Source organism: Aquimonas sp. (assembly GCF_044377145.1).
Classification (GTDB): domain Bacteria; phylum Pseudomonadota; class Gammaproteobacteria; order Xanthomonadales; family Xanthomonadaceae; genus Aquimonas.
The window spans coordinates 1-57,177 of record NZ_JBILJQ010000016.1 but is presented as its reverse complement, the minus strand read 5'-3'; the positions used below and the strand labels follow the sequence as shown (position 1 = coordinate 57,177).

The 57,177-nt window shown below is 66.7% G+C and carries 48 protein-coding genes, 2 tRNA genes and 1 pseudogene (1 of these 51 only partly in view); 28 read left to right on the top strand and 23 right to left on the bottom strand.

Annotation, left to right across the window (positions count from 1 at the left end; all coding sequences use genetic code 11):
- A protein-coding gene (locus ACIQ7H_RS07370; protein ID WP_395789929.1) for a response regulator crosses the window boundary here: on the top strand, positions 1 to 476 show its 3' portion. Its footprint begins 232 nt before the window's first position; only the last 476 of its 708 coding nucleotides appear in the window; its start codon lies off the left edge, out of view; its stop codon occupies positions 474 to 476.
- A gap of 202 nt (positions 477 to 678) precedes the next feature.
- On the opposite strand, the gene ACIQ7H_RS07365 is transcribed toward ACIQ7H_RS07370, so the two are convergent.
- From ACIQ7H_RS07365 to pmbA, 6 genes are all read right to left on the bottom strand, one after another.
- Positions 679 to 755: transfer RNA gene (locus ACIQ7H_RS07365), tRNA-Arg, on the bottom strand.
- A gap of 166 nt (positions 756 to 921) precedes the next feature.
- A tRNA-Ser gene (locus ACIQ7H_RS07360) sits at positions 922 to 1,014 on the bottom strand.
- A gap of 84 nt (positions 1,015 to 1,098) precedes the next feature.
- A complete protein-coding gene (csrA, locus tag ACIQ7H_RS07355; protein ID WP_395789927.1) occupies positions 1,099 to 1,308 on the bottom strand; it encodes a carbon storage regulator CsrA in 210 nt (69 codons plus the stop codon).
- 202 nt (positions 1,309 to 1,510) lie between these two features.
- Complete coding sequence (locus ACIQ7H_RS07350; protein WP_395789925.1) at positions 1,511 to 1,999, bottom strand: NUDIX hydrolase; 489 nt, start codon at positions 1,997 to 1,999, stop codon at positions 1,511 to 1,513.
- A gap of 110 nt (positions 2,000 to 2,109) precedes the next feature.
- A complete protein-coding gene (locus ACIQ7H_RS07345) occupies positions 2,110 to 2,547 on the bottom strand; it encodes a DUF4870 domain-containing protein (RefSeq protein ID WP_395789923.1) in 438 nt (145 codons plus the stop codon).
- A gap of 102 nt (positions 2,548 to 2,649) precedes the next feature.
- Positions 2,650 to 4,008 carry a metalloprotease PmbA gene (gene pmbA, locus ACIQ7H_RS07340; protein ID WP_395789921.1) on the bottom strand — a complete coding sequence of 453 codons (1,359 nt, stop codon included), beginning with the start codon at positions 4,006 to 4,008 and terminating at the stop codon, positions 2,650 to 2,652.
- A gap of 38 nt (positions 4,009 to 4,046) precedes the next feature.
- Between pmbA and yjgA the strand changes: the two genes are divergently transcribed.
- The 18 genes from yjgA (at position 4,047) to ACIQ7H_RS07250 (ending at position 22,654) form a co-directional block, all read left to right on the top strand.
- Complete coding sequence (gene yjgA / locus ACIQ7H_RS07335) at positions 4,047 to 4,631, top strand: ribosome biogenesis factor YjgA (protein ID WP_395789919.1); 585 nt, start codon at positions 4,047 to 4,049, stop codon at positions 4,629 to 4,631.
- Positions 4,632 to 4,657: 26 nt separating this feature from the next.
- Entirely contained in the window at positions 4,658 to 5,779 is a 1,122-nt protein-coding gene (locus ACIQ7H_RS07330; RefSeq protein ID WP_395789917.1) for a methyltransferase, read from the top strand.
- A gap of 125 nt (positions 5,780 to 5,904) precedes the next feature.
- Positions 5,905 to 7,797, top strand: coding sequence for a molecular chaperone HtpG (htpG, locus tag ACIQ7H_RS07325; RefSeq protein ID WP_395789915.1), 1,893 nt, complete (start codon positions 5,905 to 5,907; stop codon positions 7,795 to 7,797).
- The gene (locus ACIQ7H_RS07320; protein WP_395789913.1) at positions 7,794 to 8,207 is read left to right on the top strand and encodes an RNA-binding S4 domain-containing protein; all 414 of its coding nucleotides are present in this window, start codon (positions 7,794 to 7,796) and stop codon (positions 8,205 to 8,207) included. Before htpG ends, ACIQ7H_RS07320 begins: the two co-directional genes overlap by 4 nt.
- A 130-nt stretch (positions 8,208 to 8,337) precedes the next feature.
- Complete coding sequence (gene pyrH / locus ACIQ7H_RS07315; RefSeq protein WP_395789911.1) at positions 8,338 to 9,066, top strand: UMP kinase; 729 nt, start codon at positions 8,338 to 8,340, stop codon at positions 9,064 to 9,066.
- 105 nt (positions 9,067 to 9,171) lie between these two features.
- On the top strand, positions 9,172 to 9,729 hold the full coding sequence (gene frr, locus ACIQ7H_RS07310; RefSeq protein ID WP_395789909.1) for a ribosome recycling factor: 558 nt from the start codon (positions 9,172 to 9,174) through the stop codon (positions 9,727 to 9,729).
- A 26-nt stretch (positions 9,730 to 9,755) separates the two neighbouring features.
- The gene (gene uppS, locus ACIQ7H_RS07305) at positions 9,756 to 10,520 is read left to right on the top strand and encodes a polyprenyl diphosphate synthase (RefSeq protein ID WP_395789907.1); all 765 of its coding nucleotides are present in this window, start codon (positions 9,756 to 9,758) and stop codon (positions 10,518 to 10,520) included.
- A complete protein-coding gene (locus ACIQ7H_RS07300; RefSeq protein WP_395789905.1) occupies positions 10,517 to 11,332 on the top strand; it encodes a phosphatidate cytidylyltransferase in 816 nt (271 codons plus the stop codon). Before uppS ends, ACIQ7H_RS07300 begins: the two co-directional genes overlap by 4 nt.
- Entirely contained in the window at positions 11,329 to 12,498 is a 1,170-nt protein-coding gene (locus tag ACIQ7H_RS07295) for a 1-deoxy-D-xylulose-5-phosphate reductoisomerase (RefSeq protein ID WP_395789903.1), read from the top strand. Before ACIQ7H_RS07300 ends, ACIQ7H_RS07295 begins: the two co-directional genes overlap by 4 nt.
- Before the next feature lie 31 nt (positions 12,499 to 12,529).
- Positions 12,530 to 13,891, top strand: a complete 1,362-nt coding sequence (rseP, locus tag ACIQ7H_RS07290; RefSeq protein ID WP_395789901.1) for an RIP metalloprotease RseP — start codon at positions 12,530 to 12,532, stop codon at positions 13,889 to 13,891.
- 175 nt (positions 13,892 to 14,066) lie between these two features.
- On the top strand, positions 14,067 to 16,454 hold the full coding sequence (bamA, locus tag ACIQ7H_RS07285) for an outer membrane protein assembly factor BamA (RefSeq protein ID WP_395789967.1): 2,388 nt from the start codon (positions 14,067 to 14,069) through the stop codon (positions 16,452 to 16,454).
- Between the two features lie 34 nt (positions 16,455 to 16,488).
- A complete protein-coding gene (locus ACIQ7H_RS07280) occupies positions 16,489 to 17,076 on the top strand; it encodes an OmpH family outer membrane protein (protein ID WP_395789899.1) in 588 nt (195 codons plus the stop codon).
- Positions 17,073 to 18,101, top strand: coding sequence for a UDP-3-O-(3-hydroxymyristoyl)glucosamine N-acyltransferase (gene lpxD / locus ACIQ7H_RS07275; RefSeq protein ID WP_395789897.1), 1,029 nt, complete (start codon positions 17,073 to 17,075; stop codon positions 18,099 to 18,101). Before ACIQ7H_RS07280 ends, lpxD begins: the two co-directional genes overlap by 4 nt.
- A 6-nt stretch (positions 18,102 to 18,107) precedes the next feature.
- Positions 18,108 to 18,575 carry a 3-hydroxyacyl-ACP dehydratase FabZ gene (gene fabZ, locus ACIQ7H_RS07270; protein ID WP_395789895.1) on the top strand — a complete coding sequence of 156 codons (468 nt, stop codon included), beginning with the start codon at positions 18,108 to 18,110 and terminating at the stop codon, positions 18,573 to 18,575.
- Complete coding sequence (lpxA, locus tag ACIQ7H_RS07265) at positions 18,572 to 19,345, top strand: acyl-ACP--UDP-N-acetylglucosamine O-acyltransferase (RefSeq protein WP_395789893.1); 774 nt, start codon at positions 18,572 to 18,574, stop codon at positions 19,343 to 19,345. The genes fabZ and lpxA overlap by 4 nt, the downstream gene beginning before the upstream one ends.
- Complete coding sequence (gene lpxB / locus ACIQ7H_RS07260) at positions 19,345 to 20,505, top strand: lipid-A-disaccharide synthase (RefSeq protein ID WP_395789891.1); 1,161 nt, start codon at positions 19,345 to 19,347, stop codon at positions 20,503 to 20,505. The genes lpxA and lpxB overlap by 1 nt, the downstream gene beginning before the upstream one ends.
- A complete protein-coding gene (locus tag ACIQ7H_RS07255; RefSeq protein ID WP_395789890.1) occupies positions 20,495 to 21,145 on the top strand; it encodes a ribonuclease HII in 651 nt (216 codons plus the stop codon). The genes lpxB and ACIQ7H_RS07255 overlap by 11 nt, the downstream gene beginning before the upstream one ends.
- Positions 21,146 to 21,271: 126 nt before the next feature.
- Complete coding sequence (locus ACIQ7H_RS07250) at positions 21,272 to 22,654, top strand: diguanylate cyclase (RefSeq protein ID WP_395789888.1); 1,383 nt, start codon at positions 21,272 to 21,274, stop codon at positions 22,652 to 22,654.
- Positions 22,655 to 22,699: 45 nt separating this feature from the next.
- Here ACIQ7H_RS07250 and ACIQ7H_RS07245 read toward each other — a convergent pair whose 3' ends face one another.
- The 4 genes from ACIQ7H_RS07245 to proB form a co-directional block, all read right to left on the bottom strand.
- On the bottom strand, positions 22,700 to 24,871 hold the full coding sequence (locus ACIQ7H_RS07245) for a diguanylate cyclase domain-containing protein (RefSeq protein WP_395789887.1): 2,172 nt from the start codon (positions 24,869 to 24,871) through the stop codon (positions 22,700 to 22,702).
- A gap of 4 nt (positions 24,872 to 24,875) precedes the next feature.
- Entirely contained in the window at positions 24,876 to 26,924 is a 2,049-nt protein-coding gene (locus ACIQ7H_RS07240; RefSeq protein WP_395789884.1) for a diguanylate cyclase domain-containing protein, read from the bottom strand.
- 252 nt (positions 26,925 to 27,176) lie between these two features.
- Entirely contained in the window at positions 27,177 to 28,460 is a 1,284-nt protein-coding gene (locus tag ACIQ7H_RS07235; RefSeq protein ID WP_395789882.1) for a glutamate-5-semialdehyde dehydrogenase, read from the bottom strand.
- On the bottom strand, positions 28,457 to 29,590 hold the full coding sequence (gene proB / locus ACIQ7H_RS07230) for a glutamate 5-kinase (RefSeq protein ID WP_395789880.1): 1,134 nt from the start codon (positions 29,588 to 29,590) through the stop codon (positions 28,457 to 28,459). Before proB ends, ACIQ7H_RS07235 begins: the two co-directional genes overlap by 4 nt.
- Before the next feature lie 143 nt (positions 29,591 to 29,733).
- Here proB and dnaE point away from each other — a divergent pair, with 143 nt between their 5' ends.
- Positions 29,734 to 33,273 (top strand): DNA polymerase III subunit alpha, encoded by a 3,540-nt coding sequence (gene dnaE / locus ACIQ7H_RS07225; protein WP_395789878.1) that lies wholly within the window; start codon positions 29,734 to 29,736, stop codon positions 33,271 to 33,273.
- 96 nt (positions 33,274 to 33,369) lie between these two features.
- On the opposite strand, the gene ACIQ7H_RS07220 is transcribed toward dnaE, so the two are convergent.
- From ACIQ7H_RS07220 to ACIQ7H_RS07205, 4 genes are all read right to left on the bottom strand, one after another.
- Positions 33,370 to 33,792, bottom strand: coding sequence for a hypothetical protein (locus tag ACIQ7H_RS07220; protein WP_395789876.1), 423 nt, complete (start codon positions 33,790 to 33,792; stop codon positions 33,370 to 33,372).
- 37 nt (positions 33,793 to 33,829) lie between these two features.
- Positions 33,830 to 34,201 carry a hypothetical protein gene (locus ACIQ7H_RS07215; RefSeq protein ID WP_395789874.1) on the bottom strand — a complete coding sequence of 124 codons (372 nt, stop codon included), beginning with the start codon at positions 34,199 to 34,201 and terminating at the stop codon, positions 33,830 to 33,832.
- Between the two features lie 173 nt (positions 34,202 to 34,374).
- Positions 34,375 to 35,001, bottom strand: coding sequence for a response regulator (locus tag ACIQ7H_RS07210; RefSeq protein ID WP_395789872.1), 627 nt, complete (start codon positions 34,999 to 35,001; stop codon positions 34,375 to 34,377).
- Positions 34,998 to 36,176, bottom strand: coding sequence for a sensor histidine kinase (locus tag ACIQ7H_RS07205; protein WP_395789870.1), 1,179 nt, complete (start codon positions 36,174 to 36,176; stop codon positions 34,998 to 35,000). The genes ACIQ7H_RS07210 and ACIQ7H_RS07205 overlap by 4 nt, the downstream gene beginning before the upstream one ends.
- A gap of 148 nt (positions 36,177 to 36,324) precedes the next feature.
- Between ACIQ7H_RS07205 and ACIQ7H_RS07200 the strand changes: the two genes are divergently transcribed.
- Complete coding sequence (locus tag ACIQ7H_RS07200; protein WP_395789868.1) at positions 36,325 to 37,044, top strand: hypothetical protein; 720 nt, start codon at positions 36,325 to 36,327, stop codon at positions 37,042 to 37,044.
- 48 nt (positions 37,045 to 37,092) lie between these two features.
- On the opposite strand, the gene ACIQ7H_RS07195 is transcribed toward ACIQ7H_RS07200, so the two are convergent.
- From ACIQ7H_RS07195 to ACIQ7H_RS07180, 4 genes are read right to left on the bottom strand one after another with little or no spacing between them, the layout of a single operon-like run.
- Positions 37,093 to 38,514 (bottom strand): efflux transporter outer membrane subunit, encoded by a 1,422-nt coding sequence (locus ACIQ7H_RS07195; protein WP_395789866.1) that lies wholly within the window; start codon positions 38,512 to 38,514, stop codon positions 37,093 to 37,095.
- On the bottom strand, positions 38,507 to 41,770 hold the full coding sequence (locus tag ACIQ7H_RS07190; RefSeq protein ID WP_395789864.1) for an efflux RND transporter permease subunit: 3,264 nt from the start codon (positions 41,768 to 41,770) through the stop codon (positions 38,507 to 38,509). The genes ACIQ7H_RS07195 and ACIQ7H_RS07190 overlap by 8 nt, the downstream gene beginning before the upstream one ends.
- Before the next feature lie 3 nt (positions 41,771 to 41,773).
- Positions 41,774 to 43,021, bottom strand: coding sequence for an efflux RND transporter periplasmic adaptor subunit (locus ACIQ7H_RS07185; protein WP_395789862.1), 1,248 nt, complete (start codon positions 43,019 to 43,021; stop codon positions 41,774 to 41,776).
- A gap of 39 nt (positions 43,022 to 43,060) precedes the next feature.
- Positions 43,061 to 43,663 carry a TetR/AcrR family transcriptional regulator gene (locus tag ACIQ7H_RS07180; RefSeq protein WP_395789860.1) on the bottom strand — a complete coding sequence of 201 codons (603 nt, stop codon included), beginning with the start codon at positions 43,661 to 43,663 and terminating at the stop codon, positions 43,061 to 43,063.
- 247 nt (positions 43,664 to 43,910) lie between these two features.
- Between ACIQ7H_RS07180 and ACIQ7H_RS07175 the strand changes: the two genes are divergently transcribed.
- Both ACIQ7H_RS07175 and ACIQ7H_RS07170 read left to right on the top strand, forming a co-directional pair.
- Positions 43,911 to 46,103, top strand: coding sequence for a putative bifunctional diguanylate cyclase/phosphodiesterase (locus ACIQ7H_RS07175; RefSeq protein ID WP_395789858.1), 2,193 nt, complete (start codon positions 43,911 to 43,913; stop codon positions 46,101 to 46,103).
- A gap of 176 nt (positions 46,104 to 46,279) precedes the next feature.
- Positions 46,280 to 47,500, top strand: coding sequence for an ectonucleotide pyrophosphatase/phosphodiesterase (locus ACIQ7H_RS07170; protein ID WP_395789856.1), 1,221 nt, complete (start codon positions 46,280 to 46,282; stop codon positions 47,498 to 47,500).
- A gap of 65 nt (positions 47,501 to 47,565) precedes the next feature.
- Here ACIQ7H_RS07170 and ACIQ7H_RS07165 read toward each other — a convergent pair whose 3' ends face one another.
- The 3 genes from ACIQ7H_RS07165 to purE are packed head-to-tail and all read right to left on the bottom strand — an operon-like array spanning position 47,566 to position 50,147.
- Positions 47,566 to 48,450, bottom strand: coding sequence for a redoxin family protein (locus ACIQ7H_RS07165; protein ID WP_395789854.1), 885 nt, complete (start codon positions 48,448 to 48,450; stop codon positions 47,566 to 47,568).
- Between the two features lie 6 nt (positions 48,451 to 48,456).
- The gene (locus tag ACIQ7H_RS07160) at positions 48,457 to 49,599 is read right to left on the bottom strand and encodes a 5-(carboxyamino)imidazole ribonucleotide synthase (RefSeq protein ID WP_395789965.1); all 1,143 of its coding nucleotides are present in this window, start codon (positions 49,597 to 49,599) and stop codon (positions 48,457 to 48,459) included.
- A gap of 11 nt (positions 49,600 to 49,610) precedes the next feature.
- The gene (gene purE / locus ACIQ7H_RS07155) at positions 49,611 to 50,147 is read right to left on the bottom strand and encodes a 5-(carboxyamino)imidazole ribonucleotide mutase (RefSeq protein ID WP_395789852.1); all 537 of its coding nucleotides are present in this window, start codon (positions 50,145 to 50,147) and stop codon (positions 49,611 to 49,613) included.
- Between the two features lie 155 nt (positions 50,148 to 50,302).
- Here purE and ACIQ7H_RS07150 point away from each other — a divergent pair, with 155 nt between their 5' ends.
- Entirely contained in the window at positions 50,303 to 50,584 is a 282-nt protein-coding gene (locus ACIQ7H_RS07150) for a Trm112 family protein (protein WP_395789850.1), read from the top strand.
- 5 nt (positions 50,585 to 50,589) lie between these two features.
- Entirely contained in the window at positions 50,590 to 51,441 is an 852-nt protein-coding gene (gene nadC / locus ACIQ7H_RS07145; RefSeq protein WP_395789848.1) for a carboxylating nicotinate-nucleotide diphosphorylase, read from the top strand.
- 124 nt (positions 51,442 to 51,565) lie between these two features.
- On the opposite strand, the gene ACIQ7H_RS07140 is transcribed toward nadC, so the two are convergent.
- A complete protein-coding gene (locus ACIQ7H_RS07140; protein ID WP_395789846.1) occupies positions 51,566 to 53,779 on the bottom strand; it encodes a hypothetical protein in 2,214 nt (737 codons plus the stop codon).
- A 58-nt stretch (positions 53,780 to 53,837) separates the two neighbouring features.
- The gene (locus ACIQ7H_RS07135) at positions 53,838 to 54,989 is read right to left on the bottom strand and encodes a DUF3142 domain-containing protein (RefSeq protein WP_395789844.1); all 1,152 of its coding nucleotides are present in this window, start codon (positions 54,987 to 54,989) and stop codon (positions 53,838 to 53,840) included.
- 275 nt (positions 54,990 to 55,264) lie between these two features.
- On the opposite strand from ACIQ7H_RS07135, the gene ACIQ7H_RS07130 reads away from it, so the two are divergent.
- From ACIQ7H_RS07130 to ACIQ7H_RS07120, 3 genes and pseudogenes are all read left to right on the top strand, one after another.
- The gene (locus tag ACIQ7H_RS07130) at positions 55,265 to 55,627 is read left to right on the top strand and encodes a nicotinate-nucleotide diphosphorylase (protein ID WP_395789842.1); all 363 of its coding nucleotides are present in this window, start codon (positions 55,265 to 55,267) and stop codon (positions 55,625 to 55,627) included.
- Between the two features lie 145 nt (positions 55,628 to 55,772).
- A complete protein-coding gene (locus ACIQ7H_RS07125) occupies positions 55,773 to 56,159 on the top strand; it encodes an FAD-dependent monooxygenase (RefSeq protein WP_395789840.1) in 387 nt (128 codons plus the stop codon).
- Between the two features lie 56 nt (positions 56,160 to 56,215).
- Positions 56,216 to 57,177: pseudogene (locus ACIQ7H_RS07120) on the top strand (IS481 family transposase); the annotation flags it as partial.

The following is a 57,177-nucleotide window of genomic DNA, read 5'->3' as shown; positions in this document are numbered from 1 at the left end:
GGATCATCGAGGCGCTGCAGGAGCGCGGCGGCCACTGTCCGTGCGTGGTCAGCACCGTTTTCGACGACGACGCCCATGTATTCCCGGCGCTGCGCGCGGGCGCCTTGGGCTACGTGCTGAAGGACCTGCCCGCTGCGGCGCTTACGCATATGCTGCGCGGAATTCTCGGGGGCCAACCGCCGCTTTCACCCAGCATCGCCCGCCGCTTGCTCCGGCAGTTCCGGGCCGCACCCACTGAACGGCTCTGCGCCGAGCCCGCACACCGACAGGAGGCACTGACGCCGCGCGAATCCGAAGTACTGCAGCTGATCGCCAAAGGCTACACCGTGCAGCAGAGCGCCATCACCCTGAGCCTGTCGCCCCACGCGGCAGCCGGCTACGTCAAAGACATCTATCGCAAGCTCAGCATCAACTCGCGCGCCGAGGCGACGATGGAAGCTGCACGGCTGGGCTTGGTGGCGCGCGAGCAGCGGTGAGTGCGGCGCATCCGACGATCTCGCTCAAACACGCCTTCTGATCATCCGCCTGAGAGGGGATGTCACTCGATCTCATGGAAGCTCTCACCAGTCGATCGGAACGCCGCTGAACAGGTTGGACTGCCTGCGCGATGTAACGTTCGATTGCTGCGACACAAAGAAAAAGAGCCGGTCGATTGCTCGACCAGCTCTTCATCTTATTTGGCGCGCCCGGAAGGATTCGAACCTCCGACCCCCAAGTTCGTAGCCTGGTGCTCTATCCAGCTGAGCTACGGGCGCGTGAGAAGCGAAATTATGGAGGGTGTTTTTTGTTCCGTCAAGCCTGCCGGCGTATCGAATTCGATGCCTTCGGGCTGGGCGGAACACCCGTCCAGATTGCCTCGGAAAGCCCGAAATGCAGGCCTTTCAATTCGAAGGGGGCCTTGCGGCCCCCTTCGATGGCAACTGGCGGAGAGAGAGGGATTCGAACCCTCGATAAGGCTTTTGACCCTATACTCCCTTAGCAGGGGAGCCCCTTCGGCCTCTCGGGCATCTCTCCGGATTCGTTGGCTTGGCCTTCCTTCGAAGACGTCGCCGCAGAGCGAACAACTATAGCGAAGCAAGCTGAGTTGGTAAAGCCCGATCAGGCCGAATTGTTGTCGCCCTCGCTTGGCTTGCCGCCTTCAGCCCCTTCGGAGCGGATGCGCTGGTAGATCTCTTCGCGATGAACGGCCACGTCCTTGGGCGCACCGATGCCGATGCGCACCTGATTGCCCTTCACCCCTAGAACAGTCACGGTGATCGAATCTCCGATCATCAACGTCTCGCCGACGCGGCGAGTCAGAATCAGCATGTCACGTCTCCCTTGCGCCTTGTTGCAGAGCCCGGGCGCGTCCCCCGACGTACCGCAATCGCCGGCGTACCACTCCGCCCCACAGCCGTGCTGGCCATCCCTAGACACACGCGACGCGTGTGACATGAACATCGAATATAGCCAAGCCCCGAAGCCTTAGCAATTCCTGAACGAGCTGCAGCTCGATCCCGGCACCGTGGGCCTAAAGACGGCTGTAGCTCCACGACTGCATCCGCCCTGAGTGATACGGCATCACGCCGTGAAAAGGGCGTGGATCCGCATCGAACACCAGCGGCAGAAAGTGCCGGTCGCCCTCCCACATCGGCAGCTCCATCAGGCGCGAACGTTCGACCCAGACCAGATCACCCTCGGGATTCTGAGCCGGTGGCACGCCCTTGACACGGTCAATCAGAAAGATGAAGCCAAGCCAGTCCTCACCATTCTTGCCGAAGCCCGGCCAGTTGAGGGTGCCGCGCAACTGCATCGACAGACACTCGATGCCTGCCTCCTCGAAGATCTCGCGGCGCATGCCGGCAGCGATGTCTTCCAGCGGCTCCAGCTTGCCGCCAAGCCCGTTGTACTTGCCAAGATGCTGATCGTCGGCGCGCGCATTACGATGGACCATCAGCACGCGCTGGCCGTCTTCGGACAGTACGTAGCCGAGGGTGGCGACGATGGGGGTATAGGGCATGCGGAGCTGCTCGGAACGCGTGGCCGCACAGCATAGCGGCCAATGCCCCGAGCGAAAACGCGAACGCCCCGCAGCGGCGGGGCGTTCGTGGAGCGATACTTCGCGGCTGCTTACTTGATCAGTCGGAAGATGTACGGGTAGCGATAGGTCACGCCCTCGTTGGCCTTGATACCGGCCATGATCGCCAGCACCAGCCAGGCAAGTGCTAGCGCAAGGCCAGCCGGCACAGTCAGCAGAGCGCCAAGGCCGAAGGTGATGAAGGTGAACAGCATCAGACCGAGGCCAATGATCGCCAGGGTGATGTTGAAGTTGACTGCTTCCTTGCCCTGATCATCGATAAAGGCCGACTCGGCCTTCTTGATCTGCCACAGGATCAGCGGCGCGATGATGTTGGCAAACGGAATGAAGAAGCCGATCAGCGAGGACAGGTGCACGAACAGCGCAAACTGGCGCTCTTCGCCCGACGGCAGGCCGGTCTCGAAGGAACCCTGGGGGGGCTGCGGTGGCGCCGGGTTCGGCGGCAGCGGGGACTCGGGGATATCACTCATGCTCGGCTCCTTGCGGGTGACGGGTGTTGGATCAAACAGGCGGCGCGTGACGACTGCAAGCCCGCACTCTCGGCGCTCCATGCCGTGGGTGTCAAGAAACGGTCAAGCCTCCTCCGAGCCTCCGGCAACCGTCATGCGCCCGACCAGGATGGACCCGGTGCGCACATGTGACCGCAGATCGACATCGCCGCCCACCGCTTCAATCCGATCGTAGATTTGCCTGAGATTGCCGGCGATGGTGAATTCGTCGACTGGATAGGCGATCTCGCCGTTCTCGACCCAGAATCCGGCGGCGCCGCGCGAGTAGTCGCCAGTAATCGTGCTGACGCCCTGCCCCATCAGCTCGGTGACCAGAAGGCCGCGCTGGATACCGCCCAGCAAGGTTTCAAATGATTCTCCCCGGCCCTCGACCAGCAGATTGAGGACTCCACTGGCATTGCCCGTGCTACTCAAGCCCAACTTGCGCGCGCTGTAGCTGCCGAGGATGTAGCGCTGGAGCACACCGTTGCTGACCAGATCGGAATCGACCGTGGCGACACCCTCGGCATCGAAATTGGCCGAACGCAGCCCGCGCCGCAGGTGCGGGCGCTCGCGCAGGCTCAGCCAGCTGGGCAGCACCGGCTTGCCCATGTGATCCAGCAGAAACGAGGCGCGTCGATACAGGGCGCCACCGGACACCGCAGACAGAAGGTGACCGATCAGGCTGCGCGCCACTTCCGGCGCGAACAGCACCGGGTAGTCGCCGGTCTGCACTTCGCGTGGATCCAGGCGGCGCAGCGCACGCTCGGCGGCGCGGCGGCCGACCGACGCTGCAGCTTCCATGTCTTCCGCCGCGCAGCCGCTGGTGTACCAGTAGTCGCGCTGCATGCCCTCGCCTTCGCCGGCGATCAGCGCGCAGCTCAGCGAATGGCTGGTGCTGCGCTCAGCGCCGACGAAACCGTGCGAGTTGGCGTAGATCGCCAGGCTGGTGCCGGTGTTGACGCTGGCGCCATCGGCATTGGTGATGCGCGGGTCGAGCGCGCGTCCGGCGGTTTCGCAGGACAGCGCCAGCTCGATGGCGGCATCCGCGCTCAGGGCCCAGGGATGCCACAGATCAAGATCGGGGAAGCTCGTCGCCATGCGCTCGGGGTCGGCGAGGCCGGCGCAGGGATCACTCTCGGTGAAGCGTGCAATCGCACACGCCTGCTGAACGCTGGTCTCGATCGTGGTCGGATCGAGGTCCGCCGTGCTGGCGCTGCCCTTGCGGCCGCCGAAGTAGACCGTCAGCGACAAGCCGCGGTCGCGGGTGTGCTCGACCGTCTCGACTTCGCCCATGCGCACATTGACCGCCAACCCGGCATCCTCGTGTACACCGACCTCGGCCTGATCGGCGCCAAGCGCCTTGCAGCGCTTGATCGCGTCCTCGGCCAGCGCCGCCAGACGGGCCATCGATTCATCGGTATTCAAAGCCAGTGCGCCCACTCACGTATCCTTTGTCGTTTCCGCAAAGCCGCCAGCCCATGTCAAACATCGACGACAGCGAAGATTTCGAACTCGAGGACCGCGGCCCCAGCCGCAGCCAGAACCGCCGCGAGGCGCTTGCCGTGTTCGAGCTGGCCGAGCGCTTGGTGGGGTTGTCCGAGCCCCAGATCAAGAAGGTCCCGATGGACGAACACCTGCGCGCGGCCGTTCAGCATACGCGACGCATTACCCAGAACATCGCCAAGAAGCGCGAGACCCAATACCTCGCCAAGCTGTTGCGCCGTGACGACGATGCCGTGGCGGCCATCCGAGCGCACCTGGACGTCGACCGCGATGCGCAGCGCCGCGAGAACGCGCGCCTGCATCGGCTTGAGCAGCTGCGCGACCGTCTGGTGAATGAGGATGAAGCCTTTGCCGACGCGGTCGAGCTGTTCCCGCATGCCGACCGTCAGCAGCTTCGGCAGCTGGTTCGCAAGGCCCGCGATGAGCGCGCCGCCAACCGACCGCCGGCCGCCTACCGCGAGATCTTCAAGGTGCTGCGCCAGCTGGATGCAGCCCAGGCCAAGCCCACCGCCGATGCCGATGGCGGTGCTACGGACGACACCGATACCGAGCCGACCTGAACTCGCCCCGGAATTGGCGCCCGCAGATGCACTGCCCCCACTTCATTGCCGCCCGCTGCCGCTCCTGCAGCTGGATCGAGCGCGCCTACGCAGACCAGCTTGAGGCCAAGCAGACGCTGGCGCAGGCGCGGATTCAAGGCCCGCGGCTGCGCTGGCTGGCGCCGCTGGCAAGCGTCGAGTCCGGCTTTCGCAACAAGGCCAAGATGGCGGTCGGCGGCAGCTGCGAGGCACCCGTGCTCGGCCTGGTTGACCTGCAGGACCGTGCTGTCGACCTCGCCGACTGCCTGCTGTATCCGGAAGCCATCCAGCGGGCCTTTGGGCCGCTGCGGGACCTGATCCAGACCGCCCGCATCGCGCCCTACTCGCTGCAGGAACGTCGCGGCGAACTCAAGTATCTGCTGCTGACCATCGCCCCCGATGGTGCCCTGCTGCTCAGGTTGGTGCTGCGTTCGCGCGAGCCGCTGTCGCGGATCGAAAAGCACCTGCCCGCGCTGCGGGCTGCCTTGCCCGATATGGGGCCGATATCGATCAACCTGCAGCCCGAGCACAAGGCCGTGCTGGAGGGCGACATCGAACTGATGCTGCCCGGCCCCGACAGCCTGCGAGTCGAGCTCAACGGCATTCCGCTGCATCTGAAGCCACGCAGCTTCTTTCAGACCCACACCACGCTTGCAGCGGCGCTGTATGCCCGCGCCGCCGCCTGGATCCAAGCGGCACGCCCGGAGCGCCTGCTCGATCTGTACTGCGGCGTCGGCGGCTTCGCCCTGCACTGCGCCCCGCATGCCGGCAGCGTGGTCGGTCGCGAAATCAGCGCCGAGGCGATCGCCAGCGCCGAGCTCTCGCGCGCCGAGATCGGGCTTGCCAACACGCGCTTCGAAGTCGCCGATGCCAGTCGTGGCGACGCGCTGGACGGCGCGCCAGATGCCTTGATCGTCAACCCGCCGCGCCGCGGTATCGGCGCCGAGCTGTGCGCGGCTATCGAGGCCAGCGAGGTCAGGACCCTGGTCTACTCCAGCTGCAATGTCGACAGCCTGGCAGCCGATCTGGCGCAGCTGCCCAGCTTTCAGCCGATCGAGGCGCAGGTGCTGGATCTGTTCCCGCACACCGCCCACTTTGAAACCCTGGTGCTGCTGAAGCGGGGCGTTTGAGACTGCGCCGGCCGGGCCGTTGACGCACGCGCTCTTGAAAAACACCTGAATCAGCACAATTCCGGGGCCACGCGCAGCGATTGCCTTGGCGCGCCCACTTTCTCAGCCCCGCCATCGGAGACCCCATGAGCCACGCCGAAACCCATGCCTTCCAGGCCGAAACCCGCGAAGTGCTGAAACTGGTCATTCACTCACTGTACTCGCACAAGGAAATCTTCCTGCGCGAGCTGATTTCGAATGCGTCCGATGCCTGCGACAAGCTGCGCTTCGAGGCGGTCACCGATGCCAGCCTGCTGGGCGCTGACGGTGACCCGGCGATCGAGCTGGTGGTCGACAACGACGCGCGCACGCTGGAGATCCGCGATACCGGCATCGGCATGAGCCGGCAGGAGCTGATCGACAATCTCGGCACCATCGCCCGCTCCGGCACCAAGGCCTTCCTGGCCAATCTGTCGGACGCGCAGAAGGGCGACGCCCAGCTGATCGGACAGTTCGGGGTCGGCTTCTATTCGGGTTTCATCGTTGCCGACCGGATGGAAGTCATCAGCCGCCGCGCCGGCAGCGACGAGGCCTGGGCCTGGGCCTCGGACGGCAGCGGCGAGTACACGCTGGCACCGGCCGAGCGCGCGCAACGCGGCAGCTCGGTGGTCCTGCATCTGAAGCCCGAGGAAGGCGAATTCCTTCAGGAGTGGACGCTGAAGAGCCTGATCCGTCGCTACAGCGACCACATCGGCTTCCCGATCCGGATGGCCAAGCCCGCTGGCGATGTCGAAGACGGCGCCGAGGCCGTCACTGCCGAGCTTGAGACGGTCAACGAAGCGCGTGCCCTGTGGACGCTGCCGAAGACGGAGATCAAGGACGAGGACTACCAGGCCTTCTACAAGCACGTCAGTCATGACTTCAACGAGGCGCTGGCCTGGACCCACAACCGGGTCGAAGGCAATCAGAATTTCACCAGCCTGCTGTTCGTTCCCGAGAAAGCGCCGTTCGACTTCCAGTTCGATCGCGAGACCCGCAAGGGCCTGAAGCTGTACGTCAAGCGCGTCTTCATCATGGACGCCTCCGAGCAGATGCTGCCGAGCTACCTGCGCTTCGTGCGCGGTGTGGTCGATTCCGACGACCTGCCGCTGAACGTCTCGCGCGAGCTGCTGCAGAACAACCGCCAGATCGACAAACTGAAATCCGCGGTGACCCGGCGCGTGCTCGATCTGCTGGAACGCGTGGCGCGCGACGAACCCGAGAAGTACCGCGCGTTCTGGAGTGCTTTCGGCGGCGTGCTGAAGGAAGGCGTGTCGGAAGACAGCTCCAATCTGGAGCGCATCGCCAAACTGCTGCGCTTCGCCTCGACCAAGAGCGCCAATGCCGAAGAACTGTTCGCGCTGGATGACTACATCTCGCGCATGCCGGCCGGTCAGAGTTCGATCTACTTCCTGAGTGCCGACGGCTGGAATGCCGCCGCGCACAGCCCGCAGCTCGAAGCGCTGAAGGCGCGCGGCATCGAAGTGCTGCTGCTGCACGAACGCATCGACGAATGGATGTCGGGCTATCTGCGCGAGTACGCCGGCAAGTCGCTGAAGAACATCGCCAAAGGCGAGCTCGATCTCGGCGACCTGCCCGATGCGGCCGAGGCCAAGCAGAAGCACGAAGAGGCCGCCAAGGCAGCCGCGCCGTTGACCGAAGCGCTGAAGGCCGCGCTCGGCGAGCGCGTGCGGGACGTGCGCGTATCGCAGCGCCTGACCGAGTCGCCGTCCTGCCTGGTGCTGGAGGAATACGACATGGCTCTGCACCTGCAGCGGATGATGCGCGCCGCCGGACACGAGGTGCCCTCGGCCAAGCCCAGCCTGGAGATCAACCCGCAGCATCCGCTGCTGCAGCGGTTTGAAGCCGAGCCCGCAGGCGAGCGTCGCGATCAGCTGGCGGCCATCCTGTTCGAGCAGGCCCAGCTGGCCGAAGGCGCGCCGCTGGAAGATCCGGCCGGCTTCATTCGCCGTATCAACGCGCTGCTGCTTTCCGCGTGAGCGAGGCCACGGCGCGCGGCCCACAGGACAGCGTCCGTCTGGACGTCTGGCTGTGGGCCACACGCTGGTTCAAGACCCGCGCGCTGGCGAAAACCCAGATCGAGGCGCACCGGGTGCACGTCGACGGCCAGCCCTGCAAACCCTCGCGGGCGGTGCGCGCCGGGATGAAGCTCAGCATCGAGCGCTCCGGGGATCGCCATGAGATCGAAGTGCTGGGCGTGGCCGACACGCGCGGCCCAGCGCCGGTGGCGCAAGCGCTGTACAGCGAAAGCGAAGCATCGCGCACGCGCCGGCTCGAAGCCGCCGCGCTGCGCGCCGCTGATCGCGCCGGCTATCAGGCGCCGGAATCCAAACCAAGCAAGCGCGCGCGACGGCTGATCCGCGCGCTCGGCGACCTCGAAATGCTCTGAGCGCAGCTTGCGACGAGGGCTTCGTACCATCACCGCTGCAGGTAAGCCGAGGCGTGCGCGCCAAAGAGTGAAGCGCTTGTCTGCATAAACCGCTAGAATGTGGGGGTTTTGTGCCGATGGAGCCTGCCCCGTGAATACTGCGCCGCTGAAGTACCGCCGAGTCCTGCTGAAACTCTCCGGTGAGGCGCTGATGGGACGATTGGACTACGGCATCGATCCCGAGATCATCAGCGGGCTCGCGCGTGAGGTGCTCGACGTCAGTCGCGCCGGGGCGGAGATCGGCGTGGTGATCGGCGGCGGCAACATCTTCCGTGGTGCAGGCCTGGCAGCCGCCGGGATGGACCGGGTCACCGGCGACCACATGGGCATGCTGGCGACGATCATGAACGCGCTGGCGATGCAGGACGCGATCGAAAAACTCGGCGGCTACGCGCGAGTGATGAGCGCAATCAAGATCAACGCTGTCGCCGAGGACTACATCCGCCGCCGCGCGGTGCGCCATATCGAAAAGGGCCGGATCGCGATCTTCGCCGCCGGTACCGGCAACCCCTTCTTCACCACCGATTCTGCCGCCGCGCTGCGCGCGGTGGAGATCAGCGCCGACCTGATGCTGAAAGCCACCAAGGTCGATGGCGTGTACGACTCCGACCCGAAGAAAAACCCCGACGCCAAGCGCTTCGAGCATCTGTCCTACGAAGACGTGATCACCCGCAATCTGCAGGTGATGGACACCGCAGCGATCGCACTGTGCCGCGATTACGGCATGCCGATGCGAATCTACGACATGACCGTGCCCGGCAATCTGATGCGGATTCTGCAGGGTGAGCCGATCGGCACCCTGGTCGACCGCGGCGCCTGAGCGCGGCTGCGTGCTGCAGCGCAACGCAAGTGCGGGCAGCGGTGTGTGAGCTGCAACCCCCTATAATCGGCGGCCGATTGACCGCCCGTCGCAAGGCTGAAGCCCATGATCAACGACATCAAGAAAGACACCCAGTCGCGTATGCAGAAGAGCGTCGAGTCGCTGCGCACCGAGCTGACCAAGCTGCGCACCGGCCGCGCCTCGACGGCCCTGGTCGATCATCTGAAGGTCAACTACTACGGTTCCGACATGCCGCTGACCCAGGTCGCATCGGTCACCCTGGCCGACGCGCGCTCGATCCTGATCACGCCGTGGGAGAAGAACATGGTCGGTCCGATCGAGAAAGCGATCCACGGCTCGGACCTCGGTCTGACCCCGAATACCGCCGGCACGGTGATCCGCATCAATCTGCCGCCGCTGACCGAAGAGCGTCGCCGCGACCTGTCCAAGCATGTGTCGGGAGAGGGCGAAAACGCCAAGGTCGCGATCCGCAACATCCGCCGCGATGCGCTGCAGCAGGTGAAGGATCTGCTCAAGGCCAAGACGATCAGCGAGGACGAAGAGCGTCGCGCCGAAACCGACATTCAGGGCCTGACTGATCGCTTCGTCAAAGAGGTCGACGGTGTGGTCAAGCACAAGGAAGACGAGTTGATGGCGATCTGATCGGGCGCGATCCGACCCCGCCCGGCATGAACGCCGACCACTCTCCGACAGCCGCAGCGCCTCCAACGCAGCTGCCCAGGCACCTTGCCGTGATCATGGATGGCAACGGGCGCTGGGCCAAGCAGCGTGGCCGTCCGCGCACGCTTGGCCACCGTGCCGGGGCGCGTGCGGTGAACCTCTGCATTGATTTCTGCATCGCCCGCGGCATCGGGGCGCTGACTCTGTTCGCATTCTCGAGCGAGAACTGGCAGCGCCCGGTGGACGAGGTTTCGGCCTTGATGGGCCTGTTTCTGCGTGCGCTGGATCGCGAGGTCGAGGAGCTGCACCGACGTCAGGTGCGGCTGCGCTTCATCGGCGACCGCGCGACGTTCAGCCCGGACCTGCAGCGGCGGATGCGCCAGGCGGAGTCACTGACAGTCGCCAACACCGGGCTGCAGCTGTCGATCGCAGCAAGCTACGGTGGCCGCTGGGATATCGTCCAGGCAGCTCGACGCATGGCGGTGCAGGTGAGCCAGGGCGAGCTCACACCCGAGCAGATCGATGAAGCCCGCTTCGATGCGGAGCTGTCGCTGTCGGAGCTGCCGGCGCCGGATCTGTTCATTCGCAGCGGCGGCGACCAGCGCATCAGCAACTTTCTGCTCTGGCAGCTGGCCTACACCGAGCTGTACTTCACCGAAACCCTATGGCCGGATCTCGATGCCAAGGTACTGGAGGAAGCGCTGGCCGTCTTCGCCAGCCGAGAACGCCGCTTCGGCCGTACCAGCGAACAGCTGAAGGAAACCTCGACATGAATCAGCGCGTCATCACCGCACTGGTAATGGCGCCGCTGGCTGTGTCTGCGGTGTTGTTTCTGCCGACCGAACTGCTGCTGCCGCTGGTGGCGGTATTGCTGCTGCTGGCAGCCTGGGAATGGGCCGCGCTGATCGGCATTGCCAGCCCACTCGGTCGAGTCGCCGTGCTGCTGCCGCCGGCTGCCCTGATGGCCTGGCTTTCGCATCAGAGCCTGCAAAACCTGTTTCCGCTGGTGACCCTGCTTGGCTGCCTGTGGTGGCTGACGGCCTTGATCTGGCTGCTGCGTCCGCGCCTGCTCGCGCGCGACACCCTCGCGCATCGGGTCTTGAAACTGGTGATCCTGCTGCTGCTTATCGTTCCGGCCTGGACGGGACTCGCCCTGCTGCACGCAGACGGGGACTTCGGCCCGCGCTGGGCGCTGTACGCCATCGCCCTGGTCTGGGCAGCAGACACCGGCGCCTTCTATGCTGGCACGCGTTTCGGCGGCCGCAAGCTCGCGCCCAGCATCAGCCCTGGCAAGACCTGGGCAGGCCTGTGGGGTGGTTTGGCGGCGGCCCTGCTGCTGGCACTGGTCTGTTTCGCACTGCTCGGTTTGGGCCTATCACAGCTGCCGGCGCTGCTGCTGCTGACCGCGCTCGCCGCACTGGCCTCGGTATTGGGTGATCTGTTCGAGAGCGTCATCAAGCGCCAGGGTGGCGCGAAGGATTCCGGCAGCCTGATCCCCGGCCACGGCGGCGTGTTCGACCGCGTCGACAGCCTGGTCGCCGCGCTGCCGGTGTTTGCGATAGGCAAGATCTGGCTGGGTCTATGAGACGGATCGCTGTCCTCGGCGCCACCGGCTCGATCGGCACCAGCGCGCTGGACGTCATCGCGCGGCATCCGCAGCGTTTCGCGGCCAGCGTGCTCAGCGCCCACACCCAGGTCGATGCACTGCTGACGCTGTGCGAGCGCTTCCGACCGGCACTGGCGATCATTGCCGACCCCGCGCTGTTGCCCCGACTTGAGCAAGGCCTGCGCGCGCGAGGGCTGAACACCGATGCTGCTGCCGGACCGCTCGCGCTTGAACAGGCCGCCGGTTCCGAGCTCTGCGACACCGTGGTGGCTGCGATCGTCGGCGCCGCCGGTTTGCGCTCCACCCTGGCCGCGGCTGAAGCGGGCAAGCGCCTGCTGCTGGCCAACAAGGAATCGATCGTGGTGGCGGGCGCGCTGCTGATGGACGCGGTGCGCCGCGGCGGTGCTGAGCTGATTCCGGTCGACAGCGAGCACAGCGCGCTGTTCCAGTGCCTGCCGCAGCCAGCGGTTGGAACGGGATTCGGTCCCGGTTTGCGGCGGTTGCTGCTGACCGCCTCCGGCGGCCCGTTCCGCGGCCGTCGCCGCGACGAGCTCTCCCGGATCACCCCGGATCAAGCCTGTGCGCATCCGAACTGGAGCATGGGCCGCAAGATCTCGGTGGACTCGGCGACCCTGATGAACAAGGGCCTGGAGGTGATCGAAGCGCACTGGCTGTTCGGCGCGCCCGCAGAGCGCATCGAGGTCGTCGTGCATCCACAGAGCATCGTGCATTCACTGGTCGAATACCTCGACGGCTCGATGCTGGCCCAGCTCGGACCGCCCGACATGCGCACCGCTATCGCCTGTGCCCTGGCCTGGCCGCAGCGGGTGGAAGCGGGGGTCAGCTCACTCGACTTGATCCGCCTTGGCCGGCTCGATTTCGAGCCACCGGACACTGACGCGTTTCCGTGTCTGCGGCTGGCGTTCGAGGCGATGCGCGCGGGCCCTGAGGCCACCACCTGCCTGAACGCGGCCAACGAAATCGCTGTTTCAGGCTTTCTTCAGGGCCGTTTGGGCTTCCTAGGCATCCCGGCGCTGATCGAGCGCTGCCTGCACCGCTTCGCCGGCGACCGTTCCGATGGCCTGGAAGCACTGCTGGACCTGGACCGCCGGGTCCGCGACCATGCCGAGGCGCAGCTCGCTTGAACCTCCCACTCTCCTCACGACATCGGCGGACATGCAGGAAATCCTAGGCTCCATCTGGTGGATGATCGTGAGCCTCGGCATCCTGGTCACCTTCCATGAATTCGGCCACTACTGGGTCGCGCGTCGCTGCGGCGTGCGTGTACTGCGATTCTCGGTGGGCTTCGGCAAACCACTGTGGAGCCGGGTCGGCCGCGACGGCACCGAATATGTGATCGCCGCCCTGCCCTTGGGCGGCTACGTGAAGATGCTCGACGAGCGCGAGGCCGATGTGCCCACCGCCGAGCTTGACCAGGCCTTCAACCGCAAGCCGGTCAGTCAGCGCATCGCCATCGTCGCGGCCGGCCCCTTGTTCAACCTGCTGCTGTGCCTGCTGCTGCTATGGGGCATGTTTCTGATTGGCAAAGATGATTATCTGCCGCTGGTCGGGCGCGCCGACAAGGTCGCCGCCGAGGCCGGCTTCCGCAGCGGCGATCGGATCCTGTCCATCGATGGCCGCAGCATGGACACCTGGACCCACGTCGGCATGCATCTGACCGGTGCGGCGCTCGACCGGCTGCCTGTCGAGATCGAGGTCCAGGGCAGCGATGGTGTCACCCGCAGCCTCAGCCTCGACCTGGGCCGCCTGCCGGAAGGCCTGAAGGAAACCGAGCTGGTGCCGGCCATCGGCCTGATTCAACTGCAGCGCCTGCTGCCGCCGGTGGTCGGTGGAGTGAGCGCTGACAGCCCGGCGGCCCAGGCCGGCATTCGCCCTGGCGACCGTATCCGCAGCATCGATGGCCAGACGATCGGCTACTTCGACGAAATCTCAGCCCACGTCGAGAACGCTGGCGAAGTCGGGCGCCCGGCGGTGGTATCGGTCGAACGCGAGGACAGCTTGCTTGAACTCAGCCTGCAGCCTGTGCGCAATACCGAAACCGCAGAAGGCGCGGCGACGTGGATTTTCGGCGTGGCGGCAGAGCGCACCGCGGCCACGCCCGATGCGGTGCTGCGCTTTGGCCCGATTGATGCCGCCGGCGCTGCGTTCAACGAAACCTGGCGCCTGACCACCAGCACCTTCGGCATGCTCTATCGCATGGTCAGCGGCGCCGCTTCGCTGCAGAACCTGTCCGGGCCGATCTCGATTGCACAGTTCGCGAACGATTCCGCCCAGCGCGGCGTGGCCTGGTTCCTGTTCTTCTTGGCCGTGCTGTCGCTCAGCCTGTGCATCATGAACCTCCTGCCCATACCGATCTTGGACGGGGGTCACCTGCTGTATTACCTTATCGAAGCGATCAAAGGCGCGCCGGTCAGTGAGAAATCGTTGATTGCGGGCCAGTATGTCGGGATGGTTGTCCTGGGCAGTCTGATGGCCCTGGCCTTCTACAACGACATCCTGCGCGTATTCAGCTCTTGAGCCGGAAAGACGCCTCCGCCCTGCAGGTCACCCCGCCTGCCTGGCACACCCCTTCCCCCGCACAGGGGAGCCCGGCCTTGTCGGGACTCCTAGAGGGGGCTTGTATGCAGCCCAAGGCAGCTTGCTGGGCGGCGCATGACTCTTTTGAACGGAAACGGACCCGATGAGCAACCGAATCACCGCGCTGCCCCTGCTGGCCCTGCTGATGGCCGCCAGCGCCTCGGCCCAGAGTTTCGAGCCTTTCACCATTTCGGATATCCGCGTCGACGGACTGCAGCGGATCTCGGCCGGCACGGTGTTCACTTACTTGCCGGTCGAGCGCGGTGATCGCATTGATCGCCCGGCGGCTGCCGAATCGATCCGTGCGCTGTTCCGCACCGGCTTCTTCACTGACGTCAAGCTCGACCGCCAGGGCGACGGCATCCTGGTCATCACCGTGACCGAACGTCCGGCGATCAACACGATCACCCTGTCCGGCAACAAGGACATCAAGACCGAAGAGTTGATGAAGGGCCTGACCAATATCGGCCTGGCCGAAGGCGAAACCTTCAATCAGCTCCAGCTCGACAAGGTGACCCAGGAGCTGACCCGGCAGTACAACAACCGCGGCAAGTACAACGTCTCGATCGAGCCCTCGGTCAGCCAGCTCGACCGCAACCGGGTTGACGTAAAGATCGAAGTCAAGGAAGGCAAGGCCGCCAAGATCCGCCACCTCAACCTGGTCGGCAACAACACCTTCAGCAATGAAGAGATCCTTGATGAGTGGGAATCCGGCACCAGCAACTGGTTGTCCTGGTACCGTCAGGACGACCAGTACTCGCGCGAGAAGATCTCCGGCGATCTGGAGAAGCTGACATCGTTCTACCTCGACCGCGGCTATATCGATTTCAACATCGAGTCCAGCCAGGTCTCGATCAGCCCGGATCGGCGCGACATGTACATCACCGCCAGCGTCAGCGAGGGCGAGGTCTATACGGTTTCCGATGTGAAGGTCAGCGGCGACACCATCATTCCGGTGGAGGAAATGGAGAAGCTGGTGTTCATCGGCGAGGGCGCGACCTTCTCGCGCCGCCTGGTCGAGTTCACCACCGATTCCATGACCAACACACTCAGCAATGTCGGTTACGCGTTCGCCAGCGTGAATCCGGTGCCGACCATCAACCGCGAAAATCGCACGGTGTCGATCAACTTCGTGGTCGAGCCCGGCCAGCGTGTGCATGTCCGGCGGATCGTGTTCAAGGGCAATACGCGCACCTCGGATGAAGTGCTGCGCCGCGAGATGCGTCAGTTCGAGGGCATGTGGTTCTCGCAGGCGGCGATCGACCGCAGCAAGATCCGCCTGCAGCGCCTGGGCTTTTTCGATGATGTCACCATCGACACGCCGGCAGTCGCCGGCACCACCGATCAGGTGGACGTGGAGATCAGCGTCACCGAACGTACTTCCGGCAGCTTCCAGTTCGGCCTCGGCTACTCGCAGTACGCGGGCCTGATCACCACCGTGTCGGTGACCCAGAACAACTTCTTCGGCACCGGCAACCAGATCGGCGCGACGGTCCAGAACAACGCCTTCGTCAAACGCATCGATTTCTCGTACTTCGACCCCTACTTCACCGAAGACGGCGTGTCGGTGGGCTACAACCTCAGCTACCGCGAGCTGGACCAGGGCGACTCCAACACCGCCAACTTCACTTCCGACAGCGGCCAGCTGCGTGCGATCTTTGGCCTGCCGATCACCGAAACCGATACTGTGGGCCTCACTTTCGGTATCGATCGCAACAGCATCACGCCGTTCGAGGGCTTCACTCCGCAGTCGATCATCGACTACATCAATGCGCTCAACCGCCGCACATTCAACGCATGGCGCTCGGAGATCTCGTGGTCGCGCAACAGCACCAACGCGTTCTTCAACCCGACCCGCGGCACCTTCCAGCGCGTCGCCGCTGAGGTCACCCTGCCGGGCTCGACGGTCGAGTACTACAAGCTCAGCTATGAGTTCAACCGCTACTGGCCATTGGGCCGGCATCTGGTGTTGCTGACGCGTGCTGATATCGGCTACGGCGACAGCTACGGCGATGCCGTGTCGCGCCCTGTGATTGCCGTTGGCGCCAACGGTGAGCAGCTCCGCAACGCGGACGGTACTTTCGTAACGCGCACCGTGACCGCGGACGGCCTGCCCTTCTTCGAGAACTTCTACGCCGGTGGTGAACGCTCCGTTCGCGGCTTCGAGACCAACACCCTCGGCCCGGCCGGTTTCGGGCGGCTGAGCCCGCTTGACCCGCAGCCGCTGGGCGGCTCGCTGAAGACAGTCGGCAGCTTGGAGTTCATCTTTCCAACCCTGCTCGATTCCAACTCGGCCCGCGTGTCTGCGTTTGTCGATGTCGGCAACGTGTTCGACAGCACCAAGAACTTCAGCACCAGCGAGCTGCGCGCCAGTGCGGGCCTCGCCTTGCAATGGCAGGCGCCGATCGGCCCGATCATCATCAGCTGGGCGCAGCCCTTGAAGTTCGATCGCGACAAAGATCGGGTCGAAAAGCTGCAGTTCACCTTCGGCACATTGTTCTGAGGACGACTGACAACCGACACCTGGCCTGAGCGCGATGACGATGCCTCGGCGCGAACCCACCGCCCGCCTGCCTGACCGGCTGCGCGGGCGGTGCTGCCTGCAGTGGGTGTGCGCACTACTGCTCGCGCTGACTGCCGCCTCGCCCGTGCTGGGGCAATCGACGACGGGTACGCGGGTCGGCTATGTCGACATGAAGCGGCTGATCGACAACTCGCCGCAGGTCCGCGCCGCACGCTTGCGTCTGCAGCGCGAGTTCGACGCCGCCAACGGTCTGCTACGCGAAGATGAGTTGCGCTTGCGCGAGCTTGAGCAGCGCAGTCGCGACGCCGAGCTGGCCGGTAATGTCGAAGCCGCCAGGGCGTTGCAGAGCGAAATCGCACCCCTGCAGCGCTCAGTCGCGCGCACCCGCGACCGCCTTCGCAGTGATCTCGATGCTCGCAGCGAACAGGAAACCAGCCGTGCCTGGCCCCTGATCAATGACGCCATCGCTGAATATGCGCGGGCCAACAATCTGGATCTGGTGGTGTCTAGCGGCACTGTCTATGTCAGCGGTCGAATCGACATCACCGATCGCGTGCTCGATTTGTTGGAGCAGGATGCTCCGGGAGAGGCGCAGCCGTGAGCACGGCCGGGTTCACCCTGCACTCGCTGGCTGAGCGGTTCGGACTCGAGTGGGTGGGCGACGGCGAGTGCCTCATCCACGGAGTCGCGACCCTGGCCGGCGCGCAGTCCGGGCAGCTGAGCTTTCTGGCCAATCCGCTGTACCGGCGCGAACTGCTGCAGACCCGAGCGGGTGCCGTGGTGCTTCGCGCTGAGGATGCGGCGGCCAGTCCGTGCCCTGCCCTGGTGGCGAAGGATCCGTACGTGGCGTTCGCCCGTATCGCTGCGCTGTTTGAAACCCCGAGCGACACGCCGGCTGGCATCCATCCAAGCGCGGTGATCGACCCTGCAGCGCTGATCGATGCGGGCGTCTCCGTGGGGCCGCACTGCGTGATCGGTGCGCGTTCGCGCATCGAACGTGGCGCGAGCCTCGGGCCGGGCTGCGTGATCGGCGATGACTGTGTGGTCGGGGTCGATGCGCGGCTGGTCGCACGCGTCACCTTGGTCACCCGCGTCCGACTGGGCGCGCGCGTCCTCGTGCATCCGGGCGCGGTGCTTGGCGCCGATGGCTTCGGTTTGGCGATGGACGGCGGCCGCTGGATCAAGGTGCCGCAGCTGGGCGGGGTGGTCATCGGCAGCGACTGTGAGATCGGTGCCAACACCTGCATCGATCGCGGCGCGCTCGACGACACCCGACTTGGCGATGACGTCCGTATCGACAACCTGGTCCAGATAGGCCACAACGTGCAGATCGGCGACCATACGGCGGTCGCGGGCAGCGCCGCGATCGCGGGATCGGCGAAAATCGGCCGCTACTGCCTGATCGGCGGTGGCGTCGGCATCGTCGGCCACCTCACCCTGTGCGACAAGGTCACCCTCACCGCGCGCTCGCTGGTCACCCATTCCATCGATACGCCCGGCCAATACTCTTCCGGCGTGCCTCTGCAGGAAAGCCGACAGTGGCGCCGCAACGCGGCCCGCTTCAGGCAGCTCGATGCATTGGCGCGCCGAATCATGAAAGACAACAAAGACAACAAGGACGCCTGAAAGCCCATGACCGAGCCTTACCTGCCCAGCCTGCCGGTCGACGTGACCCGGATCATGGGCATCCTGCCCCACCGCTATCCCTTTCTGCTGGTGGACCGGGTGATCGAGCTCGAACCCGGCAAGCGCATCCGTGCAATCAAGAATGTCAGCATCAACGAGCCGTTCTTCCAGGGCCATTTCCCTGGGCATCCGGTGATGCCTGGTGTGCTGGTGATCGAAGCCATGGCGCAGGCATCCGGCTTGCTGACCCAGCTTTCGCACCCCCCCAAGCCCAAGGGTGAGGAGCCCGTGTTCTACCTGGCCTGCATCGAAAAGGCTCGGTTCTCGCAGACCGTGGTGCCCGGCGACCAGCTGGTGCTGGAATCGGTGCAGACGCGGATGCGCCTGGGCATGGGCAAGTACGAATGCGTTGCCCGGGTCAACGGTAAGCAGGTCGCCTGCGCGGAGATCCTGTGCGCGGAGCGCTCGGCATGAGCATTCATCCGAGCGCCGTCATCCATCCGGGTGCGAAGCTCGGCGAAGGGGTAGAGATCGGCCCCTTCTGCGTCATCGGCGAGCATGTGGAAATCGGCGCCGGCACGCGCATCGATTCGCACGTGGTGATCCACGGCCCGACCCGGCTCGGAGAAGACAACCGCATCCATAGTTTTGCCGCGGTCGGCGGTGATCCGCAGGACAAGAAGTTCCACGGCGAGCACTGCGTGCTGGAGATCGGTGAACGCAACCTGATCCGCGAGTTCGTCACCATCAACCGCGGCACCGCCGACGACGGCGGCATCACCCGCATCGGCCATGACAACTGGATCATGGCCTACGTGCACATCGCGCACGACTGCCGCATCGGCAACAACAACACCTTCGCCAATGCCGCCTCGATGGCCGGCCATGTGCACATCGGCAATCACGTGGTACTCGGCGGATTCAGTCTGATCCACCAGTTCTGCAAGGTCGGCGACCACGCCTTTACCGCCATGGGCGCGTCGGTCAATCGCGACGTGCCGCCCTACGTGATGGTAGCCGGCGAATACGCACAACCGCGCGGCATCAACAGCGAAGGGCTCAAGCGCCGCGGTTTCACGCCCGAGCGCATCGCCGGCATCAAACGCGCCTATCGCACGATCTACATGGCGGGTCTGCCGCTGGCTGAGGCACGCGCGAAGATCGCTGCAGAATCCGCGGAGGCGCCCGACCTGAGCCTGCTGGTCGACTTCATCGACGCCAGCACGCGCAGCCTGATCCGCTGATGGAACCCGCGGGCGGGCCGATCATCGCCCTGGTTGCCGGCGAGTCCTCCGGCGATCTGCTCGGTGCGGATCTGATCGTCGCCCTGCGCGAGCGCTTCCCAAATGCCCATTTCGTCGGCATCGGCGGCCCGCAGATGCGCGTGCAGGGGATGGAGCTCTGGTGGGACGCCAGCGAACTGGCGGTGATGGGCATCTTTGAAGTGTTGCGCCACCTGCCGCGTCTGCTGAAGCTGCGCCGGCAGCTGCGGGCGCGCCTGCTGGCGCTCAAACCCGACGTGTTCATCGGTATCGATGCACCCGACTTCAACCTGGGCCTGGAGCGCCGCCTGAAAGCGGCTGGCCTGCGCACCGTGCACTACGTCAGCCCCTCGGTGTGGGCCTGGCGCAGTGGCCGCGCGGCAAAACTGGGCGCCAGCGCGGATCGCGTGCTGTGCCTGTTCCCGATGGAGCCGCCGATCTATGCCCAGTTCGGTGTCGACGCGCGTTTCGTCGGCCACCCGCTGGCCGACCAGTTTCCGCTTGCGCCTGAGCGCGCAGTCGTTCGAACGCAACTCGGAATCGACCCGGACGCCCAGGTGCTGGCCCTGCTGCCGGGCAGCCGGCTCGGTGAGATCCGCCGCATTGGCGCCGATTTCATCGCAACTGCAGCCCTGCTGCAGGATCGCCTGCCGAAGCTGCAGGTGATCGCACCGATGGCCACCGATGCCTGTCGCGCGGCGTTCGAGGCGCTGCTCAAGGCCGCGCCGCAGGCACCGCGCATCCGGGTGATCGACCGCCGCTCGCAGCAGCTGCTGTGCGCCGCCGATGTCGTCCTGCTGGCTTCCGGGACGGCCGCCCTGGAGGCGCTGCTGGCGCGCACGCCGATGGTGGTGGCCTACCGCATCAGCGGGCTGACCTATCGCTTCGTGCGCGCACTCAAGCTGCTCAAGGTTGACCGTTTCAGCCTGCCCAATGCCTTGGCCGGCGAGCGTCTGGTGCCCGAATGCATGCAGGACGACTGCAACCCCGCGCAACTCCTGCAGGCCCTGACACCTTTGCTGACCGACCCGGCTGCAGCGCGCCGCCAGACTCTGCGTTTCGAGGAGATCCATCGCAGCCTGCGCTGCGGCGGCAGCGAACGCGCCGCAGCGGTGATCGCCGAGCTGCTGGATGCTCGCTGAGCCACCCTGCAGCGCCCGCACGCCCGGCATCGCCGGGGTGGACGAGGCCGGACGCGGCCCGCTGGCCGGCCCGCTGGTGGTGGCCGCCGTCCTGCTGGACCCGGCGCGCCCGATCGAAGGCCTGGGCGATTCGAAGCAGATCAGCGAGCGCCGGCGCGAGCTGCTGTTCGACCTCATCATCGAGCGCGCCTGCGCCTGGCGGATCGAGTTCATCGAACCCGCCGAGATCGATACGCTCAACATCTACCGCGCCACCTTGGAAGGCATGCGGCGCGCCTGCTGCGGACTGACGACGGCGCCGACACTGGTGCGTATCGATGGCAATCGCGTTCCCGCTGGGCTGCCCTGCCCCGGCGAAGCCTGGGTGCGCGGCGATGCCCGCGACCCCGCCATCGGTGCCGCCTCGATCCTGGCCAAGGTCAGCCGCGATCGCGCCATGCTGCAGCTCGACAGCCGCTTCCCCGGCTACGGGTTTGCTGCGCACAAGGGCTATCCGGTACCCGCGCATTTCGCCGCGCTGCAGGCCCTCGGCCCCTGCAGTGCACACCGCCGCAGCTTCGCCCCGGTCCGCGCTGCCGCCGAGCGGGGCCTGCAGCAGGCCTGTCTGGAACTGGGCTCCCCTGCCGAAAGTCAGGGCTGAATTCGCCAATTCGAGGCGTCCCGCGTAAAGTTTGAGCAAGACGCACGCTGCCAGACGCGGGCAGCGAAGCGAAGCGATTGCAACGGCCGACCCGATCGGCGCACAAGCTCAGGCTGTGGAGTTCGAATGAGGCATGTCCGAAACGTGCCGTGGCGGCTGATCGCCATCGGTTTGCTGGCCTATCTGTCGCTGTTCAACGTCGCGCTCGCGACTACGCCGACAGTGCATGGCCCGGTTACGGGTGCCGATGGCAGCGTCTGGCTGGGTGATGGCGATGGCCTGCTGCTGGGCGCAGCAAGGTCGGCGAATGCGCCGCGACGGATTCCGGGTGTCGGGCCGATCCAGGCTCTCTGGCTGACCGAGCGCGGGGTGCTGGCGCTGGACCCGATCCAACTGTGGGCCGTCGACGCGACTGCCGGCAATGCGACTGCGGTCGCCGGAACACGGCCGCAGCAGTTGTTGCCCGCACAGCTGCAGTGCCGCTGCTGGTGGCTGCTCGGCGAGCGCGGCGTGCAACTGCTGCAGGCGCTCGGCGATCGCTGGTCGACAGTGGACATCGATCTGGCGGGTGCACCACCGCCGCTGCAGCTGCTGGCGGACATCGATGGCCGGCTGTGGCTGCGCACACGCGAAGGCATCGACAGCTACGCAACGTCGCAGTTGCTGGAAGGCTCGGCAGCAGACAGCCGCAACACGTGGTGGTCCGCGCCTGCCCTCCCCGCCGCGACGACCATTGCAGGCGTCGAGGCGACAACCAGCGCATCAGCTCCCAGCGCTGTGGCCAGCTTCTGGCAGGGTGCCGCGCTGTCGGCCCTGCTGGCAGCCCTGCTCGGCAGTCTGCTTTACCGGCGTCAGCAGCAGCGTTTGCGCGCACTCGACGCACGCGGCACGCAGGAAGTCGACCAATTGGTTCTGCGCAGAACCGCTGAGCTTGAGATCGCCAACCGCACGCTGCGCGACCTCGCCGACACCGACGCACTCACCGGCGTCGCCAATCGCCGACATTTCGACCACCTGCTGCGCGAAGGTTTGGAGCGCGCGCTGCTGACCGGCCGGCCGCTGTCGGTGCTGCTGCTCGATGTCGATCACTTCAAACAATTCAACGACAGTCATGGCCACCTCGCCGGCGATGAAGCCCTGCGCCAGCTTGGCCACCTGCTGCAGGAGGCCGTCCGCAGCGACACCGCGGTGGCCCGCTATGGTGGCGAGGAGTTCGCGATCATCAGCCCGACCCGCCCCAGCGAAGCGCTGGGACTGGCCGAGCGCCTGCGCCGTCATATCGAAACGCACAGCGACATGCGGGTCAGCATCGGTGTCGCCAGTTTCAAGCCGCTCACTGACCATGACGAATCCGCCCTGCTGGCGCGCGCCGACCGCGCGCTTTACGGCGCCAAAGCGGCCGGGCGCAACTGCGTGCGCGGTGCGGACAGCTCGCCGATGCAGGCACGCGAACGCCAGACGGCGTCGCCGGAGCCGACGCGACCGGCGCTCGACGAAAGCAAAAGCTGAGTGTTCCGAGGCCGCAGCGAAGCTCGCCTTCGTCCGCGACTGACCTCAGTGCAATCGAGGCTGTACTGCGCTCTGGATCTGCAGCAGGCCGTCGCGCTCGGCGGCCTCGAAATCGGACTCAGCCCGCAACAGCGCAGCGGGGCTGGCGTCGCTGATCCCCAGCACAGCCACGCAGCGATTGCGGCCGCGGCTCTTGGCCGCGTACAGCGCGAGATCGGCCAAACGTACCGCACATTCCCAATCGAGCACCCCGCCCTGCGGATGCAGCCGAGTCATGCAGACGCCGATCGACGCGCTCACCGACAGGTCGCCGGCAGCCGTGGCGACGCTTCTGCCGGCCAAGCGCTCCAGCAGGCGACGCGCCAGCGCCACGGCCTGGTCCGGGCTGCAGGCATACGCCAGCACCAGGAATTCTTCGCCGCCCCAGCGCACCACCAGATCCTCGCGCCGCATGCAGGCGCCGAGTCGATGCGCGACCTCCACCAGCACGCTGTCGCCCACCGCATGGCCATGGCTGTCGTTGATCGCCTTGAAGCGGTCGATGTCCAGCAACAGCAGAGCAGCCTCAGGCGGTCCCGCAGTTGACAGCTCGGCGATGCGTCCGATGATCGCGCGCCGATTGCCCAACCCGGTCAATGGATCGAGTTCGGTCTCCTGACGCAGGCGCTCGCGGCGTTCGCGCAGCAGACGCTCACGGCCGCGCAGGCGGCGAATCAGCTGCACGGCCAGCAACAGGATTAGCGCGAGCAGCGCCAGCAGCAGCAGCCAGATCCGCAGGGTCAGGTCCTGGCTGGTCAACTCGGCGCTCTTGGTCGCAACCTGATCCTGCAACAGCACCATGTCGCGCTGACGCACTTCGGCATCGAAGCTGGTCTGCAGCTCCCGCAGCGCCGCATCCATGTTCTGGCGCGTGATCTGCGCCGACAGGCTGCGCTCACGGTGGAACAGCTCCAGGGCCGCCTCAGCATCGCCCCCAGCGGCCAGCGCTTCGCCATACTCGCGCAGCAGCGCGACGCGCTGACCTTCCCCACCGACTTCGTCGAGGATCGACTCAGCGGCGGCGAGATCCCGTCGCCCTTCGGCAATCCGCCCCAGGTCGATCCGGGCCAAACCCATGTTGCCGAGCAGGGCGATCTCCACCCGACGATTGCCGAATCTACGCGCACCCTCCAGACCGGCTTCTGCCGTCTGCAGCGCCTGTCGTGGTTGGCCCAGGCGCAGATGCGCATCGGCGATATTGTTCAGCAGGCCGACTTGAATGCGCTCAAGGCCCGCCGGCCGAGCCAAGGCGAGCGCGCTGCGCGAACGCCGCAGCGCGCCTTCAGCGTCGCCGGTCAGGGCGGCGATGGCGGCGTCGTTCATCAGCACGCCCACTCGCAGTTCCGGATCCCCCAGACGCTCGGCCAGTTCGCGCGCCCGGTTGGAATAGCCTTCGGCCACCGGCGATGGCTCGCCAGCGGAAGCGCTGGTGAAGGCCAGTGCAGTCCAGGTCATGGTGCTGCGGTAGTCATCACCGGCCGCGCGTGCGAGCTGCAGCCGAGCCCTCGCATGGGCTTGAGCTTCGGCCCAGACACCGCGGGCGATCGCCTGCCGATCCAGCACCCGCAGCATCTGCCAGGCCGCGCGGTAATCGCAGGCGGGGAACTCCTGCAGATCATCGAGCTCGGGGATCAGCGGATCGGCCTCCAACTGCGGTGCAGCGACCTGCAAGACCGCCGCCGCGGGACACCGCGCGCTCAAGAGGATCAGGGCTTCGCGCGCGAGCTCCGCGGCGACGTCGCCCTGCCGCTGCAGCGTCGCCAGCTGTGCCTGCAGCACCAGCAGATCGCTATGGGCCGGCAGCAGCGGATCGACCGTCGTCGATGCGCCCAGCTCATCCAAGGCACGCTCTAGCTCTCCACTGCGCCCGGAATCGACCAACAGCTGCAGACGGGCCCTCGCCACGAGTCGGCGCGCGCCGGCAGGGTCGCTGGCTTCGGTGTCGATGCGGGACGCCAGGGCATCAAGCGCCGCCTCGCCCGCTTCGGGATTCTCCGCTGCCATTCGCAGGGCGAGATCGATCCCGGCAGCGACGGTGCCCGAGCTGGCACTGTTCACCCCAAGATCGAGCTCCGCGCCCGACGTCTCGGCCTGTGCCGCACTGCCTGCCCAGATGACGACCAGCGACAGCCCCATCGCGAGCCGCCGGAACCTCTGGATACGCGCGCTGCAGATCATCGGTTCATTCCCCTGCGCCGATGATGGTTTCCAGCCCGATCCGTCCAAGCGCCTCGGCGTGCTCGATGTCGGCGACCGTCGCCTCGACTGCCTGCCCGGAGCCATCGCGCACCCAGCGGATGCCGCAGGCGCGATTGCGCCCACGCAGCTTGGCGAGGTACAGGGCCGAATCGATCAGGCGCAGCGACTGCTCGAAGCTGAGTTCCAGCGCCGCGGGAGGCAGCGGCAGGCTGGCAAAACCGATGGAAGCGCTGATCGGAATACGCAGGTCCTCATGCTGAACCGCACGCGAGAGCTCATGCAGGATGCGTTCGGCCAAGCGCGCGGCATCGGCCGGCGCCAGCCACTCGACCGCCAGCAGAAACTCCTCGCCACCCCAGCGCGCAGCCAGGTCCTCGCCGCGACACAAACCGCGCAGGCGTCGGCTGACCTCGATCAGCACCGCATCGCCGACGGCATGCCCGTGGCGATCGTTGATCGACTTGAAGTGGTCGAGATCGATCAGGTACAGCGAGCCCCGATAGGTTCGCTCACCACCGCTGAGTTTGATCACCGCCTGTACGTGGCGGCGATTGGCAAGGCCGGTCAGCGCGTCGCGTTCGCTCTGCAAGCGCAGCTGCGCATTGACCCCGGCCAGCTTGCGGTTGCTCTGGCGGAGGCGACGAACCCCCGCAATCAGCACGATCAAAGCCATCACCAGCAGCAGTGCGAGCAATCGCCACACCCACTGCTGCAGTTGATTGCGTTCGAGTTGGGCAGCCTTGCGAGCATCCTCGGCCTGCAGCTGTTCGATGGCCTTGTCGCGGCGGCGCGCATCGATCTGCTCCTGCAGCGCCAGCACCGCGCGCTGCTGGTCTTCGCGGAAGATCTCGTCGTCCAGCCGGCGGGCCGAGTGGTACGCCTCGACGGCGCCCGTCAAATCACCAGCGCGCTCAAGTGCGGCGCCCAATTCGGCATAGGTCAGCGCGGCTTCGCTGCGCTGACCGCGCGACTCGTCCTCATCCAGCCCGCGCCGCACCAGCTGCTTGCCTGCATCGATCTGGCCCAGCCCGATCCGGGCAAGGCCGAGATTGATGTTGGCCAAGGCGCGACCGGTGCGATCCTCATTGCGCTCGGCGACGTCAAGCGCCTCCAGCGACACCCGCTCGGCCTGCTCGTATTCCGTGCGCACGAGGTGATAGTGAGCGACATTGCCGAGCAGCACGGCCAGATTGGTGTTGTCGCCGGCACTGCGTGCATGGCTGATCGCCAGCGTCATCGCCGCCAGCAGACCCTCGGTATCGCCACCTTGCTCAAGCACCACGCCCAGGGTGCTGTAGACATCCGACAGCAGCAGGTCATCCCCCAACGCGAGGGCGATCTCGACCGCTTCGCGCACCAGTGCTTCGGCCCGGTGCTGCTGACCGAACGCCGCCAGACTCTCGGCCAGGCCCGATCGCACCAGCGCCCGCCAGCTCGCCGAGTTGTTCGCATCGGCAAGCTCGGTGGCAGCCTGAAACGCGGCGATGGCTTCGGCCAGTTCACCGGCAGCGCGCAGGTTGTTGGCCAGGTTGTACCAGTAGCGCAGGCGCTCGCGCGGACCCAGCTCGCGTTCGATCCGCGGCTTCAGCGCGCGCATCTGCTCAAGGCTCATGGCCGCGCCCTGTGCGAGCGCCAACACGCGCAGACGGACCAGGCTGGCCGCCAGATCGCTGCCGTCGCCCAATTGCTGGGCGCGCGCGTCGAGTTGATCGGCCAGCGCCTCGGCGGCCTCATGCAGTTCGGCGTTGGCGTACCAGCGCCCGGCGATTGCCAGCAGCTCGCGACGCAGCGGCGACGTTTCGCTGGCGCGCTCGGCCAACGCCTGCATGGTCGCCGCAGCTTCGCCGAAGTCGCGAATGGCGCTGTCTTCCAGCCGTTCGGCCTCGGCCAGCACGGCGGCATCTTCCGCACTCAACGCAGCGGCAGGGTCAACGCTTGGCTGTGCCAGCACCGCTGGCGCCAGCGCCAGGCACAGCAGCATTCCCAGCAGACTCAGGCGCTTGCGCAGACCGAGCTTGCGTGCTGGAGCCACGGGCGGGATGACGTCCAGTGCAATCCTTCCGCAACGGAAACAGTGCAAGCAGCAAGGCAAGTCGCGTGCCGGGCACAGCGGCGGAACGCGCCCAGCCTGATGCAGACCACGCGCGCGGCGGCCTTTGAACGGTTCGTGTGCAGCTGGGCAGGGCGCAGGCGGCTACGCGGCCGTGCGAGTGCAGCGCGTGACCACAGCGAGCGCAGCCGGCGCCAGCACGGTCGCAACGTAGCCGCTATCGACCGCAGGGCCTCAGGATCGCGCCAGATAGTCTGCGCGTCCGACCCATTTGAAGCTGGTCAACTCGGCCGGGCCGACCGGCCCACGCGGATGCAGGCGCCCGGTGGCGACCGCCACTTCGACGCCCATGCCGAACTGGCCGCCATCGGTGAAGCGGGTGCTGGCGTTGTGATACACCGCGGCCGCGTCGACTTCGGCCAGAAAGCGCTCGGCCGCGGCTGCGTCTTCACTCAGGATCGCCTCGGAGTGGCCGCTGCCGTGGCGGGCGATGTGCGCGATCGCGATGTCGAGATCCTCCACCACGCGCACGCCGAGCTGCAGGCCCAGCCACTCGCGGTCGAAGTCTTCCGGCTGCAGGGCTTCAACCCGCGCGCCTGCCGCCGCCAGCGCCGAAACGGCCTCGCCTTCGGCATGGAAAATCACGCCGAACGGCGACAGCCGCTGTGCCAACGCCGGCAGCAGGCGCGGGGCGATCGCCCGGTGCACCAGCAGGGTGTCGAGCGCATTGCACACCGCCGGCCGCTGCACCTTGGCGTTCTCGATGATCGCGAGGCTGGGCTCAAGATCGGCGCTGGCATCGACGAACACATGCACCACGCCGACACCACCGGCGATCAGCGGGATCCGGCTTTCGCGCCGGCACAGGTCGATCAGGCCCTGGCCGCCGCGCGGCACCATCACGTCGATGCAGTCGGACAGCTGCAGCAGTTCGCTGACCGCCTCGCGCTCCGGGGCATCGATGAAGCTGACGATGTCAGCCGGCAGCCCCGCGGCGGACAGCGCCGCATGCAGCAGATCCACCAGGGCGAGATTGGTCTGGCGGGCTTCGCGGCCGCCGCGCAGCACCACCGCATTGCCGGATTTGAGCGCCGCGGCAGCAATGTCGACGGTGACATTCGGCCGCGCTTCGTAGATCACCCCGACCACGCCGATCGGCACCGTTCGCCGCGCCAGCTGCAGGCCGTTCGGCAAACTCCGCTGATCGAACTCGCCAGCCAGCGGGTCTGCAAGGTTCGCGACGGTTTCGACGTCGATCGCCAGGCCATCCAGACGTGGGCCGTCCAGGCGCAGTCGATCAAGCAGGGCCGCGCCCAGCCCGGCCGCCGCACCTGCCTCAAGATCCAGCGCATTGGCGGCGATCAGAGGCGCGCGCTGCTCGCGCAAACGGCGAGCGATGTCGCGCAGCAGGGCATCGCGTGCAGCGGCGGGAGTTCGCGCCAAAGCGGGCTGCGCGCGGCGCGCGGCGCGGGCCTGGGCTTCGATGCGCCCGGCGCGGCTGATCGCTGCGGCGCTCATGCGGCGGTCTCCGGTGCAGCGGCCGCCTGCGGGCTCAGCACCAGATCGCTGCGGTGAATGACCTCGTCGCCGTAGCGATAGCCGAGCACGCCCTCGATTTCCTCCGAGCGTCGCCGGCACAGGCGCTGCAGATCGACTGCGGCGTAGGCCGCAATGCCGCGCGCCACTTCGGTGCCGACCGCATCCAGCACCTGCACCGGGTCACCGCGATCAAAACTGCCCTGCACCTCCACCAACCCGACCGGCAGCAGACTGCCACCACGCCGCAATGCACTGGCCGCGCCGGCGTCGATCTGCAGCGCGCCACGCGGCGCGCCGCCGCCGGTGATATAGCGCTTGCGCGCAGCCAGACGTTCGCCCTGCGGCGCGAAGCGCGTACCGATCGATTCACCGGCCAACAGCCGCGTCAGCACCTCGGGCTCGGCGCCGGAGGCGATATGCGCGGTGGCACCGCCGCGTCGCGCCAGTTCGGCCGCGCCCAGCTTGGTCGCCATGCCGCCGGTGCCCAGCCGGCCACTGCCGCCAGCAGCGTTGCGCAACTGCTCCGGCAGCGCGCCGGGGCCGACCTCGCTGATCAGCCGCGCCGCCGGGTTGCCGCGCGGGTCACTGTCGTACAGGCCGGCCTGGTCGGTCAGCAGGATCAGTCGGTCGGCGTCGACCAGACTGCAGACCAGGGCCGACAGCATGTCGTTGTCGCCCAGCCGCAGTTCTTCAGTGGCGACGGTGTCGTTCTCGTTGACGATCGGCAGCACGCCGTGAGCGAGCATGGTCAGCAGGGCCTCGCGGGCGTTCAGATAGCGGCGCCGGTTCTCGACATCAGACCGCGTCAGCAGCACCTGGGCGACGTCGATGGCGTGGTCCGCGAACAGGCCCTGGTAGATGGCGTGCAGGCGCGGCTGGCCGACCGCCGCGTGCATCTGCTTGACCGGCACATCGCGCGCCGGCGCCGCTTTGAGCGCGCTACGACCCGTCGCGACCGCGCCCGAGCTGACCAGCACCACATCGTGCCCGGCCTGACGCAGTGTCGCGAGCTGGGCGCTGAGCGCCTGCAGGCGTGCAAGATCAGGCCCGGGGCCACCGGCGGTGACCGTGGACGTACCGAATTTGACGACGATGCGCTGGCGCGACATGGGTTTCGCTGCACTGCGGGAACAGGCGCGGATGCTACTGCATGTGCCGCCCCGACCGGTCCGCGCTCGCGGCCATATGCTGTCAAGGCTTGTTCGGCCCGCCCCCCGTCGCTAGGCTGTCAGACCTATCCGGCTGAGCCCACATGGCCGCGCGCTTCGTCCATCTGCACCTGCACAGCGAATACTCGCTGGTCGACTCCACCATCCGCCTGTCGCCGCTGATCAAGCGCTGCGTGGCCTTGGGCCTGCCTGCGGTGGCGGTGACCGACCTGTCGAATTTTTTCGGCCTGGTGAAGTTCTATAAAGAGGCGCAGAAGAGCGGCATCAAGCCGATCGCCGGCAGCGATGTGATCGTGCAGCTACCCAGCGGCGCGCCCTCGCGCCTGACCCTGCTGTGCCGTAACCGCGAGGGCTATCTGAACCTGTCGCGCCTGCTGTCGCGTGCGTTCCTGGATGGCCATCAGGGCGACTACGTCTGCGTGCGCCCGGAGTGGGTGTCCGAGCACGCGGCCGGCCTGTTCGCATTGGCCGGGCCGGGCAGCGATGTCGGCCAGCTGTTGCGCGAGTCGAAGACTGATCTTGCCGAACAGCGCCTGATCGAACTGCAGCAGGCCTTCGACGATCGCCTGTATCTGGAGCTGGTGCGCACCGGTCGCGAGTTCGAGGAAGACTTCATCGCCGGTGCCTGCGATCTGGCCGTACGCCGCGGCCTCGGCGTGGTCGCCAGCAACGATGTGCGCTTCCTGGAGGCGGAAGACCACGCCGCCCACGAAGCCCGCGTCTGCATCGCCAGCGGCCGCCTGCTGAGCGACTCGCGCCGCCCGCGCGACTACTCCGACCAGCAGTACCTGAAGTCCTCCGCCGAAATGGAGGAGCGCTTCTCCGAGCTGCCGATGGCGCTCGACAACGCGTTTGAACTGGCGCGCCGCTGCAACCTCGAAATGCGTCTGGGCACGTACTTTCTGCCGGCCTTCCCGGTGCCGGCCGAGCACACCCTCGACAGCTGGATCCGCAGCACCTCGCATGAAGGCCTGCACAAGCGATTGGAGAAAGCGCCGATCGCCCCGGGCCACACCCGCGAAGCCTATTTCGAACGCCTCGACATCGAGCTCGATGTCATCTGCAAAATGGGCTTTCCCGGCTACTTTCTGATCGTGGCCGACTTCATCAACTGGGCCAAGCAGAACGATATTCCGGTCGGCCCCGGCCGCGGCTCGGGTGCGGGTTCGCTGGTGGCCTGGGCGCTGGGCATCACCGACCTTGACCCGATTCCCTACGACCTGCTGTTCGAGCGCTTCTTGAACCCAGAGCGCGTGTCGATGCCCGACTTCGACATCGACTTCTGCATGGACCGCCGCGACGAAGTCATCGACTACGTCGCCCGCAAATACGGCCGCGATCGGGTCAGCCAGATCATCACCTTCGGCACCATGGCGGCCAAGGCCGCGGTGCGCGACTGCGGCCGCGTGCAGGGCCTGCCCTTCCCCGCCGTCGATGGCGTCGCCAAGCTGATCCCGAACACGCTCGGCGTATCGCTCGACGACGCGCTCGGTCGCAGCAAGGCGGCGCAGGCCGACAAGGAGCTGAGTTCAGCCGAGCTGATCGATCGTTACCAGCACGAGGACGAAGTGCGCGAGCTGATGGACCTCGCGCTGAAACTCGAAGACCTGACACGCAATGCCGGCAAGCACGCCGGCGGCGTGGTGATCGCGCCCGAACCACTCACCGAGTTCAGCCCGCTGTTCGCCGAACCGCCGCCGAAAGAACCCGGCACACTGCGCAGCGTGGTGACCCAGTACGACAAGGACGATGTCGAATCGGCCGGTCTGGTCAAGTTCGACTTCCTCGGCCTGCGCACGCTGACCATCATCGATTGGGCGGTCAAGGCCATCAACCGCCGCCGCGCCGCGGCCGGTGAGGCGGCGCTCGACATCACCGCGCTGCCGCTCGATGACAAGCGCAGCTACGAGCTGTTCGCGCGCGGCGACACGGTGGCGGTGTTCCAGTTCGAATCGCGCGGCATGCGCGAGCTGCTGAAACGCGCCCGCCCTGACCGCTTCGAAGACATCATCGCGCTGGCGGCGCTGTTCCGCCCCGGCCCGCTGGGCTCTGGGATGGACAAGGAATGGTGCGATCGCAAGCACGGCGAGACCGCCGTCAGTTACCCGCATCCGTCGCTGGAACCTGTGCTGTCGCCGACCTACGGGGTCATCGTCTACCAGGAACAGGTGATGCAGATCGCCCAGGTTCTGGCCGGCTACAGCCTGGGCGGCGCCGACCTGCTGCGCCGCGCAATGGGTAAGAAAAAGCCCGAGGAGATGGCCAAGGAGCGCGCCAAGTTCGAGGCCGGCAGCGCCGAACGCGGCGTCGACCCCGAGGTCGCCACCGGCATCTTCGACCTGATGGAAAAGTTCGCCGAGTACGGCTTCAACAAGTCGCACTCGGCCGCCTATGCGCTGGTCGCCTACCAGACCGCCTGGCTGAAGACCCACTACCCGGCCGAGTTCATGGCCGCGGTGCTGTCGTCGGACATGGACAAGACCGACAAGGTCGTGACCTTCCTGACCGAGTCGCGCGCGATCAAGCTCGATGTCAGCCTGCCGCACGTCAACCGCAGCAGCTTCGCGTTCGAGGCCGACACCGCGCGCTCGATCGTGTATGGCCTGGGCGCGATCAAGGGCATGGGCCGCCAGGCCTGCGAGGCGATTGTCGAGGCCCGAGCCAGCGGCCCGTTCAGCAGCCTCTACGATCTCTGTTCACGCGTTGAACTGCTGCGCCGCAACCGTCGCAGCCTGGAGACGCTGATCGCCGCCGGCGCACTGGATGGCCTTGGCAGCAATCGCGCCAGCCTGATGACGCAGCTGCCCGATGTGATGCGCGCGGTCGATCAACAAGCCAAGGCGCGCGAAGTCGGCCAAGTTTCGCTATTCGATCTTGACGGTGCGGCGCCTGAGCCGGCCCTGCCGACGCCAGCGCAGGTGCCCGAGTTCGACCTCGAAAAACTGCTGGAGGACGAGTACCGCGTGCTCGGCCACTACATCAGCGGCCACCCGATCGACCCCTGGCGCGAGCTGCTGAACCAGGTGGTCACCTGCGACCTCGGCGAGCTCGACAAGGCCTATGCCGAGCGCAAGTTCGCGCGCGGCACCGAGGCTTCGGTGCTGCTGGCCGGCGTGGTCGGCGATGTCCGTCGCAGCGGCGACAGCCGCGCGTTCGTTCAACTGCAGGACGGCCGCGGCCAGATCGAAGCGGCGCTGTTCTCGGAGGCCTGCGCGCAGTACGCGCCCTTGATCAAATCGCGCGACATCGTGCTGGTCGAAGGCAGCCTGCAGGAAGACCGCATGGGCGACGGCTACACCCTGCGTCTGCGCCGTCTGATGACGCTCGAAGAACTGTGCTCGCGCTACAGCCGCCACCTGCTGCTCAAAGTGGACAACCGCCGCCGCGACGCCCTGGCCGAGGTCGAGAAACTGCTCGCCACCCATCGCCCCGGCCCAACCGGCGTGCAGATCGAACTTTTGATCCCAGGTGCCCGCGGCCGCCTGTATGGGGACGGCAGCTTCGGCGTACGCCCTACCCCGCTGTTGCCGCGACAGCTGCGCGAGATCGAAGGCGTTGAGGTCGAGCTGCGCCTGCAGCGGCCGGAACCCACGCCGGTGCCGGAGCGCAAGGCGGCGGGTTGAGCCACTGGGCGAACTGCGCATCGCTTGGCGGACATCTGGCTGCCGCGAAACCGCAGGACGGCCGCGCTCGCGCCCACGTGCAGACGTGACGCCCGCTCAAACCACCAGCGGCAGATGCGGCAGCAGGCGCACTGCGAGTTCATCGGTGACGATCACCAGGTAGCGCTTGTCAGAGGGGCCGCCGCTTTCGGTGCCCTTGTGGATGACGAAATCGGTGCCTTCGGTGGCGGCACCGAACAGGCGCACCAGGATCTCGGCTATCGCATCCGAGGCATCAACGGGGAAGGAATTGAGCGTGCCGCCATCACGTCGGAAACGCACACCGAGCACCCCGGCATGGGCGGCGACCGCCTGGCTGAAGTAGCCGATCTGGCGGGCTTCGATGAACAGACGCAGGGTCCCGCCGCTGCCGGCTTGCAGACGGCCGGTCACATGCGGCGCGCGCTGCAGGAACTGGCGGAACTCCTGGGTGCGCGGGCCGAGGTAGCCGCTGGGGTAGATGGACGCGGCGGCGCTCATCGGTCGCACCCACTGCCGGAATCTACGCGCGGGCTGCTCATGGCCGCCCCGGCTTGATGTCGCCCGGCACCTCGACGCGTGCGCAGCAGGCACGCGGGGCGGCGGCATTGATTGCGTTCCAGCTCAGCGGCATCGGCGGTACCTGCACTCGTGGCCCCAAAGGATACGGGATCAGCTGTCGGCTGATCGAGACGGCGGACGGCAGACGCGCCGCGCTGCCCGGTTCGGCATGCACCGAACGCGCCAGCCCGGGCCAATGCGGGCGCGGTCTCGGCAATGACAGCGCTCGAAGCGCCCCCAGCGGCAGTCGGCCAAGGCGGCGCAGCTGCGGCAGAACCACGGCTTCGGCAGGCGATGGTGCCAGCAGATGCAGACCGGACAGCACAACCCGATGCACGGCCGCGGTCACGCGACACCCCGTGGATCCCCCCTGCGCGCAGGCCTGCAGTCTCGCCTGCGTGGGCGCGAAGGAGGACGCAGCGGCGGCTCCGCTGGGCCGCAGCCGCAGCCGCAGCCGCAGCCGCAGCCAGTGCAAGTATCGGGCTATCCGATGCGCTGAACACGGGGCTGCGGCAGGCCCGCCTACAGCAGCTTCTGACTGATCGCCTTCAACACCGCATGGGTTCGATCACGGCAGTCGAGCTTGAGCAGAACATCCGACATGTAGTTCTTCACCGTGCCTTCCGACAGGTGCAGCACGCGGGCGATTTCCTTGTTGCTGTAGCCACCGGCAACCAGCCGCAGGATGCTCTGCTCGCGCTCCGTGAGGCGCTGGCCGGCTGCGCTGTCGACGCTGATCCAGCCGGCGCGCACCGGCCCCAGGCTGACCGGCTGCAACAGGGTTTCGCCGGCGGCGACGCGTTCGATCGCGGCGCGCAGCTCTTCCGGCGAGGCGTCCTTCAGCAGAAAGCCCTGCGCGCCGGCCTCGACCGCGCGCAGCAGCAGTTCGCTGTCGTCAAAGGTGGTGAGCAGGATGACCGGTGTCGCATCGCCGAGCTCGCGCAACGCACTCACCAGGCCGATACCACCTATGCCGGGCATACGGATGTCGCTGACGATCACATCCACCGGCCGCGTCGGCAGTGCCGCCAGCAGACGTTCGGCGTCGGGCGCTTCGAGGGCGATCTCGATACCGAGGTCGGACAACAGCGCCGACAGCCCGCGCAGCACCAGGGCCTGATCGTCGCAGAGCGCGATGCGCACGCTCATGCGCTGAGCTCCGGCAGCCAGGCGCGCAGGCACAGACCACGTGCGGCGCTGGTCTCGACCTCAAGCCGGCCACCGATACTGTGCAGACGTTCGCGCATGCCGGTCAGACCGTTGCCGAACTCGATCCGCTTCGGCGCTTCACCGTCATTGCGCACCTCCAGCAGCAGGCCGTCATCGGCACGCGAGCAGCGCAGCTGGATCAGCCCGGCACGGCCGTGGCGCAGGGCATTGGTGATCGCCTCCTGGGCGCAGCGCAGCAGGGCTTCGGCCTGGGCCACCGAGTCCACCCGCAGGCCTGGATCGATATCCACCTCGATGCGGGTGCCGGCAATCGGCCGCGCCAGCGCGCGCAGCGCGGAGTCGAGCTCCAGGCCATCGTGCAGGCGCAGCGCGCTGACCACGGCGCGGATATCGCCGAGCAGTTCGTCGGCCAGCTGGGCGCTGGTGGTGATCTCCTCGCGAGCGGCCAGGGCCGGGTCGCGCTGCAGCCGCGCCAGGTTCAACTTCAGCGCGGTCAGTTTGTGGCCGGCGACATCGTGCAGCTCACGCGAGAGTTTCAGGCGTTCACCGCTGCGCGCGCTTTCCTCCAGCAGTCGCTGGGTGGCGAGCAGCTCGGCATTGACCTGGGCCAGGTGATCGCGGCCACGCTCGCTCATGCCGGCGTAGTAGCCGGTGAAGGTGGCGAAGGCCTGAAAGCCCAGCAGCGGCACGAGGTTGAACAGTGCCTGCAGCGGCGACCATCCCGACTCGATCCAGCGCAGCGCCACCGCCGCGTTGAACGCGAGCATGACCAGCACCGCCCAGCGGATCGGCATCAACAGCACCAGCTGGGCGGCCACGATCACCAGCAGCACGGTGACCTGCCCTTCCATCAACAAGCGCTCGGCCGCAACCACCAGCACGCCCTGCAGCACGCTGTTCCAGCGCGCGCCGCGGCAGTCGACGCTGCTCTCGCGCAGGCTCCGCCAGACGAACAGGGCGAGCATGCCAAACAGACAAGCAAGGCCCGCCCACTCAGGCACTGCTCCGGAGTGCAGCTTGGCGAAATCGACTGCAGCGAAACCGATCGCGGCCCAGGTGATGTAGGCCACGAAGCTCAGTGGCGAGAGCCAGCCCGTCCATTGCGCGGGTGCCACGGGATGCCCGCGCCCGGGTTCGTATTGGGTGGTGTTCATGGCTGCAGCATGGCAGCGCCCACGCCGCGGTGAAACCCGCCGAGGCACCCAGGTGACTTTACTCACCCCCAGCGGATGACCGCAGGCACCTGCTGGCCACAGCGCGCGATACGGAGACTGGCTACACACACCGCGCTGGAGCCGAACCATGGAAACCCTGTACCCGATTCTCGTCAGCATCCGCGGCCTGGCCGGCGCGGTTTCGCTGATCACGTTCTGGATCGCCGGGCTGGCGCGCAAGGGCACGCCCCTGCATCGCGGCAGCGGCAAGCTCTATCTGCTGGCGATGCTCGGCATCTGCATCACCGCCCTGCCGATGGCGGTGACTTTCTTCCTGCGCGGGAATGCCGGCATCGGCACCTTCCTCGCCTACCTGGTGGTGATCACCGTCACCTCGATGTGGCTGGGCTGGCGGGCAATCCGGCGCAAGCGCGATCAGGCCGCCTTTCACGACCGCGCCTACGCCGTCGTCGGCGCGCTGAACCTGATCACCGCGCTGATCGTTTTGGCAGTCGGCATCCAGATGGGCAATCCGCTGCTGATGGGATTTTCCGCGGTCGGCGCAGTGCTGGGCGCGGGCATGCTGCGCCGGCTGTGGAAGCCGATCGATGCCGGCAACTGGTGGCTGCAGGAGCACTACGGCGCGATGCTGGGCTGCGGCACCGCCACCCACGTGGCCTTCTTCGCGATCGGCCTGAAAGGCGTGCTGCAGGCGTTCGGGCTGCAGCTGTCGGGCAATCTGCAGCTGCTGCCCTGGGCGGTGCCGGTGCTGGTGTCGGTGATCGCGGGCTTCATGCTGGATCGCCGCTACGCACGCAAGCCGAAACCGGCGCAGACGCGGGCAACTCTGCAGCCCACGCGCAGTTGATTGGGTGCATGCGCAGGGCCCGGATTGCCGGGCCCTGCGCAACAGGCTTCACGACTCCGGCGCCGCCGCGGCCTGCGCGAAATCACCCGCCAACGCCTTGTACAGCGCCGCCAATGAGGTCGCGCGCGCGACCAGGGCGTCGACCGAGCGCAGCTCGAAATCGACCCGGGTGCGTTCGGCATCCAGCAAGGTCAGCGCGTCGTCGGAACCGGCCTCGAAGCGCAGGTTCGCCAGCCGTGCAGCCTCGCCTGCGGCCTCGGCGGCTTCAGCCAGATCGAAGGCCGACCGGTTGGCCGCGCGATAGCCGGCCAGCGCGTTCTCGGTTTCTTCGAGCGCGCGCAGCAGGGTTTCCTGGAACAGAGCCTCGGCGCCATCCGCGCGCGCCTCGGCGGCGCGCACGCGCTGCCGGGTGCGACCGAAATCGAGAATGCTCCAGCTGATCGACGGCCCCCAGCGCCAGCGCTCTGAGCTGCCCTCGCCCAGCTCACCGACGCCCTGCGCGGTCCAGCCGAAGCCACCCAGCAGGGTCAGCTTGGGGAAGTACTCGGCAGTCTGGGTGCCGATATCGGCATAGGCCACCGCCAGCCGGCGCTCGGCTTCACGCACGTCCGGACGCCGCTTGAGCCATTCCTCCGGCGTGCCGACCGCGGTCAAGGACGGCAGTTGCGGCAAACCGGTTTCGGCGTCGACCAGACTGCGCACCGCTGCCACCGGCTGTGCGGTCAGCACCGCCAGGCGCTGCTCGGAGCGCCCCACGGCCGCCTCGGCGGTGGCGAAGTCCGCCGCCAGCGAGGAACGCTGCGCGCGCGCTCGCGCCACATCCAGCCCGGTGCGTCGGCCGTTGCGTTCGAGCGTGCTGATCAGATCCACGCTGCGGCTCCAGCCCTGCAGATTGGTTTCGATCAGGCGCAGCCGGGCGTGCGCGCCGCGCAGCTCGAACAAGGCCTGCGCGACTTCGGCCACCACGCTGATGTGGACATGTTCAAGCGCCGCCGCATCGGCCTCGACGCGGCGGAAGATGGCCCGCTTTGGATTGCGCAGGCTGCCGAACAGATCGATCTCCCAGCTGGCATCGAAACCAGCGCGGTAGGTGTCGGTGCGGCCCTGATCGCTGGGGATGAAGGGATCGCGTCCACTGGGCTGGCTGCGCTCGCCGTCCACACCGATGCCCACCGTGGGCATCAGGCTGTAGGTCGACAGCCCGGCCAAAGCGCGGGTTTCATCCAGCCGCGCCAAAGCCTGTGCAAGCCCGGTGTTGGCAAGCAGGGCGCGGGTAATCAGTGAATCCAGAGCGGGGTCGTTGAAGGCCCGCCACAGTGCTGGTTGCACGGCTTCGGTAGAGGCGGTGACGCCGGACTGGTCGAAGCGCTCGGGCAGCTCGGCGGCAGGGCGGACGTACTCGGGCCCGACCGTGCAGGCGCCCAGGGTGAAGGCCATCGCGAAGGCAAGGGCGAGCGGATGCTTAAACATGGACAGGCGCCTCCTCGGCGACGGCCGGGCGGGTGCGGCGGCGCTCGACCAGCTTGCGGATGACCACATAGAACACCGGGGTGAAGAACAGGCCAAAGAAGGTCACGCCGAGCATGCCGAAGAACACGGTCACGCCCATCACATGGCGGACCTCGGCACCGGCGCCGCTGGCGAACACCAGTGGCAGCACGCCGGCGCAGAAGGCGAAGCTGGTCATCAGGATCGGCCGCAGGCGCAGGCGGCAGGCCTCGACCGCTGCGTCGACGATGCCGCGGCCCTGCTTCTCCAGATCGCGGGCGAACTCGACGATCAGGATCGCGTTCTTGCAGGCCAGGCCCATCAGCACGACGAGGCCGATCTGGGTGAACACGTTCATGTCGATGATGGTGGGCGGCGCGGCGGTCATCGGGTTGATCCAGCCGAGCCCGATCTGCACCCCGAACCACAGACCATTGATCATGTTCAGCACCCAGATACCGCCGAGCGCCGACAGCAGGCACATCGGCACGATCAGGATCACCGCCAGCGGCAGCGACCAGCTCTCGTACAGCGCGGCCAGCACCAGGAAGACCAGCAGCACGCACAGTGGAAACACCAGGTACTGCGCGACACCCTGATTGACCTGCTGGTAGGTCAGGCCGGTGAACTCAAGGCTCATGCCGCGCGGCAGCACCTGGGCGGCGGTGTCGCGGGCGATGCCGACCGCGTCGCTGCTGCTGACCGCGGCCGGATCGAAGGGGCTTGCGCTGACATCGGCAGCGGGGTAGCCGTTGTAGCGCACCACCGGGTCGGGGCCGAAGCTCGGCACCAGCTCGACCACGCTGCCCAGCGGCACCATCTCGCCCTGCGCGTTGCGCACCTGCAGGCGTGCCACATCGCTCACCTCGTCGCGGAAGGGAGCATCCGCCTGTGCATAGACCGAGTAGGTGCGGCCGAACAGGTTGAAGTCGTTAACGTAGGCGCTGCCGAGGTAGATCTGCAGGCTGTCGAAGACATCGGTAAGCGCAAGCCCGCCCTCCTTGACCTTGTCGCGGTCCACCACGGCATCGAGCTGCGGCACATTGGCCTGGAAGGAGGAGAAGGCCGAACCGGGGCCGAATCCGGGCAGCTGGCTGATCGTTCCGGTCAGCGCCTGGGTGGCGACGTTGAGCTCGCCGTAGCCGATGCGCTGGCGATCCTGCACATAGGCTTCGACGCCCGCGGCATTGCCGTAGCCGTTCACCGGTGGCGGCATGAAGGCGAAGGCCATGCCGTCCTGGATGGCCCCGAATTTGCCAGTCAGTTCGCCCGCGATGGCCGCGGCCGGCTTGGGCAGCTCGCCGGGCGGATCCAGGCCGATGAACATCACGCCGACGTTGGGCGTACTGACAAAGTGGATGGCGTTCAGACCGGGGAACTGCACGACATCAGCGACGCCGGGCGTTTCCAGGGCGATTTCGCCCATGCGCTTCATCGCGGCTTCGGTGCGCTCCAGCGTCGCCCCTTCCGGCAGCTGCACGCCCGCGAACAGGTACTGCTTGTCCTGGGTCGGAATGAAGCCGCCGGGGATCTGCGTGAATCCGAGTACGGTCACGACGACCAGTACCGCGTACGTCACAAGCAGGCGCGGCGCGCGCGCAATGGTGCCGCCGATGCGGCCGGCGTAGCGGTCCGAGCTGCGCTTGAAGCGGGCGTTGAAGCCGGCGAAGAAGCGCCCGAACACGCGATCGATGCCGCGCGCCAGCATGTCCTTTGGCGCGCCGTGGGGTTTGAGCAGCACCGCGGCCAGCGCCGGGCTCAAGGTCAGCGAGTTGAACGCGGAGATCAGCACGGACACGGCGATGGTCACCGCGAACTGGCGGTAGAACTGGCCGGTCACGCCGTCGATGAAAGCGATCGGCACGAACACGGCCGCCAGCACCAACGAGATGGCGACGATCGGCCCGGACACCTCGCTCATCGCCTTGTGCGCGGCGTCGATGGGCGCCAGCCCTTCCTCGATGTGGCGCTCGACGTTCTCGACGACGACGATGGCGTCATCGACCACGATGCCGATCGCCAGCACCAGGCCGAACAGGGTCAGCACGTTGATCGAATAGCCGAGCAGGAGCAGCACGGCGAAGGTGCCAACGATCGACACCGGCACCGCCAGCAGCGGAATGATCGAGGCGCGCCAGGTCTGCAGGAACACCACGACCACGAGCACCACCAGCAGCACGGCCTCCAGCAGGGTCGTGATGACCGAATCGACGGAGGCGCGCACGAAGACCGTGGGGTCGTAGGCGATCGCGTAGTCGACGCCTTCGGGGAAGCTCTGCTTGAGCTCGGCCATGCGGGCGCGGACGGCATCGGACAACGCGATCGAGTTCGCGCCCGGCGCCTCGAAGATGACGATCGCCGCCGCCTCGGTGTTGTTGAGGTAGCTGTTCAGTGCGTAGGTGTTTGAGCCCAGCTCGATGCGCGCGACGTCGCGAAGCCGAGTGACCGCGCCGTTCTCGCCGGTCTTGAGCACGATGGCGCCGAACTGCTCGGGGGTTTCAAGACGACCGCGCGCATTGACGAGCAGCTGTACCGCAGCGCCGCTGGGCTGCGGCGAAGCGCCGATCGCACCGGCCGACACCTGCACGTTCTGCTCGCGGATCGCCCCCACCACGTCGAGCGCGGTCAGCCCGCGCGCGGCCGCCTGATCGGGGTCGATCCAGACGCGCATGGCATAGACGCCCGCACCGAAGGCCTGCGCGTTGCCCACGCCTGGCAGGCGCGCGAGTTCGTCCTTGACATTGAGGTTCGCGAAGTTCGACAGGTACAGGCCGTCGTAGCGCTTATCCGGCGAGAGCAGGTGCACCACCATCGTGATGTTCGGCGACACCTTGGCGGTGGTGACGCCGAGCGCGCGCACCGAATCGGGCAGGCGCGGCAGGGCCTGCGCGACGCGGTTCTGCACTTGCATCGCCGCGAGGTCGACGTCGGTGCCCAGGCCGAAGGTGATCGTCAGCACCACGGTGCCGTCCGAGGACGCCGCCGACTTCATGTAGATCATGTTCTCGACGCCGTTGATCGCTTCCTCGAGCGGGGCGGCCACGGTGTCGGCGATGGTCTTGGGGTTGGCGCCGGGATAGATCGCGGTGACCTGCACGCTGGGCGGCGCGACTTCCGGGTACTCGGTGATCGGCAGGTTGGGGATGGCGATCAGGCCGGCCACGAAGATCACGATGGACAGGACGGCGGCCAGAATCGGCCGGTCGACGAAGACGCGGGAAAGGTCGGAGTGGGCCATGGATCAGCCCTCGTCCCCGGCCGCGGCGGGCGCGGCAGCGGGCGCGGCCTGTACCGTGTTCGGCTGGTCCATCGGCACATCGATCGGCTGCACCGGCGCACCGGGGAAGAAGATCTTGCGCATGCCGTTCACGATCACCCGGTCGTCGGCGTCAAGACCCTGCTCGACGACGACCAGACCGTCGATGGTCGGCCCCAGCACCACGTCCTTGCGCACGGCGCCCAGGTGCGGTGCGCCGGTGCCGCCCATTTCCGGCGGCAAGGTGACCTGGTCGGCGACGTAGACGTAACGGCGGTCCTGATCGGTGAGCACGGCCTGCGGGTGCACCAGCAGCGCGCTGTCCAGTCGCTCGCCGAGCAGCTGCACGCGGGCGAACAGGCCAGGGGTGAACACGCCGGCCGGATTGGCCAGCTCGGCGCGCGCGAAGATCGTGCCGGTGGCGGGGTCGACTGCGTTGTCGACGAACACCATGCGCCCCTCGTGCGGAAAGCCCTGTTCATCGGCCAGGCCCACGCGCACCGGATTGGCAGCGTCGCGCGAACCCTCGCGCTCGCCGCGGCGGGCCAGCGCTTGGTAGCGCAGGTAGGCGCGCTCGTCGCCCTGGAAGCTGACATAGACCGGGTCGAGCGAGACCACCGTGGTCAGCACCGGCTCGCCGGGCGACACCAGGTTGCCAACGCGCAGGCGGGCGACGCTGACGCGGCCGTCGATCGGCGAGGTGATGCGGGAGAAGCCCAGGCTCAGCTCCGCCTGCTCCACTCGCGCGCGAGCGGCCAACACGTCGGCGTCGGCCTGGCGCGCTTCGTTCTGGCGGCTCTCCAGCTCACCGGCGCTCACCGCACGGGCTTCGACCAGCGCTTGGCTGCGCTTGAACTCAGTCTCGGCCAGTGCGCGACGGGCTTCGGCGCGGGCAAGATCGGCGCGCGCGCTGGCGACCGCCGCCTTGTACTCGCGGTCGTCGATGGTGAACAGCAGGTCGCCGGTCTTGACCGCGCCGCCTTCCTTGAAGTGGATGCCGGTGAGATAGCCGGCGACCCGCGGGCGGATCTCGATGTGCTCGACAGCCTCAATGCGGCCAGTGAACTCATCCCACTGGGTGACGGATTTGGACACCACGGTGGCGACGTTCACCTCGGTCGGCGGCATCTGCATCGCCGCGCCACCACCGCCGGAACAGGCAGTCAGCGCGGCCACGGTGAGAGTCGCGAGAGCGAACCGCGGATCGATCCGGAAGCGCGGAATCACAGGCATGGGCGGGTCCTTGAAGGTTGGAATGCGAATCGCGACGGCTCAGGCGGCCGGCGTGGTGTGGTCGTTTGGTGCGGCGGGGGTTTCGACAGCGCCTGCCCACTCGAGCAAAAGCCGCTCGATCAGCGCCCGGATCGGACCGCGGGCAGCCGCCGGCACCGGATTCAGATTGAACATGTCCTGCCAGAACAGGCCTTCAGCGGCGGCCAGCAGCAGGTAGCGACGCAGGTCGGCCTCATCCCAGGTCCATTCGACAAACTCGGCCTTCAGATGAGCGCGAATGGGATCGAGCAGGCTCTGATCCACCATCGCCGCGCTGAGCATGCCGTGGACAAAACGGCGATGGCGGTCGTCCTCGCTGAGGTGACAGCGCAGCTGACCCAGCACGACGGCGGTGCGTGGGCACTCACAGCCGGGCGGCAGGCGATCCGGGGTCGCGCTGGCGGACTCCCACTGCTGCATGTCGGCCTCGATCAGGCCGCGCAGCAGGTCTTCCTTGGTCGGGAAGTGATAGGTGATGCCGCCGCGGGTGACGCCGCTTTCGCGCGCCAGCTCATCGAAGGTGAGGTGACCGGCGCCGCGCTCTTCAACGATGCGCCGGGCGGCGTCCAGGATGCGTAGCTTGGCTTTGGGGGGGCGGGTCATCGGTGCGGAACTGTACAGAACGTTTTGTATAGAAATGCCCGGCATGGCGATCAGGTTTATCCACCATTCAGAATTAAGCCCGTGACGGAAACCCGGGGCATGCCGGTTGCAGCGCGCTGGTCGTGATCATCAAACGCCGCGCGAAGCATCGCCTCCCGCTGAGCCCGCGATCCGCGGGGTCAGCGAACGCCTACCTGAAGCAAGCGCGCGACGGCGGCCCCTTGAACCGCCGCTGGGGCCTCACCGAATGAGCAATCCGGTCAGCAAAACGCACTCGACGGCGGCGCTGTTCGCTCTCTTCGAGGGCACTTCCATCGGCGCGTTCCTGGCCGATCCGTCGGGCCAAGTGCTGAGCCTGAACCCCAGCCTGGCTGCTCGCCTCGGCAACCGCCCGCGCGATGCCGTCGGCGATTTCATCGGCGATCTGGGCCCCGAACGCTGGCACCGCCTGACCCAGAATCTGTTGCCCGCGCAAACTCTGCTGCTCGCACCCGCCTCGCTCAATACCGCGGGCGGCGTGATGGAGGCGATCGAGCTGCGGCTGTGCCGGCCCAAAGATTCCGAGCAGCTGCTGGGCATGGTGTTTCCGCTGATCGACCGCCAGCAGGAGGCTGCAGTCAACCTGCTGCAGCGCGACGTGCTGGAGTCGGTCGCACTCGGCCGGCCGCTGCGCGCCGTGCTCGATCTGCTGTGCCGCCAGGTCGAAGCGCTGGCGCCCGAGGTCATCAGTTCGGTGCTGCGGATCGACGAACAGGGCCGGCTCCGTCCGCTGGCCGGGCCCAGCTTGCCCGTCGCCTATTCCAGCCAGCTCGACGGGCTTGAGATCGGTGAGCAGACGGGCTCCTGCGGCACCGCTGCCTTCCGCGGTGAAGAGGTCGAAGTGCAGAACATCGACACGGATCCGCTGTGGGCAAGCTACAAGCATCTGGTGCTGCCGCTGGGCCTGAACGCCTGCTGGTCAACGCCGGTGTTCGGTCGCGATGGCCGGGTGATCGCCACCTTCGCCTTCTACTACCGCGAGACTCGCGGGCCGAGCCGCTTTCACCGCCGCATGGTGGATGCCTGCCTGCAGCTGTGCCGGATCGCGATCCAGCACGAAGACAACCAGCACCAGATCGAACGGCTCGCCTTCTTCGACGCGCTGACCGGCCTGCCCAACCGCGCCCTGCTGATGGACCGCGCGCGGGTTGCCCTGCAGCAGGCAGGACGCGACGGCCGCAAGCTCGGCATGGCGGTGCTCGATATCGACCGCTTCAAGACCATCAACGATTCGATGGGCCATGCCGCCGGCGACGAGCTCCTGCGTGAAGTCGGCCTGCGCCTGCGCAGCGCGCTGCGCGACTCCGATACCGTCAGCCGCATCGGGGGCGATGAATTCGTTGTGCTGTTCCCCGACAGCGACGCCAACGACAGTGCGATTGCCGCCGAGAAAGTGCTGCGCGCGGTCGCACAGCGGATCGAGATCGGCGGCCAGGTGCTGGTGCCCACCATCAGTATCGGCATCAGCCAGTTCCCGGATGACGCCCGCGATTTCGAAACCCTGATGCGCAACGCCGATATCGCGATGTACGAGGCCAAGCGCGACGGCCGCGGCTGCGTGCGCTTCTTCCTGTCGTCGATGAATGAATCGGCACGCTGGCGCCTGCAGATGGAAAGCGCGCTGCGGCTGGCGATCAGCCGTGAGGCGCTGGAGCTGCACTATCAGCCCAAGGTGCTGCTGGGCAAACCGGGCCTGGCTGGGGTCGAGGCGCTGGTGCGCTGGACCCATCCTGAATTGGGCCGGATCGCGCCGGACCAGTTCATCCCGCTGGCCGAAGACTGCGGCCTGATCAATGCGCTGGATGCCTGGGTGCTGGAGCGCGCCTGCGCGCAGCTGTCCGACTGGCTGCAGCGCGGCCTGCCGATCCCGGCGATGGCAGTCAACCTGTCGGCGCAGCGCTTCAGTCAGGACGATGTGCCCGCGCATGTGCGGATCGTGCTGCAGCGATACAACCTGCCGCCGCAGGCGCTGACGCTGGAGATCACCGAACGCCTGATGCTGAACGATGAACCGCGCATTCGCGCCGATCTCGACAGCCTCAACCGGCTCGGCGTGCATCTGTCGGTCGATGACTTCGGCACCGGCTATTCGAGCCTGAGCTATCTGAAGCGCCTGCCGGTCGACGAGCTGAAACTCGACCGCAGCTTCGTCAACGACATCGAAACCGATCCCGGCGATCGCGCGCTTGCCAGCGCGGTAATCGGCATTGGAAAGAGCCTCGGCCAGAACGTGGTGGCCGAAGGCGTGGAGACCGCAGAACAGCACCGATTTCTGCTGGAAGCCGGCTGCCCGGTGGCACAGGGCTACTACTACGCGAGGCCGATGGCAGCGGCAGACATCGAACTGTGGCTGGAGGGTGACGGCCTACGCTGGCTGCGCCCGCAGCTGCGCAGCGTGTGATCGCTGAGCTTGATGTCCACCGCGGATGAACACACTGAAGACACGCCCGGAACCAAGACCAAAGGCAGATCCGCCGCGCCGGATCCGCCACGCATACTGGTGGGATGCCTTTCGAATCTCTCAGACTTGTGAGCGCGGCCTGCGCTCGCGCTGCGCGCGCGCCTGCGCTGTTGCTGGTGGCTGCACTGATGCTGCTTGCCGCCTGTGCCCGGGGTCCCGTCGCAGGCTCCACGTCACCGGCGCGGCCGGCTCCGCTGCTGCTGATCTCGATTGACGGCTTCCATCCCGACTATCTGCAGCTGCCCGAGGCCGCAACCCTGCGGCGGCTGGCCAGCGAAGGCAGCCGCGCCGCCTGGATGCAGCCCAGCTATCCCTCACTGACGTTTCCGAATCACTACACCCTGGTCACCGGCCTGCATCCGGACCGCCACGGCATCATCAACAACAGCATGCAGGACCCGCAGCTCGGGCAGTTCGCGATGCACCTGCGCGATGCGGTCAAGGACGGTCGCTGGTGGGGCGGTGAGCCGATCTGGGTCAGCGCGCAACGCCAGGGCCTGCGCGCCGCGACGCTGTTCTGGCCGGGCTCGGAAGCCGAGATCCAGGGCATTCGTCCCTACGACTGGCTGCCCTACAGCAGCGACCTGCAGCAGAACGCGCGGATCAACACCGTGCTGCAGTGGCTGCAGCGGCCCGAGCGGACCCGACCGGATTTCCTCACCCTGTACTTCGAGCGGGTCGACAGCATCGGCCATACCTACGGGCCCGATTCGCCGCAGCTGCGACGCGCGGTCGCGCATGTGGATCGTTCATTGCAGAAACTTGTTGCCGGGTTGGAAGCGGCCGGCATGAGCGATCGCATCAACCTGTTGATCGTGTCCGACCACGGCATGAGCGCGCTCGATCAGTCGCAGCCGATCGTGCTCGACGATCTGCTCGATCCGCGCAGCTTCGCGCTGACTGCGTATGGCGCGATGGCCGGCATCGAGCCCCGCCGCGGCCGCGCCGCCGAGGTCGAAGCTGCCCTGCTCAAGCCACATCCGCGGATGCGCTGTTACCGCCGCGATCAGCTGCCGGCCGAGTGGCAGTTCGGCCAGCACCCGCGCGTGCCGAGCATCACCTGTCAGGCCGAGCCGCCCTACGCGATCGCAACCCGACGCCTGCTGTCGATGCCCGGCGCCAGGGTCAAGCGCGGCGGCCATGGCTACGATCCGGCCCTGCCCTCGATGCGCTCGATCTTCATCGGCCATGGCCCTGCCTTCATCGCTGGCAGCGAAATCGATCCGGTCCGCGCCGTCGATGTGTATGCGCTGATGTGCAGGCTGCTGGGTATCTCGCCGGCTGAGCATCAGGGCGATGCGCACGCCTTCGATGCGGGCCTGCGTTCGGGGCGCTGAGAGTTGGTGAGGGCGGCAAGCGCGCTGCCGATTGCGCTGCCGATCGAGCATCGATACGCCGCTGACTACTCCGTCGACGGCGCCGGCAGCAGCGCCTGCAGACTGGCCTCAGAGAGTTCTCCGCTGCGCACCCGCTGCAGGCGACCCGCAGCATCCAGGAACAAGGTCGTCGGGTAGCCGCGTACTGCGATCTGCGCCGGCAGCTGGGCATCGATGTCCAGCACCACGGGCACCAGCGGCTGTTGCAGGCTGCGCAGAAACGCATCGATTTCGTCGCGGCGTTCGCCGATGTTGAGATAGATGAAGTCCACATCCGGCCGCCGCGCCTGCACTCGCGCAAAGGCCGGCATCTCGCGCCGGCAGGGCCCGCACCAGCTGGCCCACAGATTGATCACCTGCGGCCGGCCGGGCGCTGGCGGAAACGCATAGGCCGCGCCGTCCAGAGTCTGCAGCGTCAAACGCGGCAGCGGCTGTACTTCGGCCGCCGCGCGCAGGGCCAGACCGGCTTGGCCCAGAACAATCAGCAGCAACGCGGCGGCACCTGGCAGCAGCAGTTGGCGGCGTGCCAGCTGGATATCCGCCGACAGCGGCGCACGCCGATCAGCGATGCATCCAGCGCGCGATGACGCGCCGGCGCGAACCGCGCTGACGATCAGCACCGACGCCGCGCAGATCAAGCCGATTGCGGGACTGTAGCCGCCGTCACGGAACGCCAGAACAGCGCCGGGCGTGGCGGCATAGGCCTGCCAGTTCAGACCGACCCAGCCCAGTCGCGCACCGATCACGCCAGTCGCCAACACCCGGAACAGACGCGACTCGGCGCGCTTGCGCGGTGCGCCGGGCGCCTCCGGCAACAGGCTCAGCAGACCCAGCGCGAGTGCAGTCGCCAGCACCAGCAGCACGGCCTGCAGGGGCAAAAGCAGCGGACCGAGTGCGATCGAGTCGCCCATCGTCGATCAGCCGCGCAGGGTCTGGATCGCTGTCTCGACCTGGGCCTGTCGACCGAGCGCGCCGCCCACGGCTTGCAGCGCATCGGCGAGCTGCAGGGCGCTGTCGGCACGCACGGTGGCGTGGCCAACCTTGCGACCGGGTCGCGCCGATTTGCCGTAGTCATGCCAGTGCAGGCCGGGCACGCTCAGCGCCGCGGCGCAGTCGGGCAGATCGCCGATCCAGTTCAGCATCGCGCTGCAGCCGCGGCTGGCGGTATCGCCGAGCGGCAGGCCCATCACGGCACGCAGGTGGTTCTCGAACTGGCTGCTGACCGCGCCCTCGATCGTCCAGTGGCCGCTGTTGTGCACCCGCGGCGCCATCTCGTTGGCCAGCAGTTCGCCGCCGAGCTCGAACAGCTCCAGCGCGAACACACCGACATAGCCCAGTTCGTCGGCGACCGAGCGGGCGTGCTGCAGTGCGCGCGCGACCAGCGGCTCGTCGACATTGGCTGGCGCAAGGCTCAGGGACAGAATCCCCTCGTGATGCCAGTTGCGGGTCAGCGGATAGCTGCGGAACTCGCCGCTGCGGCCCCGCACCGCCACCACCGAGAGCTCACGCTCGAACGGCACGAAGGCTTCCAGCACGAGGCTGGCGTGGTCATGGCTCTGGGCCAGCGCTGACCACGCGGCTTCGATGTCCTGCGGCTGGCGCAGCCGGAACTGGCCCTTGCCGTCGTAGCCGAGCCGGCGGGTTTTCAGAATGCTGGGCAGGCCGATCGCGGCGACCGCGGCGTGCAGATCCGACAGTGAATCGACCGCGGCGAAAGCCGGCGTGCCGATGCCGAGCTGGCGGAACAGGGTCTTCTCGGCGATCCGGTCCTGCGCCACCGCCAGCGCGCGCGGGCTGGGAAACACCGGCACCCGCTCGGCCAGCCAGGCCGCGCTGTCGGCCGGCACGTTCTCGAAATCGAAAGTGACCAGATCGACTTCCGCAGCGAAGCGGCCCAGCGCGTCGAGATCGCGATAGTCCGCCTGCATCAGCGCCGCGACCTGGCCGCCACAGGCACCGGCATCGGTGTCGAGCATCAGGAACTTCGCCCCCAGCGGCGCCCCGGCCAAGGCCAGCATGCGCGCCAGCTGGCCGCCGCCGAGCACGCCGATGCGAGTCAAACTGCGCTCGCTCACGGCAGCCTCGGGTCGGAATTGGCGAGGACATCCTCGGTCTGCTTGGCGCGGAAGGCCGTCAGCGCAGCGCGGATCTGCGGGTGATCCGCCGCCAGCAGACTGGCCGCGAACAGTCCGGCATTGGCGGCACCGGCCGCGCCAATCGCGAAGGTAGCAACCGGTATACCGGCCGGCATCTGCACGATCGACAGCAGCGAATCGAGCCCGTTCAGCGCCTTCGACTGCACCGGTACGCCGAGCACCGGCACCGCAGTTTTGGCAGCCAGCATGCCGGGGAGATGGGCGGCGCCACCGGCCCCGGCGATGATCGCGCGCAGGCCGCGCGCCTCGGCCGACTCGGCGTAGGCGAACAACAGATCGGGCGTGCGATGCGCCGACACCACTTGAACCTCGTGCGGCACGCCCAGCGCTTCGAGCCGCTGCACGGCCTGCTGCATGGTGTCCCAGTCCGAACGCGAACCCATCACCACGCCGACCAGCGGCGGGCCTGAGAGGGGAATCGATCCGGGCTGCCCGGCGCTGTGCTCCGTCATGACCTGCGGCCTCCGCTAGGGGATCTTTCCGGCGGGTCCACCCCGCCGGGCCGCGTAGTGTAGTCGGCGCCGGGGGCCAGCAGTCCGTGCCTTGCTTTGCAGGCCGGCGCCGCGGCTGCGAGAATCGCAGCCCGCTCCACGCCTTGAAGACGCCCATGGCCCTCGACCCGCGCCTGCTCGAAATTCTCTGCTGCCCGCTGACGCGCCAGCCCCTGCACATGCTGGATGCCAAGCGCCTCGCCGCCCTGAATGCCGCGATCACCGCCGGCGGCGTCAAGCAGACCGATGGCCTGGCACTGAACCAGCCGTGGAAGGAAGGCCTGGTGACCGACAACGGCACCCGCGCCTACCGCATCGATGACGGCATCCCGGTACTGCTGGCGGACGAGGCCGTCGAGCTGCTGCACGTGCCCGGCGCCGAACCGCGCGCGGCATAAAGCGCATGTCCGTACAGCTCAAGCCCGAGGAGCGCGCGCGCATCCCGCTCGATGTGGTGCGAGCGCTGGAAGAGGACATCGGCCCCGGCGACGCCACCGCCGCCTTGATCGACGCCGACGCCATCGGTGACGCCCAACTGGTGTGCAAGGAGCCCTCGGCCGTGCTGGCCGGCAGCGAGTGGTTCCAGACCTGTTTCCGCGCGCTCGACCCCGATCTGCGCATCGACTGGCTCGCGGTGGATGGTGATGTGCTCAGCGCGGGCCAGACCGTGTGCCGGCTTCACGGCCGCAGCCGCGCCCTGCTGTCGGCCGAGCGCAGTGCGCTGAACTTTCTGCAGACCCTGTCGGCCACTGCCACCCGCACCGCCGAGTTCGTGCGCACCGTGGCCGGCACCCGCGCGCGCATCCTCGACACCCGCAAAACCCTGCCGGGTCTACGACTGGCGCAGAAGTACGCGGTGCGCTGCGGCGGCGGACACAACCATCGCATCGGCCTGTTTGATGCGGTGATGGTGAAGGAGAACCACATCGCTGCGGCCGGCTCGATCGCAGCGATTGTCGAGCGCGCCCGCGTCCTGCACCCGGGCCTGCCGGTGATCGTCGAGGTCGAGAACTTCGATGAGCTGGAGCAGGCGATTGCGGTGGCCGCCGACCGCATCCTGATCGATGACTTCAGCCTCGCCGACATGCGCCAGGCAGTCACCATCAGCGCCGGTCGGGTGCCGCTGGAAGTCTCCGGCGGTGTTGACCTCGACAGCGTGCGCGCGATCGCCGAGACCGGCGTCGACTGCATCTCGATCGGCGGCCTGAGCAAGCACGTACAGGCGATCGACTTCTCGCTGCGGTTGTCGGCCTGAGCATCGTGAGGCTGGCAGTCTCGATTGCGCCGGAAGGGTTCAAAGCGTCTAAAATCTGCGTTTGCACCCTTTGACAGGAAAGGAATGCAAACGAAGCGGCCGCCCGGTCGACCCGAGCCAACAGTCACCGCACACACAGCGCCGGCATTGCCCTGGTGTTTTCGGCGCCGGCCAACAGCTGCCAAGTGACCAGATCGAACCCGCCCTGCTCCGTCCACAGCTGAGCGCTCGACAGCTGAAACCACAGCGAAATCGAGCAACGAGAAGTCTCGCCACAACGCATCGACTCCTCGCTCAAAGGCGCTTTCAATCCACTGAGTTCGGTCGACGTCGGCAATCGCCATCCCTCGCCAAGCGCGGAACACGCTTGGCCGGCGGCGTCAAGGCCTTCCCACTCGTCTTCGGTGTCACGCTGCGCCCACTGCAGCCCTTGGCGATCATCAATCACGCTGCGCGGGGAATGATAGCGGAAGCAGTTGCCGTTTGACTGGCAGCGCTTGAATCGTACTGGCTCGATGGCGGAAGGCGCCGCCGCGTCAGCGAACTCGGGCTGAGGACAACCGCGGCCAAAATCATCTGCCCACTTGAAGTATCTGCCCTGCAATTGATAGCGGCGGAAATAGATGCGCGCGGTTTCCGGGTTTCGTGCCAGCAACCAGCTGGTGGCGTGGCACAGCACGGCGGCGAATGCCTGCGAACCAGGCGCCAGTTGGTCAGCTGCTTGATTGGCAAGGTCGGCCGCCACACGGCTGCTGGACAGCTGGCCGGTGAGCGGGCCACGCAGACGGTCAAAGCCCAGCGCGTCCACTTCGATGGGATTGGCATCCAACGCGGCCTTTAGTTCAGAGTTGTCCAGATCCCGCAGTGCGCTGGCGGCGGCAAACAGGGATTGCGACGTCTGCCGATGATCGCGCCCAAGTGTTTGTCTGGCGTCATCCAGGTGACGCGCCATGAGCTTTGCCTGGCCTCCCCTCAAGAACGCATCTGCCGCGGAGTCGCCACTGGCCAGAAGGCGTAGCCCCAAAGCATGGCGGAGGACCGAGTCGTAGTCGCTGCTTGCGTCACCGTGCTGCTCGAAGTAGCTGCGCAATTGAGCGGTAGACAACTGCATCAGACCCAGCCCCGTCATCACATGCTCAAAGCGATCGGTCGAGCGCAGCTGCAACATCGCATCCACTGTTTCGCCCGCATTGGCGGCGAGCCGCGCCTGATCGACTTGCGGACCGCACTGTGCTGGCATCTGCTCAAGCAGTTGCGGAGTCTCGCGCCACATCTGCTCGGCGCGCTGGTAAGCCTGTCGCGCCTGATCGGTCTGCCCAGCACGCTCGGCCAATTTCCCTCGCAGCCACCAGCCCAAGGGCGAGTTGGTGTGCTCGATCAGTTCGGTGGCCAACCCGTAATGCCCTTGCCGGTAGGCCAGCGCCGCAAGCCGGTCCGCGCCGGCAATAGCCTTTCCGGGCAGGTGTTGCAAGGCGCCCAAGTAGGCAGTGAGGTTGAAACTGACGGGGTATTGATCCGCAGGGGAGTAGACATCGTCAGCGATGTCATCGAGCGGCGTGCTCATCACCAAGGCGGTGACCAAAGCCTGCAACAGTGGATCGTCCAACGCCGACCGCAGGCGCTGCTCATCGCGAACAATGGCGCGCGCCACCATGAGCAAGGATGACCGTCCCGACCATGAGCCCAGTTGCGCCTGAGCGAGATAGCGCTCGGTGGCGGCGTGGTCGTCACCGACCATAAGAAGTGCCGCCGCCTCCTCCCCCCAGCTGGAGCGCGCCAACAGCAGCGGGTCACTTGCTTGTTGCTGATGGATGATGGCGCGCACATGCGCAAACATGGCCGCCACCTGCTTCGCCTCTACTGCAAGTTCGCGCGCGTCCGTGCTCGTAGCTGTTGCTTCGCGGAGATCAGCAAGCGCCATTCGTGCCAGCATGTACTGTGCCCAGCTACCTCGATGCTGCTGCTGCGCAACCGGCAGTTGCAGCACAGCGGAAAAATTCACTCGCGCCCGATCCGGCTCGTTGCGCCTAAATGCCCAAGCCCCTGCAGTGTAGTGCCGCACTTCCTCACTCAGGCCCGCACCCGCTTCCCAACTGGCTTCAAAGCTTGCGGCAGCCCGCATTGCTTCAACGCGGGCCAAATCTTCGGCACTCAGCTGCTGTTGTTCGGCCTCAGGCGTGCTGAGTGCGCCACTGCTTTGCCAACGCATTTCGTTGGAGTAGTCGCTCAATGGAAGAGTGGGGTAGTCTTCGTGCAGAATCGAAGCGTGAAAATCGCTGAACAGCTGATTGGCCAACCCGTCGAGTTTCTGCAAGGCAGTGGTTTCAGGGTAATACATCCCGCAGCTTCGCGCGGGTGACGACAATAGCAACCCGACCATCAAACCGCTGCCGACTCTACCAAACCAACTCAACATCTGAACCCTCCAAGGCGACACAACGGACCCAACCAACGACGATGCGTCTGCCAGCAGGCAGACTAGCTGCACTTGAGCGCAGAAAATGCTTGGCCTGCAGATCAAACTCGAACGTCCTCGCACCATCGCCGGCCCGACATTCGGCATGCAAACGGACGCGGTGTGGCAGTTCGCCATCCATGTTGCCCGTGTTATGCAGCAGCACATCAAAGCTGTCAGCTGCAGACTGTCGCAACTCACTTTGCACCTTCGACTCAAGCGGTGTTCCCCGGATCACCGCCAGTAAGGTCTGTGCCGACCACGCGCGCTGGTCGCGGGTCGTTGGCAGGCGAAACCATGCGACGCCAGTCAACCCGGCCGGCGCCCGGTCTTCGAGCTCGCGCACGAAGGCAAACAGAACGGGGGCGGCAGCGTATTGCTCGCTGGTACCTGCGGCCCCCAGAGAACCCAGTTTCTGTTCGCTCTCCACTGCGATTATCGAATGATCAACATCGAAATGGACCCTTGAACCATACGTAGGCAGGGCAAGCAGAAATGGCTTCTCGGTCGCCCGTTGCAGCCTCGCTATCCACTGCCACGCGTGGTTTGGCTCAAACAACGGTGCTGGCGGACGCTGGATGGCATGCACCTGCAGCACCAACAGATCGACGGATTGTGCCAGCGCCGGAAAGGCTTTGCTTTCAATCCACGTAGGCAGGACAGTGATCGAGAGTGGATAGCCTTTGGGCATACGCGCCCGCAGTTCCATCAGAAATTCGGCATAGCGAGCCAGCTGGCTGGTCGCACTGTCAAAATCGATCTCCAGACCCCTCACTTCCGATGTCCCGGCTCGCCAACGCGAGAGGAGCGCCATCAGTTGATTCAAGGTCTCGCCCTGCCCGTCACCCGCCGGCAATTGCTCCAGACGTACTACCAGCACCACCGGCACATCGCGAAAGGCAGTGAAATGAATTGCACTTGGCGAAGTCCAACCGCGGATCGGGTCGAATTGCAAGGCCAATACGCGCAAGCCAGAGAGGTCGGGCTTCACATGATCAATGGCCGCCGACACTGCCGGCGTCCACTGCCGCTGCCAGATATAGGCTTGGTGATCCAACTTGGCCGAGGGGCTGGCTGCGATTTCCGTACTCACCATGAGGAGCAAGCATGCGAGGGCCGAGCATGCGTTGGCCAATTGACCCGCCGGAAAGTGGAGGAGCCGGTCCAACTTTGCCACGTTGCCCTCCCGCTATGGCCAGACGATCAAAGTGATGGTCGCGTAATGCAGGCGGAAGTGTCCATCAATCGCAGCCTTCGCCGGCACCAGCCCACCGCTGCGACTTCCGCCTTTGCCTCTGCGGGCCTCCCTTGTCACTGGTGCGGCCTGACCGCCCAGCGCCCCTGCGTTTACTCCAGCCACGAGCAATCATGCAGGGCGGGCCTGCGCCTGCCGCAGAAGTACGAGATGCGGCCGGCTCGATCGCCGCGATTGTCGAGCGCGCCCGCGCCCTGCATCCGAGCCTGCCGGTGATCGTCGAGGTCGAGAACTTCGATGAGCTGGAGCAGGCGATTGTCGTGGCCGCCGACCGCATCCTGATCGACGACTTCAGCCTCGCCGACATGCGCCGTGCAGTCGCCATCAGCGCCGGCCGAGTGCCGCTGGAGGTCTCCGGTGGTCTCGACCTCGACAGAGTGCGCGCGATCGCCGAGACCGGCGTCGACTGCCTCTCGATCGGCGGCCTGTCCAAGCACGTGCGGGCGATCGATTTCTCGTTGCGGATGTTGGCTTGAGCACCGCTCATCGCCGCGACCGTGCCCAAGAGGCCTGCGCGGGTTCGCATCTGGGCTGAAACCCCGCTGCACTTGATTCGTATCAGGTCGCCCGTAGGCTGAAAGCGCGACCCTGCCTATCGCTTTCCGCCAGGCGGCCCTACCGATGTTGGACTTCGATGTGATCGTGATTGGCGCCGGCCCCAGCGGCCTGTGCTTTGCTCGCGCACTGGCCGGCAGCGGCTTGCGGATCGCCTTGGTGGAAGCGCAGACCGCCGCTCTGCTCGGCGCGCCGGAGCTCGATGGGCGCGAGATCGCGCTGACCGAACACAGCGTGGCTCTGCTTCAGCAACTCGATGTGTGGCCGCGCATCCCGTCCGACCAGCGCCATCCGCTGCGCGCCGCCAAGGTGCTGAACGGCAATGCCGCGTCAGGTTTCGATGTCGCGTCAGGCGCCAGCGCCCAGCTGGGCTGGCTGGTCCCCAATCACCTGATTCGCCGCGCTGTCGCATCCCGGACGAATACATCCTGCATAATCGGTCAGCGCTGCTGATCGGACGAGAGGTCTTGGTTGGCCTGCTGACCGATGCTTTCCGCTCCGAGGACTGCATGAACATTCGCCTGCACAAGAACGCCCGAACCACACCCGCCACACGCCGCGAGATCCAGCAGGCGAGCGGCAGCGACTATGAGCTGGCGGAGCGCTTTGGGGTCACGCGTCAGACCATCCGCAAGTGACGCAAGCGCACGATTCAGCACGACCTGAGCCACACCGCGCATCGTCTGCAGACCACGCTGAACTCGGCGCAGGAAGAGGTCGTGGTGGAACTGCGCAAGACACTGCGGCTGTCGCTGGATGACCTGCTGTCGGTGGTGAAGGAGTTCATCCACGCCAGCATGAGCCGGTCGGCACTGGATCGCTTGCTGCGTCGTCGCGGGGTGTCGCGGCTGCCGGTCGAAGAAGCGCCTGTGCGGCCGACGAAGGCGTTCAAGGCCTACGATCCAGGCTACGTCCACATCGACGTGAAGTACCTGCCGCAGATGCCTGGAGAGAGCCAGCGGCGCTATCTGTTCGTGGCCATTGATCGCGCCACCCGTTGGGTCTATGCGGAGATTCGCCCCAACAAGACGGCCGCGTCTGCGCGGCGCTTCCTGAAGTCGCTGCATGTGCGCTGCCCCATCAAGATTCGGTTTGTTCTGACCGACAACGGAAAGGAGTTCACCGACCGCTTGTTCGGCCTTCGCAAGCGCGCGGAGAGCGGCACCCATGAGTTCGACGCACTGTGTGCTGCGCTGGACATCGAACATCGCCTGACCCGTCCAAAGAGCCCGCAGACCAACGGCATGGTGGAACGCTTCAACGGCCGGATCTCGCACGTCCTGAACACCTACCGGTTCGAGTCAGGCGAGGATCTGGAGCAAACGCTGACCCGCTACATCTGGCTCTACAACCACCACTTGCCACAGAAGGCGCTCAACCACGAGACTCCACTTCTGGCGCTCAAACGCTGGCAATCCACCCAGCCGGAACTCTTCGTCAAGCAGGTACGCGATCGTCCGGGATCCGACAG

Bases quoted from the DNA above. Each gene is read 5' to 3' on its own strand.
- csrA (WP_395789927.1), bottom strand. From the start codon at position 1,308: ATGCTGATTCTGACTCGCCGCGTCGGCGAGACGTTGATGATCGGAGAT.
- ACIQ7H_RS07350 (WP_395789925.1), bottom strand. From the start codon at position 1,999: ATGCCCTATACCCCCATCGTCGCCACCCTCGGCTACGTACTGTCCGAA.
- ACIQ7H_RS07345 (WP_395789923.1), bottom strand. From the start codon at position 2,547: ATGAGTGATATCCCCGAGTCCCCGCTGCCGCCGAACCCGGCGCCACCG.
- yjgA (WP_395789919.1), top strand. From the start codon at position 4,047: ATGTCAAACATCGACGACAGCGAAGATTTCGAACTCGAGGACCGCGGC.
- ACIQ7H_RS07330 (WP_395789917.1), top strand. From the start codon at position 4,658: ATGCACTGCCCCCACTTCATTGCCGCCCGCTGCCGCTCCTGCAGCTGG.
- htpG (WP_395789915.1), top strand. From the start codon at position 5,905: ATGAGCCACGCCGAAACCCATGCCTTCCAGGCCGAAACCCGCGAAGTG.
- frr (WP_395789909.1), top strand. From the start codon at position 9,172: ATGATCAACGACATCAAGAAAGACACCCAGTCGCGTATGCAGAAGAGC.
- uppS (WP_395789907.1), top strand. From the start codon at position 9,756: ATGAACGCCGACCACTCTCCGACAGCCGCAGCGCCTCCAACGCAGCTG.
- ACIQ7H_RS07300 (WP_395789905.1), top strand. From the start codon at position 10,517: ATGAATCAGCGCGTCATCACCGCACTGGTAATGGCGCCGCTGGCTGTG.
- ACIQ7H_RS07295 (WP_395789903.1), top strand. From the start codon at position 11,329: ATGAGACGGATCGCTGTCCTCGGCGCCACCGGCTCGATCGGCACCAGC.
- rseP (WP_395789901.1), top strand. From the start codon at position 12,530: ATGCAGGAAATCCTAGGCTCCATCTGGTGGATGATCGTGAGCCTCGGC.
- ACIQ7H_RS07280 (WP_395789899.1), top strand. From the start codon at position 16,489: ATGACGATGCCTCGGCGCGAACCCACCGCCCGCCTGCCTGACCGGCTG.
- fabZ (WP_395789895.1), top strand. From the start codon at position 18,108: ATGACCGAGCCTTACCTGCCCAGCCTGCCGGTCGACGTGACCCGGATC.
- lpxA (WP_395789893.1), top strand. From the start codon at position 18,572: ATGAGCATTCATCCGAGCGCCGTCATCCATCCGGGTGCGAAGCTCGGC.
- lpxB (WP_395789891.1), top strand. From the start codon at position 19,345: ATGGAACCCGCGGGCGGGCCGATCATCGCCCTGGTTGCCGGCGAGTCC.
- ACIQ7H_RS07255 (WP_395789890.1), top strand. From the start codon at position 20,495: ATGCTCGCTGAGCCACCCTGCAGCGCCCGCACGCCCGGCATCGCCGGG.
- ACIQ7H_RS07250 (WP_395789888.1), top strand. From the start codon at position 21,272: ATGAGGCATGTCCGAAACGTGCCGTGGCGGCTGATCGCCATCGGTTTG.
- ACIQ7H_RS07245 (WP_395789887.1), bottom strand. From the start codon at position 24,871: ATGATCTGCAGCGCGCGTATCCAGAGGTTCCGGCGGCTCGCGATGGGG.
- ACIQ7H_RS07235 (WP_395789882.1), bottom strand. From the start codon at position 28,460: ATGAGCGCCGCAGCGATCAGCCGCGCCGGGCGCATCGAAGCCCAGGCC.
- proB (WP_395789880.1), bottom strand. From the start codon at position 29,590: ATGTCGCGCCAGCGCATCGTCGTCAAATTCGGTACGTCCACGGTCACC.
- dnaE (WP_395789878.1), top strand. From the start codon at position 29,734: ATGGCCGCGCGCTTCGTCCATCTGCACCTGCACAGCGAATACTCGCTG.
- ACIQ7H_RS07220 (WP_395789876.1), bottom strand. From the start codon at position 33,792: ATGAGCGCCGCCGCGTCCATCTACCCCAGCGGCTACCTCGGCCCGCGC.
- ACIQ7H_RS07210 (WP_395789872.1), bottom strand. From the start codon at position 35,001: ATGAGCGTGCGCATCGCGCTCTGCGACGATCAGGCCCTGGTGCTGCGC.
- ACIQ7H_RS07205 (WP_395789870.1), bottom strand. From the start codon at position 36,176: ATGAACACCACCCAATACGAACCCGGGCGCGGGCATCCCGTGGCACCC.
- ACIQ7H_RS07200 (WP_395789868.1), top strand. From the start codon at position 36,325: ATGGAAACCCTGTACCCGATTCTCGTCAGCATCCGCGGCCTGGCCGGC.
- ACIQ7H_RS07195 (WP_395789866.1), bottom strand. From the start codon at position 38,514: ATGTTTAAGCATCCGCTCGCCCTTGCCTTCGCGATGGCCTTCACCCTG.
- ACIQ7H_RS07190 (WP_395789864.1), bottom strand. From the start codon at position 41,770: ATGGCCCACTCCGACCTTTCCCGCGTCTTCGTCGACCGGCCGATTCTG.
- ACIQ7H_RS07185 (WP_395789862.1), bottom strand. From the start codon at position 43,021: ATGCCTGTGATTCCGCGCTTCCGGATCGATCCGCGGTTCGCTCTCGCG.
- ACIQ7H_RS07180 (WP_395789860.1), bottom strand. From the start codon at position 43,663: ATGACCCGCCCCCCCAAAGCCAAGCTACGCATCCTGGACGCCGCCCGG.
- ACIQ7H_RS07175 (WP_395789858.1), top strand. From the start codon at position 43,911: ATGAGCAATCCGGTCAGCAAAACGCACTCGACGGCGGCGCTGTTCGCT.
- ACIQ7H_RS07165 (WP_395789854.1), bottom strand. From the start codon at position 48,450: ATGGGCGACTCGATCGCACTCGGTCCGCTGCTTTTGCCCCTGCAGGCC.
- purE (WP_395789852.1), bottom strand. From the start codon at position 50,147: ATGACGGAGCACAGCGCCGGGCAGCCCGGATCGATTCCCCTCTCAGGC.
- ACIQ7H_RS07150 (WP_395789850.1), top strand. From the start codon at position 50,303: ATGGCCCTCGACCCGCGCCTGCTCGAAATTCTCTGCTGCCCGCTGACG.
- nadC (WP_395789848.1), top strand. From the start codon at position 50,590: ATGTCCGTACAGCTCAAGCCCGAGGAGCGCGCGCGCATCCCGCTCGAT.
- ACIQ7H_RS07140 (WP_395789846.1), bottom strand. From the start codon at position 53,779: ATGTATTACCCTGAAACCACTGCCTTGCAGAAACTCGACGGGTTGGCC.
- ACIQ7H_RS07130 (WP_395789842.1), top strand. From the start codon at position 55,265: ATGCAGGGCGGGCCTGCGCCTGCCGCAGAAGTACGAGATGCGGCCGGC.
- ACIQ7H_RS07125 (WP_395789840.1), top strand. From the start codon at position 55,773: ATGTTGGACTTCGATGTGATCGTGATTGGCGCCGGCCCCAGCGGCCTG.